The sequence below is a fragment of the Zhihengliuella salsuginis genome, from assembly GCF_014651715.1.
GTDB lineage: Bacteria > Actinomycetota > Actinomycetes > Actinomycetales > Micrococcaceae > Zhihengliuella > Zhihengliuella salsuginis.
On sequence record NZ_BMXK01000004.1, the window covers coordinates 168,577 to 226,247 of the forward strand.

Genomic DNA, 57,671 nt, shown 5'->3' on the forward strand with positions numbered 1-57,671 from the left:
CCTCCGGGCCCGGGGATCAGCTCGCCCGCGGAGCGCCCGTGCTCCCCCGGACCACCAGCGACGGCGTGAGCACGTGCGGCGCGCCCGGCGCATCGGCCCCGTCCAGCAGTGCTGCGAGCGCCGTCCGGCCGACCTCCGCGAAGGGCTGGCGCACGGTCGTCAGGGCCGGGATGAAGAACGCGGAGCTCTGGAGGTCGTCGAACCCCACCACCGACACATCGTCGGGAACGCTGAGGCCCGCCTCCCAGAAGGCCCGCAGCAGCCCGATCGCCAGATAGTCGTTCGCCGCGAACACGGCGGTGGCCTCCCCCGCGGACACCTGCCGGGCGAGGCGCGTGCCGACCTCGAACCCGCTGGCCGCGAACCAGTCCCCCGCGGCGGCCTCGACGGCGTCGCAGCCGGCCGCGGCCATCGACTCCCTCCAGCCCCGCAGGCGCTCGGCAGCGTCGAACCAGCCGACCGGCCCGGAGACGTGGACGATCCGCCGGTGTCCCAGCCCCAGCAGGTGGTCGGTCGCCTGGCGGGCGCCGGACCGCTGGTCGACGAAGACGTACTGCACGGGATCCGCGGCGGGGACGTCCGGGCGCGCCGCCACCACCACCATGGGCAGGCTCAGGGCCGCGTCGTCGATGGCCTCCGTCACGAGCTCGAGCGGGGCGACCACCACCACGCCGTCGACCCCCTGGTCGACCAGGTGGTTCAGGGCCACCAGCGCCGAGTCGGCGTCGTACCTCTCGAGCGATGTCACGGAGACGAAGTAGCCGCGGGCGCGGGCGGCGGCCTCCACCGCGAGGACCGTGGACTGCGGGCCGAAGAACTCGCTGCCGACGGTGAGGATGCCGATGGTGCTCGTCCGCGCCGTGACGAGGGCGCGGGCGGCGCGGTTCCGCCGGTAGCCGAGCTGGTCGATCGCCTCGAGCACGCGTTCGCGGGTCCCCTCGCGCACGTTGGGAAGGCCGTTGAGCACCCGGGAGACCGTCTGGTGGGACACCCCGGCGACGCCGGCGACGTCGGCCATCGACGGCGGTCGCGGTGGCGTGCTGGCTGGCTCTTGCTGCTCTGGCTTCACGGTGGTCATTATTCCAAACGGCTCACGGGACTCGATGATCCCCCAGCAAAGCAGAGAACGACGCCGGCGCGCCGCCTTTCACAGGCGACGCGCCGACGTCGTTCACGGGCCCTCCGCCGGCCGCGGCCGGAGGCGGGGGCGGGGACTACTCCCCGTCTTCGTCCTCGACCTTGTCGGCCACGAGGGTCTCGGTCGTGAGCACGAGCGCCGCGATGGATGCGGCGTTCTGCAGGGCCGAGCGGGTGACCTTGACCGGGTCGATGACGCCGGCGGCCAGGAGGTCCTCGTAGTCGCCGGTCTTGGCGTTGAAGCCCTGGTTCGGCTCCAGATCGGCCACGCGGGCGGCGACGACGTAGCCGTCGTAGCCGGCGTTCTCGGCGATCCAGCGAACCGGCTGCACCAGTGCGCGGCGGACGATCCCGACGCCTGCGGCCGCATCGCCGGCGAGGGCGGTGACGGTCGCGTCGGTGTCGAGCGCGGACAGCGCGTTGACCAGCGCGGTACCGCCGCCGGCCACGATGCCGTCCTCGAGTGCGGCACGCGTCGAGGACACGGCGTCCTCGATGCGGTGCTTGCGCTCCTTGAGCTCCACCTCGGTGGCGGCGCCCACGCGGATCACGCCGATGCCGCCGGAGAGCTTCGCGAGGCGCTCCTGGAGCTTCTCGCGGTCCCAGTCGGAATCGGTGCGGTCGATCTCGGCCTTGATCTGGGCCACGCGGTCGTTGACGTCGGTCTCTTCACCGGCGCCGTCGACGATCGTGGTCGAGTCCTTGGTGACCGTGACACGGCGGGCCGTGCCGAGGACCTCGAGGCCGACCTGGTCCAGCTTCAGACCGAGGTCCGGGGAGACGACCTGGGCGCCGGTGAGGATCGCGATGTCCTGCATCATGGCCTTGCGGCGGTCGCCGAAGCCCGGGGCCTTGATGGCCACGGCGTTCAGGGTGCCGCGCAGCTTGTTGACGACCAGGGTGGACAGGGCCTCGCCCTCGACGTCCTCCGCGATGATCAGCAGCGGCTTCTTGGCCTCGAGCACCTTCTCCAGCAGCGGCAGGAAGTCCTGCACCGTGGAGATCTTGCCGGAGTTGACCAGGACGAGCGCGTCTTCGAGGACGGCTTCCTGGCGCTCCGGGTCGGTCACCATGTGCGGGGACAGGTAGCCCTTGTCGAACTGCATGCCCTCGGTGATGTCCAACTCGGTCTGCGTCGTGTTGGACTCTTCGATGGTGATGACACCGTCGGTGCCGACCTGCTCGAACGCGCGGGCCAGCAGTTCGCCGACCTCGTCGTTCTGGGCCGAGATCGCGGCCACGTTGGCCACGTCCTGGCCCTCGACGGCGCGGGAGTTCTCGGCCAGGCGCGCCACCACGGCGGCCACGGCGGCCTCGATGCCGCGCTTGACCTCGCCCGGTGCAGCACCGGCGGCCACGTTGCGCAGGCCTTCCTTCACGAGGGCCTGCGCCAGCACGGTGGCGGTCGTGGTGCCGTCGCCGGCGATGTCGTTGGTCTTGGTGGCGACTTCCTTGGCCAGCTGGGCGCCGAGGTTCTCGTACGAGTCCTCGAGCTCAATCTCGCGGGCGATCGTCACACCATCGTTGGTGATGGTCGGGGCGCCCCACTGCTTGGCCAGGACGACGTTGCGGCCGCGCGGGCCCAGCGTCACCTTGACCGTGTCGGCGAGCTTGTCGATGCCCGCCTCGAGCGCCTTGCGCGCTTCGTCGTTGAACGAGAGCTGTTTTGCCATGTTGTAACTCCTTCGGAACGGCGCGAAGCCCCGGCACTTGGCTGGCCGGGGCTACACGCGTAAAAGACCTACTTTTCGACGACAGCCAGGACGTCGCGGGCCGACAGCACGAGGTACTCGGCGCCGCCGACCTTCACCTCGGTTCCGCCGTACTTGGAGTAGATGACGACGTCGCCTTCGTTGACGTCGACCGGGACGCGGTGGCCCTTGTCGTCGAAGCGGCCCGGGCCCACGGCCACGACCTTGCCCTCCTGGGGCTTCTCCTTGGCGGTGTCCGGGATGACCAGTCCGGAAGCGGTGGTCTGCTCAGCTTCGAGCTGCTGAACAACGATACGATCCTCGAGAGGCTTGATGGAGACCGGCATGCGGATCTCTCCTTTGCGTGAGTTACCAATGGTTACTGGGGCCAGAAGGGGTGTAACCAACCGTCGTCGCGGTGCCAGTTGGCAGTTCCTCAGGCTTTAGCACCCGACGGCGTCGAGTGCTAACCACACTTTATGGAACCGCTGGCACTCATGCAAGCAGACTGCTAATTTCGGTCGGCGGGTCGCGCGATCGTGGCGGCCCCGAGCTCCTGCATCAGCACGTCCCAGACCTGAACCGACGGGACGGGCGACATCTCCGTGCCGCCGTCGTCGAGTGCGCCGACGGCATACTGCCCGGCAGCTCCTGCGTTCAGCCAGCTGCGCTCGAATCCCGTCCCCTCGATCGACATGTTCCAGGCGAACCAGGGCTGTTCGATCAGCCGGCGGGAGGCGGCATCCGCGTCCCCTGGCGGCTGCAGCGTCCCGTCGCAGCCGAGCAGGAAGTCTCCGGCGGCGAGCCGCGTGACGTTCCCGGCGACGCTCCACGCCGGTCCGACGCCGGCCCACGCGGCGATCAGGGCGGGAAGTGCTTCGATGCCGACGACGTCGAACCGCGCGCTGCCCTCGGGAACCCGCTCCCCCGGCCCCGTCCCGTGGACGAGTTCCGACGCCGCAGCTCCAGCGAGGACCAGTGCGCGGCCCGCCCCGGCGTAGACGCGCAGCGACGTCCCGACGCCTTCGTGCCTGCCGTCGACCGCGACCGTGAAGTCGGGTTCGCGCAGGGCGCCGAACATGAACTCGAGGCTCTTTCCGAAACGGCCGTCCTGCTCCATCAGCTCGGCCTCGACGAGGCGGTCCACCATCGGCTGGTGGCTCAGCAGATCGAACCGGCCGAGCCGGTGGCGCTTGTGCTGCTGGAGCAGGAACTCGACCGTGGCCGCATCCAGCAGGGGCCCCTCCGATGAGAAGGCCTGCACCGCGGGCAGTTTCGACAGGTCCTCGACCGGGTGGCCGGCCAGTTCCGTCAGCCAGGGGTCGTGCCGCGGTTCCCGGATCCCGGAGGCGGGGTCGGCATCTGCGGGGCCGGGGGCGTGCGCCGGCCCCGTCCGATCCCAGGACAGCGACCCGGCGACGAACGCGTTGCCCTCGAGGACCTCGTACGCCATCCAGATGGGAGCCGTCGTCGTCAGCTCGAGCGCGTGCCCGCCACGGACGAGGAGGAAGCGCTCGACCACGAGGCTGAACCCGCCGCCGTCGTAGGTGTAGCGTTGCCGGCGCCCTTCGGTGCCGTCGATCTCGACCTCGTCGTGCGAGACGAAGTAGCAGTTGTTGAACACGGCCCGCGTGGTCGCCAGCGAGTAGGCGGCCAGCGCGGCCGCAGAGCTCGAGTACACGCTCTCGCGGATCACCACGTTGGGACGGAAGCCGAGCCCGTCCAGGGCCGGGTGCGCGAAGGCCGCCGTCGCCTGCGGGGCCGCGACGGCCTCCCAGGCCTCGGGGAGGTTCAGGTGCACGGTCCCCACGTCCCGCCGGATCCACCCTGGCGGCAGGTCACTGCTGGTCATCATCGTCCTTTCGCCGGGTGTGCACCCGGGCCGATCCCGGGACACCGAGGCGTCCGTGCAGGCGTCCTCCGGGCCGCAGGTCCCGGCTCAGGGGGTCGTCGCCGCGGCGGATCTCCTCGACCATGTCCTCGACCCACCGCGGGAGCAGGAAGCGCGGCAGCCAGAACATCCCGACGATGCCCGTCACGAGGCACAGCACGAAGACCGCGAAGAGCACCAGGACGGCCAGACCGAGCAGGAGGTTCCCGGCGGTCGCGGCGTCGAGTATCGAGTTCAGCACGAGGATCGTCGCGATGGCGATGCCGAGGTACAGGCCGGCCAGCCCGGGCCAACCGGGGAAGAAGGATTTCAGCGCCAGCCACGCCACATACTTCTGGCGGTACGCCATCACGCCGGAGACGATGAGCACCGCGCTCATCGTTCCAAGGATCGCCATCGGCAACCAGTCACTCAATCGTCGGCCCCTTTCGAAGGCTGCTGCCATTCTCCATCAGAAGATGGAGTTCCAGGCGTCCGAGACGGCGCCACCGACATCCTCGGCGATGTCCCCCACGCCGTCCGCGATGTCCGTCACCGTATCCGCCGCCCAATCCTTCGCCCCCGTGGCATCGAGGACGTAGGAGATGCCGATGCCGACAGCGAAGCCGACGACGGTTCCCACCGGGCCGCCGATCGCCGTGCCGATCGCGGCTCCGGTCATACCGGCGGCGATATCGAGCCCGACCTTCGTCGTGCCCTTGAGAGTGGCCTCGTAGAGGGCCCGGTTGTGGATCTGCTCCTCAGTCCAGTCCGGGTGGTCCTTGAGCAGCTCCTCCTTGGCGTCCGAGTACTCGTCGGCGTAGGTCATCCCCGCGGTCACCAGGGTCATGACCGGGCCGGCCCCCTTGGCGAACTTCGTCCACCCCTTGGCGTCCATGAAGTCGTCGACCGTGTTCATCAGCTTCTGGTCGGGGCGCCACCAGGCGGGGCGGCTGCCGGGCGTCATCGGCGCCCAGCGGTCCGGGTAGCGGTCGATCAGATCGCGGTAGGTCTGCGACTGCTTGTACAGGAATTCGTTGACCTCGGGACGCAGGTTGAGCAGCTGCCGCTGGGTCCACGTCATGGCCGTGATGGTCTCCGTGGTCAGCGTCCTGACCTGCGCCTGGACGAGGGTCACGGTTGAAATGTAGCGCCCGTTCGGCGTGACGATCGTGCGTGTGGGGATCTGGATGGCGGTGAGTTTCCACTGCTGGAACGTCGTCCTGACGACGGTCACGCGGGTGAATTCGACGTCCTTGAACTGCGTCAGGGTCAGCCCTGCTCCCAGCAGGCCGGCCGTGATGCCGACTTCCTTCGAGGTGATCGCCTCAACGAATCCGGGCGACGTGACGTCCACCGAGTTGATGTCCTTGGCGCACTTGTCCGCTGCGGCGATCAAGTCCTGGCCGAGGGCGTCGATCTTCCCCTGGATCTCGCTCTGGGAGCCGTAGCCGGTACTCGGATTGCTCTTGTCCTCGTCTGTCGAGCTCTCGTTCGAGTTGAAATCGCCGATGCGGGAGTTCAGGCTCGTCCGCCGTTCCTCGAGGTCGACGATGGTGTCGCAGAACGTCGCCAGGTGCCCGTTGATCCGCTCGCTGGCCACGCTGACCGCCGCCCCGTGGGCCAGGGGAAGCGTCATCGCCTGGACGATCTGATCCCGCCCCTCTCCGGAGCGGTACTGGTCGGCGACGGGCGCCCACTCCGTCGCGCAGTCTCCGACGGCCTCATGAACCTTGTTGCCTTTGGTCTTCAGAGTTCCGGCATCGGCGCGCAGAGTGTCTGGATTCGGCCAGTTCTTCAGGCATTCCGTATTCAGGCCCATGGTTCATACAGACTTTCCGTCATCGATTTCCAAGTCGGGTACAGCGTTCGCGGCCGAGGTGGCGTCGTCCATCATGGACTGGTCGCTGTTTCGGAAGGCCCGGGCCACGTCCCCCAGCGCGGTCGCTGCGTTGGAGACGCGTGTCTCCGCGGCCTCGGTCTGCAGCGCGAGCAGCCCGTTCCAGGCCTCCGTGAGCGCCGAAGCCACCTGCGGCATCTGGCAGGACTCGATGCAGTCGTCGACGGCCGTCGAGAGGGCGTCACGTTTCGTCGAAATGTGCTCGTGCTCCGTCTCGACCTTCGCCTTGATCGTCTCGAGAGCACCCGGCGAGATGTCATAGTCGCTCAACGCCACAGTTTCAGTCCTCTTCCGCTCCGTTGGCCGCTTCCGAAAGACTACAAACTCCGGGCGTCCCCCGCCATGGGGAGATCTCCCCATGTCACCCGATACGCTGGAACGCATGGCTTCCTCCCCCCAGCGCGCCGACGCGAACCAGACCGTCGAGAACCTCGCCCCCGTCCTCACCCCCGAGGGCTTCGGCTTGCTCGAGTCGCTGCCCGCCGACGCGGCCACCAGCGACGAGGCCGCCCTCGCGACCAACCTCGCCCTGCGCAAGGCGGGGCACGACGCCGAGGTGGTCACCGCCGTCGTGCACCAGGCGCGGCTGCGCGCCCTGGCGAGCGTGAAGTTCGGGCCGTTCGCCGAGCACATGCTGTTGACCCGCGCGGGCCTGGAGCAGGCGACGCGCGTGAACGTCGCGGCCCTGCACGCCCAGCGCTACGTGAAGGCGGGGCTGACCCGCGTCGCGGACCTCGGCTGCGGCCTGGGCGCCGACGCGATGGCGATGGCCGCGCTGGAGCTGGACGTCACCGCCGTCGAACTGGACGAGACCACCGCGGCGGCCGCCATGGTGAACCTCATGCCGTGGCCGAACGCGCGCCTCGTCCAGGGCGACGCCACCGAATTCGATCTGACCGGGTTCGACGCCGTGTGGCTCGACCCGGCCCGCCGCACCACAACCAGCTCGGGTACGTCGCGCGTGTTCGACCCGGAGTCGTTCAGCCCGCCGCTGTCCTTCGTGGAGCGCCTCGCCGACTCCGGCCTGCCCGTCGGCGTGAAGCTCGGCCCGGGCATCCCGCACGAGTCGATTCCCGCCGGCTGCGAGGCCCAGTGGGTCTCCGTGGAGGGCTCGGTCACCGAGGTGGCGCTGTGGTTCGGGCCGCTGGCCCGCGACGGCGTGAAGCGGGCGGCGCTGGTCCTGGCGGCCGGCGGCGCCGCCGAGCTCACCGGCGAGACGCACGACGACGCCGCGGACGACGTCGAGGTCTCCGAGATGCGCGGCTACCTGTACGAACCGGACGGCGCGGTGATCCGTGCCGGCCTGGTGCGCGAGGCGATGTCGCGGGTCGGCGGCCACCTGCTGGACCCGCACATCGCCTACTTCACGTCCGATGCGGCGGAGCCGACCCCGTTCGCGCGCGCCTACAAGGTCCTGGACGTGATGCCGTACAACGTCAAGGGACTCAAGCGCTGGGTGAAGGAGAACGGGATCGGCGTCCTCGACATCAAGAAGCGCGGGCTCGACGTCACCCCGGAGGAGCTGCGGCGGACGCTGCTCGCCGGCGCCGGGAAGAAGGCCAAGGGCAAGGCGACACTGATCCTGACCCGGATCGGCGATTCGCGGATCGCGGTGAACGTCGAGCCGGTCTAGGTCAGTACATCTAGGCGCCTGCACCCTCGAGTCGTCGCTCAGCGCGGATCCAGCCCCGCCGGTCGATCAAGCGCGCCGCACCCTGCCGATGATGACGCCGCGCTTGTCGTAGGCGGCGCGGAGCCGATCGAAGAACGCCTGCTCGCCACGGGGCGTGAAGAACGCTTTGTCGGTGCGGACCGAGATCCAGCCGATCCGCTCCAAGTCGGCGTCGCGGAGAATGTCGCGGCCGAGCTGGGCCTCCTCGTTGTGCTGCTTGCCCTCGTACTGGACGGCGATGCGGTGGACCCGGTCGGCCAGGTCTGGTCGGATCCTGCGGCCCTCGACGAAGCCGAGGACCGGGTTGGCCTCCGACTCGGGGAATCCCTGCCGGATCAATCGCTGGCGGACGATGCTTTCCGGCCGCGAATCCGCCCGTGCCCGGAGCAGTGGAAGCGCCTCCATCGCCAATCTCCTGCCACGGAACCCCGCGCGGCGTTGGAGTAGCCGTTCGAGCTCTTCCGTCGTGGCCAGCGGATTCGTGCCGACCACGTTCTCGGCCCGCGGAGGGCCGTCTGGGTCTTGGAGGAGCGCATCCCCTGCGACGACGAGGTCTTCAAGCCCCAATGCGGACCCGGCCAGCTGCGTCCAGGCCAACGCGGGCGAGGCGATCCGGAAGCCGTCGATCTCGCGGACGTCCGCCGGGGCGGCCGATGACCAGTGCCCGATCACGTTCTTCTGCCGGGGCACGGTCCGGTCGGGTCCGGTTCTGCTCAGATGAATCGGGAAGCCGGGCTGTATCCGCGGGGGCAACCAGATTCCCCATGCCAACGCCGCCGACGTATGGCTCAGGTAGGTATCCGGCGACGACCTGCTGAAAGCCGCATAGACGTCGACAGGCCGAATGACCGTGTCGCGACGGCGGTAGACCGACCGGCCGATGCGCTCGTACATCCGACCGCGCAGTTGGTCCGGTGTCATACCCGCGCGCACGGCATCGTCGAGGCGGAACACGCTGCGAAGCATCAGCGGTTCCGGGGTCTTTCTGGGACTCATAGACTAAGCCTGCCCGATGCGCGCGACCGACTCCCGAGTTATCCACAGGGGTCAGGGAGGCCCTGCCACGCCGATACAGCCACCGTCTCGCGTCGCGTGCTGCAGGCCGACGTCGGTTTGGTCCCTGGAGGCTTTCGAGGCAGTCGGGAACCGGTGCACTCTGCATCGATTCAGTGAATTCCGGGCTCAGTTTCATCGGCTCGGCGTTCTTCGGGGCGAAACCGCAATGTCGGCCCGCGCGTTGCCGAATCGACGGAGTCCGTCCCTGAGAGCGCCGAACCGACGATGCTCATCCCCGAAAATCACCGAATGGACGGTCCGCAGGCCCCAGCCGGCGAGCTGCACCATGGACCGGCCCCGCTCACGCCTGCGAGCGCATGAACTCCTCCGCCGCCGCCACCTGCTCGGCGCTCGGCAGGATCCCCGTGTAGAGCACGAACTGCTCCAGCGCCTGCAGCGTCATGACCTCGGCGCCCGTGATGACGCGCTTGCCGGCCTCCCGCGCGGCGGCGATCAGCGGCGTCTCGGCCGGCACGGCGATCACGTCGAACACCACCTCGGCCGCGGCGATCTGCCCCTGGGTGAAGGAAAGCTGCCCCGCCCCGTCGCCGCCGTCCATGCCCACCGGCGTGACGTTCACCAGCATCGCAGCGCCCGCCGGCACGTCGGCCGCGTACGCGAACCCGTACTGCTCGGCGAGCGCCGTCCCCCGCGCCTCGTTGCGTGCGACGACGGTGACGTCGCCGAACCCGGCGCTCTTCAGCGCCGCGACCGTCGCCTTGGCCATGCCGCCGGATCCGCGCACCGCCACGGCCAGGTCCGTGTCCAGGTCCTGGACCAGCTGGGCCACGGCCAGGAAATCGGTGTTGTAGGCGGTCAGCACGCCGTCGTCGTTCACGATCGTGTTGACGGACGCGATCGCCTCAGCCGACTCGGTCAGGTGGTCCACCAGCTCGATCACCGCCTCCTTGTGCGGCATCGAGACGGCGCACCCGCGGATCCCGAGCCCGCGCACGCCGGCGATCGCGTCGCGGATGTCGGTGGGCCGGAACGACTTGTAGATCCAGTTCAGCCCCAACTGCTCGTAGAGGTGGTTGTGGAAGCGCGTCCCGTTGTTGCTGGGGCGCTCCGCCAGCGAGATGCAGAGGGTCATGTCCTTGTTGAGGATGGGCATGACCTCAGCCTAGCAACCGCTGCCGGACGCGTATTCGCCCACGTCGACGGGCAGTTTCCCGGGCGCCTCTCGCTCGCCCGTGAGCACCTCCACCAGCGCGGTGAAGGACTCGGCGTTGCGCCCGTAGAGCGCGATCAGCGCCTCGTTCGCCGCCGACCCGGCCAGCGGCCACGGCGCGTCCAGCGTCACCACCACGTCCCCGCTCGCCGGCGGGACGTCGGTGCCGAGCAGCGTCACCACGGGACCGGAGCCCACCGCGAGCCCGGCCTCCTGCGCGGCCGCGGTCAGGCGTGCGCGGTCGGTCGCGTTGCCGCCGATGATCCGGATGGACTCCCCCACCAGGTCCGCCCCGCACGTCCCGCTCACCTGGGTGACCGCGGCCCGCGCGGCCTCGAGTGCGACGTCGGTGCTCGGCTCGCTCTCCTGGCCCGCCGCGGCCTCCTCGGCCAGGCGCTGCTGCCACATCATCATGGCCACGACCCGGGTGGCGGCCTCGTCGAGCCGCTCGGCCGGGATGCTCCCCTGGTCCACGGCGGCGACGATCGCGGCGTGGGCGGCGCGCACGTCGGAGGGCATCAGGAGCAGGTCCGCCCCGGCGGCGAGCGCGTTGACGGCCGGGTTGCCGGCGGTCTGGTGGAGCGCGCCCATGTTGAGCGCGTCGGTCACGGCCACGCCGTCGAATCCGACGTCCTCGCGCAGCGCCTCGTAGGACGCCGCGGAGAGCGACGACGGCACGCCGGCCTCCAGCTCGGTCACGGCGATGTGCCCCACCATGACCATCGGCGCCCCCGGCTCCTCCGCGCTCCCGGCACCGGCGGCGAACGGGATCCAGTCCCGCCCGGCCAGTTCCTCCCGCGTCGCCGGCTGCACGGGCAGCCCCACGTGGGAGTCGGTGGTCACCGAGCCGTGCCCCGGGAAGTGCTTGAGCGAGGGCAGGACGCCGGCGGCCAGCGACCCGTCGACCGCCGCCAGGGCGTGCTCGGCCACGGCGCCCGGATCCGAGCTGTAGGAGCGTGCCCCGATGACCGGGTCCTGCGGGCCGAGCGTGACGTCCGCGTCGGGCGAGAAGTTCATGGTGAATCCGAGCTCGGCCAGATCCCCGGCCAGCGCCTGCTGCGCGCGCCCGGTCAGCTCCGGGTCGCCGGCCGCGCCGAACGCCATCGGGGTGGACCACTCGGTCAGCGGCGCCTGCAGCCGCGCAACGCGTCCGCCCTCCTGGTCGACGCTCACGATCGCCGGCCATCCGCGCTCCGCCTCCATGGTGGTGCGGAACCCGTCCACGATCGACGCGAGCGCCTCGGTGTCGTCGGTCCCGTCGGCGGCCTGCGGGACGTTGTCCCCCATGATGATCACGCCACCAAGATCGAGCTCCGCGGCCGTCGCCTGCGCGGCCGCCGGGTCGGCGCCGGTGTAGTACTGCACGAGGATCTGCCCGGCCTTCTGCGCGGTGGTCATCTCGGCGACCGCGGCCGCGGCGTCGTCGACCTCCGCCTCCAGCGGGCCCCAGCTGGTGGCCGGCGGCGGGGGCGGGGTGGTGGATTCGGCGGCCGGCGTCGTCGTGCTGGAACCCTCCCCGGAGGGGGACGACGGCGGGGCGGCCAGCCCGCAGCCGGCCAGGGCGGCGCTGCACACCAGGGCGACGGCGGCCGCCCAGCGGGACGATGACGGATTCGGGCGCGTAGCGGTCGGGACGGTTTTCACGCTGAAAGGCTACCGCGCCCATACAATGAAGGGTCGGCTCGTCAGCTACCCAAGGAGCACGCCGCATGGAGATCGAGTTCGCCCCGTCGAAGCAGTCGACGCTCGGCGTCGAGTGGGAGGTGGCGCTCGTCGACCGCGAGACCGGCGACATGCGCTCCGTGGCGAACGAGGTCCTGGCCGGTGTGCACGCCCTGCACGGCGGGCTGACGGAGCACCAGGAACACCCGCACGTGAAGCAGGAGCTGCTGCTGAACACCGTGGAGCTGGTCACCGGGGTGTGCGGCACGGTGGCGGAGGCCGAGGCGGAGCTCGCCCACAACCTCAACGAGATCCGGCGCGTGACCGACCCCATGGGCGTGGACCTCTACTCGGCGGGCAGCCACCCGTTCTCCCCGCCGAAGCTGCAGCCGGTCACGGACAAGGAGCGGTACGCCAAGATGATCGACCGCACCCAGTGGTGGGGTCAGCAGATGGCGATCTACGGGGTGCACGTGCACGTCGGGCTGGACCGGCGGGAGAAGGCGCTGCCGATCGTCGACGGTCTGGTGAACTACCAGCCGCACTTCCAGGCGCTGTCCGCGTCCAGCCCGTTCTGGGGCGGCGAGGACACCGGGTACGCCTCGCAGCGCGCGCTGATGTTCCAGCAGCTGCCGACGGCCGGGCTGCCGTACCACTTCGGCGCGTGGGAGTCCTACGAGCACTACGTGGGCGACATGCTGCACACCGGCGTCATCGACGACATCTCCGAGATCCGCTGGGACGTGCGGCCCGTGCCGAAGTTCGGGACCGTGGAGATGCGGATCTGCGACGGCATGAGCTCGCTGCAGGACATCTCCGCGATCGCCGCGCTGACGCAGTGCCTGGTGCACGAGATGTCGACCGGCCTGGACAACGGGTGGGCCATCCCGGTCATGCCGCCGTGGCACCGGGTGGAGAACAAGTGGCGCGCGGCCCGCTACGGCCTGGATTCGATCATCATCCTCGACAAGGAGGGCAACGAGGCCCTGGTGACGGACGAGATGTACAAGATCCTGAACCGGCTGGAGCCGGTCGCGCGCGAGCTCGGCTGTTCGGACGAGCTGGCCGACATCGAGCGCATCCTGCACGGAGGGGCCGGCTACCAGTGGCAGCGGCAGGTCGCGGCGGCGCACGACGGAGATCTGCGCGCTGTCGTGAACGACAACGTGGCGCGCATGCGCGTGGCCTGAGTCCGGCGCGGACCCGGCGCGCGGGATCGGGCGCGTGTGCGGGGCTCGCGGGATGGAGCACGGGTCGCCGTCGTTTTGCGCGATGAAAAGCCGCGCGCATCCCCCAAAACGTTCCTGACCCTGGTGGCGCAGGGCGGTCCTGGCCGGTCTGGGGCGTCGAGGCCTCAGGCGGTCAGCGAGATCTGCGTGACCGGCTGGCCCGGGTCCGTGGCGAAGCCGAGCCCCGTGGGCGCCACGCCCGCGGAGACGACCTGCGAGGCCAGCGCCGCGATCATCGCCCCGTTGTCCGTGCACAGGCTCGGCTTCGGCACGCGCAGGGTGATCCCGGCGGATGCGCAGCGGGCCGCGAGAAGTTCGCGCAGCCGCGAGTTCGCCGCGACACCCCCGCCCAGCAGCAGGCTCGTCAGGCCGTGCTCCGTGCACGCCATGACCGCCTTCTTGGTCACCACGTCCACCACGGCCTCCTGGAACGACGCCGCGATGTCCGCGACCGGCACCTCGAGCCCCTTGGCCTGGTACTGCTCCACGCTGCGCGCCACCGCGGTCTTCAGCCCGGAGAACGAGAAGTCATAGCGGTGCTTACCCGGGGCATCCGCCGTGCCGACGAACTTGGGCATCGTCAGCCCGCGCGGGAAGCGGATCGCCTTGGGGTTGCCCTCCTTCGCGATCCGGTCGACGGCGGGCCCGCCCGGGTAGCCGAGTCCGAGCAGGCGGGCGACCTTGTCGTAGGCCTCCCCCGCCGCGTCGTCGATCGTCTGCCCCAGCAGCTCGACGTCGCTGGTCAGCTCGTTCACCTTGAGGATCTCCGTGTGCCCGCCCGAGACCAGCAGCGCCCCGAGGTTCTCCGGCAGCTCGCCGCCGTCGAGCACGCCCACGCCGACGTGGGCGACCAAGTGGTTGATCGCGTAGAGCGGCTTGCCGGTGGCGGCGGCCAGCGCCTTCGCGGCGGCGACGCCCACCATGAGCGCGCCGGAGAGTCCGGGCCCGCTGGTCACGGCGAGCGCGTCGACGTCGTCGAGGCTGACGCCGGCGGTGTCGAGGGCCTGCTGCAGCGTGGGGATCATGGTCTCCAGGTGCGCGCGCGCGGCGATCTCCGGGATGACGCCGCCGAAGCGGACGTGCTGCTCCATCGACGTGCTGACGGTGTTGGCGAGCAGCTCGGTCCCGCGGACGATGCCGACGCCGGTCTCGTCGCAGGAGGATTCGATGCCGAGGATCAGGGGCGCAGCAGACATGGGCTCCAGTCTAGTCTCCGTGCGCAGGCCTCAGCGCGGGATCGCGGACGCCGATCCGCACGAGACCAGCAGAGCCGTCGTCACGTTGTACGTGTGCTGCACGCCCGTCTCCCAACCGCCGGGGCCGACGGCGAAGAGGCGGAAATGCCCCGTTCCGGCCGAGAGCAGGCTCACCGGGACCTGCACCCCGGTGGCCGTGGCAGCCAGTGTTCCGGTCCTGGTCGGCGGGGATCCGATGCCGAGCAGCCCCGGGTCGTAGAACTCCCACCGGTACTGCTGCCGGGTCAGCCCGCCGGCGGGGTTCGCCCAGCTGAAGTCGAGCCGGGAGGCCAGCACCGGCTTGTTGCAGCTCAGGTTCTGCACGGGCAGCACCTCCCCGGCGGCCAGGGATCCGCGCCCCACCTCGGGGTCGGCCCACGCCGCCCGGGTGCTCTGCGCCTGCTCCTGAACGGCCAGGGCCCCGGCGGCGAGGCCGGCGGCCGCGAGGCCCACCAGCAGCCGCATCGTCCACGTCCTACGCGTCATCGCGGCCTCCCCGCGTGCCGCGCTTCCGCCGGCGGGCGGCGAGCAGCAGCGTTCCCAGCACGACGGCGGCGCCTCCCGCCCAGGCCAGGGTCACCGTGGCGCCGGTGTCGGGCAGGTCGCCCGGGCCGGGCGGTGCCGTCGGCGAGGGCCGCGCCGGCTCGCTGGGCGCCGGTTCGGGCACCGGTGCCGGCGCGGGGCCCCCGGTCGGGGTGGGTTTCGGGGTCGGGGTCGGCGTGGGTTCCACCCCGACGTCCTCGCCGAAGCCCGAGGCGACGACGCGCAGCACGGCGCTGGCACCCTGGGCCTGCTGCACCTGCGCCCCGTCGCCGCCGGCGATCGCCACGTCGAAGAGCATCCAGCGCGCCTCGTCCGCTGGCATCCCGGCGAAGAGCTCCGCGGTGTCGCCGGACGCGACCACCCCGAGGTCCAGCGATCCCAGGTCGCGGCCCGTGCACCGCGGAGCGCCGGGCCGGCCGCCGCCGTCGTCGTACCCGACCCATTCGGCGCTGCAGAGGCGCGCCGTGACGTCCAACGCCAGGCGCGGGTCGCCCAGGACCGCGAGCCGCGCGGAGACGAGGCCCGTCTCGGCGGTGTCGGCCCAGACCCCGACCTGCCAGGGGACCGAGACGCCCGGGCGCAGGTTCCCCATGGCCCCGGCGTCGCCGCGCGCGGCCACCCGGAGCACGTCGCCGGCGGTGGTCGACTCGGCCGGCGCGGCCTCGGCCGGCGCGGGCGCGGCGACCTGGGCGCCCAGGCCCGCGACGACGGCCAGCGCCACCGTGCTGCGGTGCCGCCCGCTCGCCCGCGGGGCGTCGGGCTCCACGTCGTCCCCCGCCGCGCGCCCGCGCGGCCAGAACGCCCACGTGACCAGTGCGGAGGCGCCCAGGGTCAGCCCGCCGAGCACGTAGGGGCTGCCGAACCACACCACGATGTTGGCCGCGTGCGGGACGTGGAAGAAGACGCGCCGGACCTCATCGACGGTGTAGGGATAGGGGTCATCGTCCCGGTTGGCGTCGCCGCGCATCGTGAGGACCCGTGTGGCCGAGCCCGGTTCGGGGTCCGCGATGGACGTGACCCGGTGCGTGACCGGCATCTGGCCGGGCCGGTCCACGGTGACGATCTCCCCGACCCGCACGTCGGCGGCCGGGACGGCGCGCGCGACGGCGACCGACCCCGTCGGGATCGTCGGCTCCATGGACCCGGTCTTGAACATCAGCAGGCTGACGTCGAAGACGAAGGCGCTGACGGCGAGCACGATGCACAGGGCGCCGCCGGCCGCGGCGATGTTCAGGAGCGCTCCGCCGAGGAGGCTCGCGGCCGTTCGCCTCCGCGGCCGCTCGGCGGCTCGTCGCGCTGCAGCGTCTCGCGTCATCGCCCCCTCCCCTCCTCGTCGGTCCTCCCGGTCCGCGGTCAGTTGGACGTTCCCGTCACCTGCCACGTGATGGTCCCGCTCTGCCCCTGGGCGTTGTTCGGTGTGCTCGTGGCGAGCCGGACCTCGAAGCAGAAGCGGCGCACGTTGCCGGCGGCCGCGGCCACCGTGCCCGCGGCCGGGGAGAAGACGCTCGACGCCGCAACCGGGGTGCCGCTGTAGGCGGCGGAGGCGCACGTGGTGGCCGTGTCGACCACGGCCACGCGGTACGTCAGGTTGTTCGTGATGGCGCTCGCCCCGCCCGGTGTCGACGAGCTCAGCGCGACGTTTCCGCCGACCGTGCTGGCCGCCGTCGTGCGCACGTCCAGCCGGCCGTGCACGATGGACCCCGGGGACATCGCGCCCGCACCCGTGCTGAAGGTCAGCTGCGCCGCCGTGGCCGTCGTCGGGTGCTCGGCGAACCCGCTGCCGGAGTCGCCCACGAGCCCGAACACGCTGGCGGTGAAGCCCGAGGTCGCGTACTCGGAGTCCGTCCAGGCGGCGAGCGTGATCGTCGCCCCGACCCCGAGGACGAGCGCACCGGCCAGCACCGCCCGGACCCTGAGCAGTGCCGGGCGGGAGCGCCGGGCCGTGTGGCGCCCCACGGGCCTACTCGCTCTCTGCTGTGAACTGCCAGACGGCGGAGGTCTCGCCGCCCTGTTCGAACTCGCCCTCCGCGCCGGCGGTGACCTCGAAGCAGAGCGGGACGGCAGTGCCGGCCGTGCCGGCCCCGTTGGAGACCAGGTCGAGGGCGGTGGCGCCGGTCTGGTCGTTCAGGGTCGCGCCGGTCGCGACGACGGGGCCGGTGGCCGTGCCGGCCTCGCAGTCGCCGCCGGTGACTTCGGTGATCGTGTAGCTCACCGCGTCGGCGTTGGTGCCGGTCACGTCCGTCGCCACGGCCCCGGCCGGGGTGACGGTTCCGTCGGTGGTCGACGCCGCATCGAGCCGCAGCCAGTGGGCCGCGTAGGCGGTGTCGCCCGGCGTCAGGTTGTCGACGAGGCCCGAGAACGACAGCTGCAGGGCGCCGCCCGCGGTGTCGTGCTCGGCGTAGGCGACGCCGTCGTCGCTGCCCTCGAGATTGAAGGAGCCGGCTGTGAAGAGCCCCTCCGCGAATTCGGAATCCGTCCACGCGGCGAGCGTCACCGCCGCGCCGACGCCGAGAACCAGCCCTCCGGCCAGCAGCGCCCGTCCCTTTGTGTTCTTCTTCTGGCTCACGCCACACCCCCTGGGTTCGATGTGCCGGGGCCGCTGGTCGGCCCCGGTTCCCTGCGGGCGCCGGGGACTGCGGTCCCTGCTCCGGAGTGTATTGACGCATCGGGCTTTAAACACCCCTTTTCGCGTAATTAACACGCGTGGTCACATACGGGAACGTCGCGCGCCACAGGAGCGGTCCCTCCGCGCCACGCGGGCGGGGCCTCTCGGCCCGGGGTGGCGGACGACGGCGTGCGCCGCCGGGCGCGCGGCCGGGTCAGGCCAGGCGGAGCTCCATGATGAGCGCGGAGACGCCGCCCGGGTAGTAGTTGCGGCGCACGTGGATCTGCTCGAATCCGTGGCGGGTGTAGAGCTGCTGGGCGCGCGGGTTGTCCTCGCGCACCTCGAGCAGGAGGTTGTCCGCCCCGCGGGCGCGCGACTCCCCGATCATGGCCTCGAGCAGGGCGGTGCCGATGCCGCGGCCCTCGAATTCGGGCACGACGGCGATCGTCTGCACGTCCGCGATCGGCAGCACGCACATCATCCCCGCGTACCCGACCACCCGGCCGTCCGCCTCCGCGACCCAGTACCGGCGGGTGTCCGTCTGGGCGACCTCCGCCTCGAACATGTCGCGCGGCCAGGCGTCCTCGGGGAAGAGCCGCGTCTCGAGCGGGTAGACCTGCTCGACGTCGTCCGCGGTCATCTCCCGCAGCTCGAACGCGCTCACGCGGGCCGGCCCGTCTGCTTGAGCATGGCGGCGGGCACCTTCGCGTCGGACTCGCGCAGGTAGAGCGGGGTGGTCCCGAGCAGTTCGCCGCCTCCGGCCAGGGTCCGGGCTGCCGAGGCGGCCAGGGCGGCGGCGTCGGGCTGGCGGTCGGTCCAGCCGGCCACCACCTGCGCGCCGGCGGCGGCCAGCTGCTCCGGGTAGAGTCCGGCGCCGGCGCCGAAGACCTCGTGGCCGGCGACCGCGGAGGCCGGGCCCACGTGGGGGCCGTCGACCAGGCGCGCCGCGTCGTCGTACACCCCCCAGTAGAGCTCGCGGCGGCGCGCGTCGATCGCGGCGACGAATCGACCGGTCGCGGCGCCCGCGGCCGCGGCCTCCCACGCGACCGCGTCCAGGCTGCAGGCGCCGCCGACGGGCACGCCCCACGCGAAGCCGAGCGCCTGAGCGGTGGCGATGCCGACGCGCAGCCCGGTGAACGGGCCCGGGCCGACCCCGACGACGATCTGGTCGATCTCTCGACCGGAAACGTCCGCCTGCTCGAGCATGCCGGCGATGGCGGGCGCCAGCACCTCGGCGTGCGCGTTGACCCGGTCCGTGGAGAAGGATTCGAGGACTTCGGTGCGGTCCCCGTGCGTGCGCACCAGGGCGGCGGTGGCGCGGGCGGAGGTGTCGATCGCGAGCAGCAGCATGGTCTCCATTCTAGGATGCTTCGCGGCGGGGCCGCGGCGGCACCCGGCGAGAAGGCTCATCCGAGACCGACCGGTCCATCGAGCACGCATCGCTCCCCTAGCCGACGGCACGCTCGACGGCCTACCCTCGTTCTCAGAGGCACCTCGGTGCTCTTCAGGCTGTCATTCGAGAGGCGGGCCCGCCCATGGATCATGTGATGCTCGGCGACGGGCGCCGCCTCGACGTCCGGGTGACCGGACCCGCGAACGGGCAGGTTCTGGTGGCCCACGTGGGCACTCCGATGGCCGCCACCCGGCTCCGGTTCCTCGAGGGGCCGGCCCACGAGAGGGGCCTGCGCGTCGTCACGATGTCGCGTCCGGGGTACGGCGATTCGACGCGGCGTGCCGGCCGCACCGTGGTGGACGCAGTCGCCGACACTCGCGAAGTGCTCGAGGAGCTCGGGGTCACGAGCTGCCTGGTCTTGGGCTACTCCGGCGGCGGACCGCATGCCTTGGCCTGTGCTGCCCGTCTCGGCGGGGTCCGGGCCGTGCTGGTGATCGCCGGTACGGCACCCTACATGGGCGATCCCGTCTGGATGGACGGCATGGGCGAGGAGAACGTCAAGGGCTTCACCGCCGCGGTCGAGGGCGAGGAGGCCCTCCGGCCGCTGCTGGAGGAAGACCCGGATCGGATGCAGAGCGTGACCGTCGAGCAGATGGTCGAGAATCTGGCGTCGCTGCTCCCAGACGTCGACCGGGCGTTGATGACGGACGAGTTCGGGGACGACATCCTGGCCAGCATGCAGGAGGGGTACCGGGTCGGCGTCGACGGGTCGCTCGACGACAGCCTCGCTCTCGTGCAGCCGTGGGGTTTCGAGCTCGATGAGATCGATGTGCCTACGATCCTCTGGCAGGGGTCGCTGGACAAGATGGTGCCGTTCTCCCACGGTCGGCAACTGGCGGATCGCCTAACCGGGGCTGCCAGCCACCTGGAGTCCGGCGAGGGGCATGTGTCGATCGTGGTCGGCGCCATGGGGACGATGCTGGACGAGCTGATCGCCGCGGGCGGAGAACCGCCCGCCGAGTAGGGCCGCAGAGCCCGGCCCGGCGCGCCGCGGTCGGACCGGTCAGTTCACCATCCGCAGGTGGTGCGCACGACGCCGCTGCTCGCCGCCCGCGTCCTCCGGCACCCCGGCGTCGGGTCCGCCGTCGTCCGGTGCGCCCGCGGACGGGCCCGCCGTGTCCTCGGCCGCCTCGACCGGCTGCAGCCAGTGGTAGCCGACGCTGCGGACAGTGCGGATCCAGCGCGGGTCGCGGACGCTCTCGCCGAGTTTGCGGCGCAGGTTCCCGACGTGGACCTCGAGCGAGCGCAGCGCCGAGCGGTCGGCGCCGGATCCGCCGATGACGCCGACGAGTTCGGCCTTGGTCAGCAGGCGTCCGGTGCCGTCCGGGCGGCCGCGCATCAGCGCGACGAGGATCCGGAACTCGGTGCGGGTCAGGTTCACCTGCTCGCCGTCCAACCAGCTCAAGTGCTGGGCCGTGTCCACGGCGAGGCCGTCGGACGCGAGGACCCGCGCCGAGGGCGCCCCGGCCGCGCGGTCCGCCGGAGCCGTGGCGGGCTCGTCGGCACCGGCGCGCGGCTCCGGCGCGGAGAGCCCGGCGGTCCGCCAGCCGCCCGGGTGGGCCGTCTCCGCGGAGCCGCGCTCCGTCTCGCCGCAGGTGGCGGGGACGCCCGCCTGGCCGCCGCCGCGCAGCGGCCGCACGCGGCGCAGCAGCGCCCGCAGCCGCATCCGGTGCTCGCGCGGGCTCAGGCGGCCGTCGAGGATCTGGTCGGCGCCGGCCTCGAGCAGTTCGATGCGCTGGTCCTCCTCGGCGCCGCGCTCGACGACGAGGATGTACGCGCCCGTCACCCCGCGCAGCCGCCGCACGACCTCGGCGCCCGGCAGATCCCGGTACGTGTTGGAGACGACGATCATCGAGGGCCGCCCGCGCGAGGCGATCTCCACGACGTGCCGGCCGCCGCCGGCGGCCAGGACGCGGAAACCGTCGGTCTCGGCGACGGCTTCGAACATCTCCTGCAGGTTCTTGTCCGGCAGGGCCACCAGGACGGTGGCCGACGCCCGCTGCGACGGCACCCCGTGGGCGGGGGCCGTCCTGACGCTCTGATTCGATTCGTGCTGCCTCATACCCTTGTAGAGCGCGGCGCACTCACATCGTGACGCGGAAAACCGCAGACGATTTTGAGGGGTTCTTTGGGTTCGCCCCGCGTCTTGAGGTTGCCCGGCCCGGGAACCGGCTGCGCGCGCACCCTCGGCGGTCGGCCGGAACCTAGGCCAGGCCCCACCCGTCGGCGGCGGCCAGGGCGTCCCGCCGGGAGGACACCCCCAGCTTCGCGTAGAGCGAGGAGGTCTGGGTCTTGACGGTGTTGTCGGAGACGAAGAGCTCCTCCGCCATCTCCTTGCGGGTGAGCCCGCGCCCCAGGCAGCGGAGGATGTCGACTTCGCGCCGGGTGAGCCGCGGGCGCTCGTCCGCCCCGGGGAACGGGAAGAGCCGCAGCCGGTCCAGGCGGGCGAGCTCCTCCGGGGCGAACGCCTCGAGGGCGCGCACGCGCTCGCGCCGCTCCGGGACCTGCCACAGGGGCATCAGGCCGATCAGGGAGTGCGGCCGGTCGGGGTAGCCGGCGACGAAGGCGTCGACGTCGTCGAGGCCCCGGCCGGTAGCGGCCAGCAGGCCCTCGGCGATCTTGCGTGCGCGCGGCGGCGGGTCGAGCGCGAGGGCCCGCCGGGCCAGGCCCCGCCCGTCCGCGGTGCCGCCCAGCCCGATCGACGCCCACGCGCGGTAGACCAGCCCGTCGACCGCGTCCCCGAGCAGGGTCTCGGCGATGCGCAGGGCCTCGTGCGGCCGCTGCCGGGCCATCGCGGCCTCGGCGCGCAGGACCGCCGTCAGGCGGACGGCGATCGGGCTGCGGGCGGCGACGGCCCGGTCGACGACGGAGCGCTCGAGCATCCGGTCGATGTCGCCGACGCGCCCCTCGATCAGGGCGAGCCGCCCGAGCGCGAGCAGGTGGAACGGCCACTTGTCGGAGTTGTCGGGGAACGCGGGCAGCGCGGCGAGCTCGCGGCGTGCGCCGTCGACGTCGAACTGGTCGACCGCCGTCAGGGCGGCGGCCACGGCGAGCGCCCCCTCGGCGCGGGTGTGCCGGCCGTGCCCGGCCACGAGCTCCCGGCCGCGCTCGAGCCACTCGGTGGCCGCCCGCAGGTCGCCGCGGACCGCGTGCAGCATCGCCAGTTCGCCGCTGGAGACCTTGAGCGCGGTCCAGTGCGGGACGCGCCGGGCCCGGTTGTGGGAGAGCTCGTACCCGGCGAAGGCCTGCGGGAGGTCGTCCGCCAGCAGGGACGTCAGCCCGATCTCGAACCCGGCGATCGCGTGCGCGGACGGACCGACGTCGTTCGAGGCGGCGGAGCTGATCTTGAGGGTGTCGGACGCCGTGGCGTGCGCGGACTCGTACATCCCCAGCCGCCGTTCGTAGATCATCAGGCCGGTGGCGGTCGTGAGTGCCAGCGGCCGCTGCCGGGCCCGGGTGGAGCGGTGCTCGGCCCGCAGCTCGGCGAGGATCTCCGATTCGTCGGGCTCGTTGGTCACGGGCAGCGCCGTGTTGAGCTCGTCGGGGTCCAGCAGCACCTGCCCGGCGCGGATGACCGGGTACCGGCTGGCGAGGTGGCGGGGCACGGCCCGGAACCCGCGGATCAGCAGGGCCTGGTCGTCGTTGAGCAGCCGCGCCCATCCGGCGAGCAGCAGGGGCACCAGGGTCTCCCACTCCCCCGCCTCCAGCGCGGTGCGGATTCCCTCGGCGTACTCGCCGGCGCCGAACAGGGCGCGGGCCACCTCGCGGACGCCGTCGCGGGCGGCGGCCGGGTCGCGTTCGTAGAGGGCGGAGGTGCAGGCGCGGCGGACCACCAGGGGGACGCGGTCGCCCTGGACGATGCCGGCACGCCGGGCGGCGCCGAGCCCGAGTGCGAGCGTGCCGGACTCGGCCTGGGCGAGGGCCTCGGCGGTGACGAACGGGAACTGGCCGATGCGCATCAGCTCCTCGGCCGCCGGCTGCGCGGCGATCCACGGCAGCCACGCGTCGTCGGCGGCCGGCTGCAGGGCCGCGGCGGCGTCGGCGGGGTCGCCGCCTCGGGCGAGGAGGGAGTCGAGCCCGCGGAGCCACCCGCCGACGGCCACCCACGCGGCGTCGAACCAGGTCTCGAACGGCACGACGGCGCCGCCCGGGTACCGCAGCGCGGCCGCCTGCCGGGCCTCGTCGCGGGTGAGGAGCAGGTCCCGGGGGTCGGCGATCAGGCCGCCGAGATCGCGGACAACGTCGGCGAGCGCGGGGTTCGGGGGCAGGACGACGGCGACGCTCGTGGCGGGGTCGTCCGCGCGGGCGTTCGCGATCGCCCGGCGCAGCGCGTCGGCGCCCGTCGCGGGGTCGCCGAAGAACGCGTCGGGTCCGATCGTGGCGGCGGGCGCCCCGGTCTGCTGGCGGCGGTGGGCCGCCCAGGCGGCGGCGACGTCGTACCGTCCCGTGCCGGCGGGGCCGTGCAGGCCGATCAGGCGGGCCGGCCCGAGCCGTGCTTCCAGGCGGGGCCAGGCGGGGGTGGCGGACGGTGCCGTCAGGTCGTCCACAGCTGCTCCCCCACTCCCCATGGTTTCGTGTACGGGCGCGCGCGAGGGGTCGATCCCCCTCCGTGGCCACCACCGCACCACGATACCCCGTCAGGTGCTGCCGGGCCCGGCCTTGGCGCATCTTGAGGTTCGCCGGCGCGGCGCACGTCGCACCCCGAGATGCCGCCCGCCGGGCGACCGCGCCCTTCTGGTTCCGCGCCTTCCTTGGTATCCTGCAGATTGCGAAGATATACTCGGGAGTAGGTTCTGGTGAGCCGGCCGCCCCCGTGGGCTGGGGGCGTTGCGCAAACTTTCAGGTTCCCACGTCATGATGGGCGACCGGCCGGCGCAGCCCACCCTGCGGCGGCCCGAACGCCCCCGGAGAGGTACAGCATGCAGGCTGCGCAGGAGACCCGCTCGGATGCCGAGCTGATCGCCGCCGTGCGCGGGGGCGACGACGCGGCCTTCGCCGAGCTCTACGCGCGCCACCGCGAGGCCGCCGTGAAGACCGCCAAGTGGCGCCTGGACGCCGCCAGCTCGGTCGAGGCGGACGACGTCGTCTCCGATTCCTTCTCCTCGATGCTGCAGACCCTGCGGCGCGGCGGCGGCCCCGACGAGGCGTTCCGCCCGTACCTGATGACGATCGTCTCCCGCGCGGCGATCGCCGCGATGAAGAAGTCCTCCCGCGAGCTGAACACGGACTCGATCGAGCTGTTCGAGGCCGGCGGCGAGTACGCGGACCCGGTCATGGACGAGTTCGAGTCCGAGGTCCTCGGCCGCGCGTTCCGCTCCCTGCCGGAGGCGTGGCAGGCCGTGCTCTGGCACCTGGAGCTCGAGGGCGCCAAGCCCTCCGATGTCGCCCCGCTCCTGGGCTCCTCCCCCAACGCCGTCTCCGCGCTGGCCGTCCGCGCCCGCGAGGGTCTGCGCGCCGCCTACCTGCAGGCGCACCTGAGCGAGACGACGCGCGGCTCCTGCTCGATGGCCGACCAGTTCCCGAAGTACGTCCGCGGCAGCCTGTCCAAGCGCCGGCAGCAGAAGTTCGAGCAGCACCTGGAGGAGTGCCCGGCGTGCTTCAGCGCCCTGGGCCACCTGGAGGACGTCGGCGCGGCCATGCACGGCGTGATCGCGCCGCTGTTCCTCGGCGCGGGCGCCGCGGCCCTGTTCGGCTGGGTCGCCCCGGTAGGCGCTGCCGCCGGCGCGGCCGGTGCGGTCGGCGCGGCCGCTGCCGTGCCCAAGCCCTGGTGGCAGTCGGCTGCGGCGACGACGGCGGGCGTCGTGGCGGCTGCCGGGATCGTCCTTGGCGCCAGCGCGCTCGCGGGTGCGCTCATGAACGACGACGACGGGCCGGCAGAGGTCTCCGCCCCGGCGGCGCCGGCCGCACCGGCGCAGGACGAGCCCGCGGACGAGCCGCGGGACGCGGAGCCCGCTGCCTCGCAGACCCCGCCGGAACCCGAAGCCGAGCAGGAACCCGCCGCCCCCGAGGAACCGGCCGCACCGGCCGAGGTCGCCCCGCCCGCACCGGCACCGGCGCCGACGACGCCCGAGCCGGTCTCGGTTCCGGCGCCCGAGCCCACCGCTGCCCCGGTGCCCGCGCCCCGGGCCGTGGAGCCCGCGCCGGCGCCCCGCCCGGAGCCGAGCGAGGAACCGCAGCCCGAACCGACGCCGAGCCCCGAACCGACCCCGGAGCCGACGCCGACGCCCGAACCCACGGCCGAGCCCACGCCCGAACCGACTCCCAGGCCGGAACCCACCCTCGAGCCGAGCCCGGAGCCGACCGGAGAACCGTTGCCGGAGCCCACGCCCGAGCCCACGGCGGAGCCGACCCCGACCGTCGAGCCGGTTCCGGAGCCGACGCGCACGCCCCCGGGGCTCGACCCGTGCCACCCGATCCCGGGCCCGGGGTGCGACGCCCCCGAGACCGCCGATCCGGCCGATGACGGACTGGTCGACGTGGAGTCGACCGAGGACGGCACGACCATCGACGTCGGGGAAACATCGATCACGTTTCACTACAGTTCGCGTGTTGCTACACGGCAGTAGGTAACGATGTCAAGTACTCCCATTGACTTCTGATGGAATCTTGAGAAAAATCCAAGGTGCGCGCTGCAGCGGCTGAAGGCTCTTCCACCTCGGACTCAGGAGACCAGCAATGCCAGTAGAACACCCACTCCCTATCGGCGCGCGGGCCGCGGCCCTGGCCGGCGACCTCGACTCGGCCCTGGCCGACTCTCCCCTCTCCCTCCGACTCGCGATCCCGCAGTTCACCTTCACGGCGGTCGATGACGACGCCGACGAACCGACCGACGATTCCGGCTCGTTCTTCCCGGCCACCCGCACGCTGACCGGGACCCTCCCCGTGGAGCTCGACGCCGCAACCGGCGGGCCGTTCCGGACGCAGGTTCCGGCCGAGGCCGTGCTCGGCGATTCCTGGGAGGCCGCAGCCCGCTGGCTGACCTCGGTCGCCTGGGACGACCTGACATTCCAGATCCCCTACCAGGTGGCCGATGAGAACCGGATCGTCGTCGCCAGCGGCGAACTGGACGCGCTCTTCTACTTCGACAACATGGCGCGGATGGGGTCCTCCAACATGCGCCTGGACCGGTTGGAGACAGGGGACCCCCAGCTCGATGCCGCCGGGCGGGAGGCCGTGCTGCACTTCGGCGGCAACCGCGCCAACTTCCCCCTGACGCTGGGCCTGTTCCTCGTCAACGAGCCCGCCTACCGCGAGCTCCTCGCCGCGCACCCGGCGGCCCCCGGCACCTCCGACGGATACCTGCTGCCGCTCATCCGCGACCTCGGCGTCTTCAGCTCCACCACCAACCGGCCGGAGAACCTCACCGGCGAGCAACTCGACTCGTACGCCGAGGCCCGCAAGCTGGATCCGGAGGTCGTCCACGAGGTCGTGGACGCCTGGGACCTGCTCACCCGGTTCCCGATCAAGGTCCCCGCCTCGGAGACCATCACCGGGGCGGGCAGCATGACGCTGCGCCACTCCGACGGGCGGGCGGTCAGCCGCGCCGAGTTCGGTCTCCACCGCATCACCGCCGACGTCCCGGTCACCGGCCTCGACGGCGGCGAGCGGTCGGCCTCCTTCGACGTCGAGTTCGACGCACTCGAGGACCCCGTGCCGATGCCCGCCGCGTTCACCCTGGACCGCGACGAACCCGTGCTGAGGTCCAGCGCGCAGGGCCCGGTCTCCGTGCGCGTGACCGGCTTCGACGGGCGGGTGCTGTGGAGCGAGAAGTACGAGGTCGACGACGCCGAGCTGCAGGAGCTGTCGATCTCCCTGGAATCCCGTCTCCCGGACGGGCCAGGCGGCGGCCCCTCGACCACGCCGCCGGCCGTGGACCGCAAGCTGCGCGGCAAGGTCGTCGCCATGCCGTCCGGGCAGCAGGTCGCGGGCCTCACCGTCCTCGTCCAGGCCCGCGACGAGGGGGCGGCGGAAACCGCTCCCTGGCGCATCGTGGGCTCGGCCGAGACCACCGGCGAGGGCTTCTTCTCGCTCCCCTATCCGCTCGGACGGTTCTCCGCCGCGCAGGCGCTGGTCTCCGCGGACCCCGACTCCCCCGTCGACCTCCGGATCGTCGACGGCACGCGGGACTCGACGCTGGCCGAGGACTTCATCTACCTCCTCCTGCGGGCCACCGACAAGCCCGACGGGCCGGGCGGCTGCGCCGGATGCTCCGGCCCGTGCGGCGGCGCCGGCAGCTGCGGGGACTGCCCGGGTTCGTCCCCCGGACGGCTGCCCGACCAGGCCGACCTGATCGCCTCCGGAGAGTACTCGCAGGACCTCGGCGGCGGCTGCGTCAACGTCACGACCCCCAACCGCGCCCTGCGCGAGTTCTCCTACAACGCGCTCGTGCGCACCTCCGACCCGGAGATCGAGCGCTACGCCCTCCGGAAGAGCCCCGGGTGGGGCTACCGCGCCGACGACCACTACGAGCTCGTCACGGACGCCGACGACGACGCCCCGGACCGCCTCCGCAAGTATCCTCGCCGGTCCAAGTACTGGTCCCGCGAGTCCGCGGAACGCAACACCTCCATCCGGTCGCGGCACCCCGTGGGCCGGACCAATCCGATCCGCTGGCAGGACGCCCCGGATGCCGGCACCGAGCTGAACTTCTACCAGTCCCTGACCGTCGCCACCGGCCACGTGCTCTTCTACCGCTCGGTCTTCAAGGCGGACGGCTACTCGCTGGGCGACCTGGTCTACTCGCTGCCGCTCGCGCCGGGCCAGAAGAAGCAGATCGTCTCCTACGACATGGCCAACACTCTGGAGGCCAGCGAGAGCCAGGAGATGGAGCAGGGCGAGCGGCTGGCCGCGGACCTCATGGACGACCGGTTCATCACGGACCAGCTCGGCGGCTCGATCAACGAGGACATCAGCGGGCGCAGCTCCGCGAGCACCGCCGGCATCAGCGCCGGGCTGGGCATCGGAGGATCGATGGGCCCGATCGGCGGCTCGCTCGGCGTCGCGGGCGGCTACTCGAACTCCAAGTCCTCCGCCAGCCAGTCCGGTGCCCGCAACATCGCCCAGCACTTCGGCGAGAAGCTCCGGCAGTCGCTGACGCAGAACGCGGAGAGCTACCGCCGGCTCAACGCCTCGGTGGTCACCACGGTCAAGGACGGTCAGGAGTACGCCGTCACGTCGGAGGTCGTCGCGAACCACAACCACTGCCACTCGCTGACGATGATGTACTTCGAGGTCCTGCGGCACTACGCGATCTCCCAGGAGCTCACCGGCGTGCAGGAGTGCCTGTTCATCCCGCTGCAGCTGACCGAGTTCACGCCGAACAACATCTCCAAGTGGAAGGACGTCCTGGCCCCGAACCTCCTCGACAAGCCGTCCAACACCTACCGCCCGGTCTTCCGGCTGCTCGGGCGCCGCCGCCACCCGCTGGTCGGCGCCTTCGACGCCGTCGAACGACGGCGCACCGACTACGAGCGCGTCGACTTCCCCGACCGGCGCTACGCCGACGACGCCATCGTCTCGGTCACCGGCACGGCGCGCCTCCGCGTGGAATTTCCGCGGCCGCGCACCCGGGCCGACCGGATCAAGTCGCTGCCGCTGATCACCGAGACCGTGCGCGAGGGCGGGATCAACGCGTTCAAGGCCTTCCTGGGCGGCATGTTCCTCGGGCCGGCCGGCCACCTGCTCGGGCTGGAGAGCCGGGAGCGGGAGCAGGAGGCGTTCCAGAACATCTCCGACGAGTACTTCACCCTGGACGCGAACTACGAGCGGGTGCCGCCGGCACGATCGATCCGGGTCACGAACTTCAGGCCGATGGAGTCGGTGGACACCCCGGCCGACGTCGAGCAGCCGGACTTCTTCGGCAACCAGACGGACCGCGAGCGCTGGGAGGCCTACGCGGACGTCCTCGGGCGCGCCTCGGCCGAGGACCTGCTCGAGGAGTACTTCAAGGACAAGCTGATCGCCGAGTGGGACGAGATCTTCGAGCGCGACATCGCCCCGCAGTTGTACACCAAGCTGGCCGAGTCCCTGCGGTTCTTCGGCGACGGCTCCGGCAGCGGCCTGCCGGCCCTCGACGTGACCAAGACCGCCGAGTACCACGGCGGGCGCCGCAACATGACGGTCAAGCTCCGTACCGGCGCCACCGGCGGCAGCCGCGCGGGCCTCGCCGACGAGCTGCGCTTCGTCTGCACGGACGCGGACCTGCGGGACCTGCACGACTTCGTGACGGTCACCGCCCAGTACCTCGATCTGCAGTACCGGACCGACCACTTCTCCGGGCCGATCATCCGCGCCTCGCTCGGGGACGACCTGCTCGACGGCGTGAGGATCCCGATCCCGCTGAATTCCAACGACAAGCGCAACCCGCGCAAGGAGGACTACTACCTGGCCCAGGAGCTGATCGAGCACCTGAACTCCAACGTCGAGTACTACAACCGGGTCCTCTGGCGCGAGCTCGACGAGGGGCGCCGGCACATGCTCCTCGACGGGTTCAACATCGAGACGTTCACGCCGGAGGGCGCCTCGGACGGCGAGCGCAGCCTCGCGTCGGTCGTGAAGAACGAGCTCCTCACGGTCGTCGGCAACTCGATGGTCTTCCCGGTCGCCGACGGCTTCCACGTGGACCGGGCGCTGGTCGTCGCCGAGGGCGCCGGTGAGGGTGAAGGTGGGAATGAGGACGACGGCGTCGACTACGCCGAGGTGCTGATGCGGCGGTACCAGCCGCTCACCCCGTCTCCCCCGTACCGGCTGAGCGTCCCGACGCGGGGCGTGTACGCGGAGGCGGTCATGGGCGCGTGCGACTCGTGCGAGGACGTCAAGGAGAACTCCTCCCAGGACTGGGACGAGTTCCGCACCGACGAGCCGACGTCGATCAACGCGGTCACCACGCCGACGCCGGCGCGCACCGACTGGAAGGCGGTCTGGGCGCAATTCGCGCAGCCGATCATCGAGCTGCAGACGCCGCGGGACGCTCCGGCGCCCGGGGCGGGCCTGGCCGGGCTCAGCGAGGCCCTCACGAACGCCGGGGCGTTCCGCGACGTGACGGGGCTGGCCGGCAATCAGGAGAACGCGATCCGCACCTACCTCTCCAACCAGGAGAACGCCCGCGCCTTCGCCGAGATGGCCAAGGGCATGGCGATGCAGGAGACCAACGCCGAGAACAGCCGCGGCATCATGCAGTCGCTGGAGCAGGCGCGCGATGCGGGTGCGCTCCCGGAGGACGACTACCAGCAGCTCGTGCGCGACCACCTGGGCCAGATGATCGACGGCGGCAGCCGCGCCTCGGCCGAGCAGCGCCGCTCCGTGCAGCGGGACCCGTCCCTGACGAACGCGGCCATCGACGCCGCCGAGGCCGGGCATTCGGTCTCCGCGACCCGGTCCGACCGCTCGGGGACCAGCGAGACGCTGGAGGTGCGCCCGTCCGGGGCGGAGCAGTCGTTCTCCCCGGTGTACTACGACGTACCGCTCGTCGCCCAGCCGAACAAGACGGCCTGCTGGGCGGCGGCCATGGCGATGCTGGAGAGCTACCGGCGGTCGCAGGCGGAGCAGGCCAGCGTGGTGCTCTCGGCCGCGGACCTCGCGGACGAGGTCGGCTACAGCCTCGAGCAGTCCTACGGCTGGGACCGGCTGGAGGACGTCAACGACTACCTGGGCCTGCGGAGCGTCCCGCTCAGCGGACAGCAGTATCCGGACCCGGCCCAGTGGCATGAGTGGCTCGTCGCGCACGGCCCGCTGTTCGTGACGATCGACGGCGCTCCGACGCACGCGATCATCGTCCGCGGAATCAGCGGCGACGGGACCGCGGACGGCACGCAGCTGGACATCCTCAACCCGTGGGACACCGGCGCGGTGTTCGACGCCGATCCCACCGTGTTCAACCCGGAGAACACCGGGCTGGCGACCCAGCTGTCGGTCACCGACCTGAACAACGAGTTCAACGGCGGCCAGCTCGCCCAGCTGGCGCACTACACGCACTGGCGGGTGCTCTACCACCCGCAGAACGCCCCGGGGTCGACGATCGCGCCGACCGGCAGCAGCACCACCCCGCTGCGCCTGCGGCTGCGCAACCGGTTCAAGCCGGACGACACGGACATCTCGGCCGAGGCCAGCGTGGTCAACGCGATCTTCTCCCGCGACGTCGCGCTGACCGGGACGGGCGCCGAGTCGCTCGGGCTGCTGGAGTCGGACGGCTCGGGCCGCTGGGCGCTGGTCATCACGCCGGACCCGACGGAGCCCGTGCCCACGGACTGGGCGAACTTCCCCGACGCGGCGAACGCGGGTGCGAGCCGCATCTTCCTCGAGGAGCGCGCCACGCTCGTCCGCGACGACGACGGCTCCTTCCGCATCACCGGCAACGACAACCTCACGATCACCGGCAGCACGATCACCGCCACGCTCCGGCCCCTGTGGATCGAGTCCCCGAACGTGAACACCCGGCCCGCGGGCACGACGCCGGACGTCATCGTCGTGCACCACACCGCCGGCACCTCGGACCTGCCCCCGCACTTCGTGAACGCGAACGGGCTGTCGATCCACTACGTGGTCACCCGCGGGGACCGCCCTACGGCGACGGACCCCGGGCTCGTGATCAAGCTGGCCGACGAGGAGACGCGCGCCTGGCACGCGGGGGCCTCCAGCTGGCGCGGCACTGCGGGAGCCAACGACTACGCGATCGGCATCGAAGTCGTCCACAACACGGACCCGTTCCGGGAGGAGCAGTACGTCGCCCTGATCGACCTGCTGACCTCGATCCGTGCCCGGTACCCGGCGATCCCGCTGCGCAACGTCGTCGGGCACAACGAGGTCGGAACGCACCCGAACGGCCAGCTCGGGCGCAAGCTGCTCGATCCCGGGCGGACCTTCGACTGGCCGCGGCTGGAGGCCGCCGGCGTCGCGATGGCGCCGTCCGCCGAGGCCGACGCGCTGCCGGCGGACCCGACGACGATCTACGGCGGGGTGTTCGCCGACGCGGCGTTCGTCCTCTCCGGGACGGGCCCGCAGCCGGCCGGCTACCAGACGGCCGTGGACGAGGTCCGCTCCGACCTGACCGAGATCGGCTACGCGATCCCGGGTGACACGACCGGCGACCCGTACGGTCTGGCCCTCGGCCGTGCCGTGCTGGTCTTCAAGTACCGGTACTTCACCGGCGCCCGGGAGGTCGCCGATGCGGCCTTCTACAACGACGGCGGCGACGGGATGCGCGTGGACGCCCGGACCGCGCGGATGATCAAGCGGGTGCACCACGCGGCGACTATCTGATCCGGCGGTTCCCGGGGCCGCCTGCCCCCGGAACCGGGACCTGCTCCGCAATGCAAAGGCGCGGCCGGCCATCGGCGTGTAGGATCTCGACTCAAGTGTCAGACGCCGCGCCGCGGCGTGCTGCCCGCACAGATTCGAGGAGGAACGCCATGGCGGACGCCGATGCCCCGCGCTCCGACGTCGAGCTCGTCGAGCGGGTGCGCTCCGGGGACGACGCGGCCGTGGCCGCCCTCTGGGAACGGCACCGCGAGTCCGCCGTCCGCGCGGCCCAGTGGCGGTCCCGGGCGTTTCCGGGCGCGGACGCCGACGACGCGGCCGCCCGTGCCTTCGAATCCCTGGTCGCGTCGCTGCAGGCGGGCTCCGGACCGGTCGAGGCGGTCCGCCCCTACCTGCTGACAGCGGTCTCCCGGACGGTCATGTCCGTGAGCCGCGGGGCGGAGCCGGACGCTGATCCGTTCGCGCTCTTCGAAGCCGGGGACCCCGATGCCTCTCCGGTCATGGCGGGGCTCGACGCCCGCCTGCTCTGCCAGGCCTTCCTCGGCCTGCCGGAACGCTGGCAGAGCGTCCTCTGGCTTCTCGAGGTCGAGGGCGAGGACCCCGCCGACGCGGGAACCCAGCTGGCCTCTTCGCCGGAGACCGTCGATCTGCTCGCTCTCTTGGCCATGAAGGAGCTTCGCTCAGACTTCCTCGATCTCCACACCGGCGACGAGGCACGAGCCGCGTGCCGCCGCGCCGGCGAATTGCCGGACTACGTCCGCGGGGAACTGGGCCGGCGCGCGCATCAGCGCTTCCAGAACCACTCGGACGGTTGCGCGTCCTGCTCGGAGGCCCTGGCGCACCTGGAGGACCCCGGCACCGCGATCCGCCAGGTCATCGCACCCTTGTTCGTCGGGCGCGGCTCCGCGGCGCCCCTCGGCCTGGCCGCGCCCGCCGCCGCGGCACCGGCACTCACAAGGAGCCGGCCCGTCCTCGTCGGAACCGGCATCGCCGCTGCTGCCGCGCTGGTGCTGAGCGGCGGCGCTCTGGCCTCGACCTGGTGGGGCGATCCCTCCGTCGGACGGGCCGCGATCGCCGCCGAGTCGGTTGCGACTCCAGGGCCGTCCCCGTGGGTGACCGTCGATGGGGCCGACGAAGACTCCGGCTCTCCTGCAACTGAATCGGAGGGCCCGGAATCGACCGCCGAATCGGAGCCCGGAATCGCGGGCAACAGCGCCGCGCCGTCGTCCGGATCCGCCGACGCGGCGGCCGCTGGAGCGCACGGTTCGGTTGAGCCAGCGGAGTCGGCCGGCGATTCCGGAACCGCAGGTGACGAGAGCCGGAGCCGTCCGGCAGCCGCCGGCGGTCCCACATCGGAGGAGACGGGCACTGCGCCGCGCCCACTGCCCTCCAGCGGCCCCGCTGAAGTTCAGGCACCGGCCCCGAGCCAGGCTCCGGAGCCCAGCCCGACACGCACGGCGGCGCCGGCGCCCACTACGGCTCCGGCGCCGTCACCGACCCGCACGCAAAGCCCGGCACCCGCTCCTGCCGAGCCGGCCCCGGCCAAGCCGACGCCCCGCCCGACGCCTTCCCCCACGCCGACGCTGGTGGCCGAGCCTGAGCCGGCGGACGACTGCCTGATCGATCTGCTCGGCGTCAGGGTGTGCATCTAGATTCACTGGGAGGATCGGGGGCAGTCCCGCCGGGCTCAGCGACGCTCTCGCCAACGGCAAGGTCTTCCGCGGCGACGGGACGTCGGACGGCACGCGGTTGGACATCCTCAACTCTTGGGATACCGGTACCGTATTCGACGCCACTCCGACTACGGCCAGGTCTTCGCCGATGCGGCGTCCGTCCCCTCCGGGACGAGCCAGCTATCAGACAGGAGTGAACGAGGGCCATTGGGACCTGACCGAGATCGGCGACGCATCCCGGACAACCCGTTCAGCCTGGCCCTCGCCCATACCCTGCTGATCTTCACGTACCGGCACTCCACCGGCGCCCGGAAGTTCGCCTATGCGGCCTTCTACAACGACGGCGGCGACGGAATGCGCGTGGACGCGCAGACGGCGCGGTTGATCAAGCGAGTGCACCACGCGGCGACCATCTGAGCTGGCGGCTGTACTCGGACTCAACTCGTCTTTCAACTAACCTGAGTGACCTCGGGGTTGGGTGCCGTAGCCTGAGGTTCGGAGGTAGATCATGCGGTTTGGATCAGATGATGATGTAGCCAGGCAGGTTGACTCGCGCCGGAAGGTCCGGATCCCGCACTGGGTACGCAACGTGCCTCTGCCACAACCTCACCTCGTCGCCCTCGGCGTGGCTGCCGTCGTCGAAACGCTGGCTCGCAAGCACATCGTGGTGCCACCGTTGAGGTTCGCGGGCTACAGCACGGTCGGTGCCGGCGTCGCGTTGGCGGCCTGGGCGACCCAGGCGACAGCACCCACCGACTTGGCTGAGCCAGATCGGCTCGTCAGCGCGGGGCCGTACGCCATCAGCCGCAATCCGATGTATGTGGCCTGGACGCTCATCTATGTCGGACTTGGGCTGGCCCGGAAGAGCGTGTGGATCTTTGCGCTGCTCCCAGCGGTCCTGGTCATGACGCACCTGACCATCAAGCGTGAGGAGCGACGCCTGCAGGAGAAGTTCGGGCCGCGATACGTAGCCTACGCCGAGAAGGTACGCCGCTACATCTAACTCGGACGGCACGGCGAGCTGGGGCTGGTCATCACGCCAGAGCCGACGGAGCCGGTGCCGACCGACTGGGCGTACTTCCGGTCGGCGGCCCACGCGGGAGTCAGCCGGGTCTTCCTCGAGGAGCGCGCGACGCGCGTGAGGGACGACGACGGGACATTCCGGATCACGGGCAACGACAACCGCACGCTGTCGGGCAGCACGAACACGGCCACGCTGCTGCCGCTGTGGATCGATTCGCCGAACGTGAACCTGACTCGTGCCACGTGATTAGTGACCCCTTTTCAGGGCCTGCAGGGTGGACTGAAGGTCGTCGGGAAAGTCGGCATCGAAGGTGATCTCCCCGCCATTGATGCGGATCGTGGACGAGCGGAGCCGGTCGAGCTGCCTGACGAGCTTCTTCAAGCTCATGCCCGGGGCTTCCTGCAGGTGCCGGCCGATCGCCAGCGCGGCGAAGACCACGGTCAGGTGCGCGTCGATCACATCGCGCTGATGATGGAACACCGGGCGCGCACCGAGGTCGTTCTTGGTCATCCGGAACGACGCCTCGACCTGCCACAGATCGTGATACGCGCTCATCACAGCCTGTCCGCCGAGGGTCTCGGCGGACAGATTCGCCACGTACCCCTTCAGTCCGGCGAGCTGCTGGGCCCGCTCGACGGTCGCCTGATCCAGGGCCTTCCCAGCTCCGTCGACCTTCAGGAATCGGGCCTTCTTCATGCGTTTGCGGCCGGCGGCGATGTCTTCGGCCCGGCGCACCATGAGCTGGATGTTCCGGTTGTCCCGGACGAGCCGTTTGGCCGACCGCTTATACACGATCCGCCGTTCGCGCGCGTTCTTCCCGGTGCCCATGACCCGGGTGGACTCGAGAATCTGCCCGTTGGTGAAGTAGTCGCCGTGGCGGTCGAAGTGATCGGCCAGATCGTAGGGCGCCTTCGTCAGGCGGGAGCCGACGATGAACCGGTAGCCGGCGTCTTCGAGCGCGTTCAGGTTCGCGGCCGAGAGTATGCCGGCGTCGGCGACGACGACCATGTCGGTGATGCCGTGGCGGTGCGCGAACGTATCGAGCACCGGGATCAGCGTCATGGTCTCGGCTTTGTTGCCCTCGAACATGTGCAGTTCGAGCAGGAAGCCGGCCGGGTCCACGAGCAGGCCGACCTGAATCTGCGGATCGACCCGGTGTTCCTTGCTCATCCCGACCTTGCGCAGACCGTCCTCGTCCTTCGACTCGAAGTGAAGCGTAGTGACGTCGTACATGATCATCCCGGCCAGTCCGGCGGTCCGGGACCGGTAGGCGAGCATGGCCCGGGCCAGCCGGTCGCGGTAGTCGCGCTCGTGACAGCGGGAGAGGCTGCGGAACAGGGAACGCAGAGATGGATGTTCGGCCCCGATCGCCTCCAGGACACGGATCTCGTGTCTGCTTTCGAGGTCGGCTCGATCAACCGGGCCAGCACCATCGCCCGGAAGCCCTCGTCCTCGAGGACGTCAGCCCCCAACCGCGAATACGCCTCCGTCAACACCTCCCACAGCACGACGGCAGGCGAGGCGATGGCCCGCCCATCCGCCGCTACCCGGGACGGGCGGCCACGGCTCGCGACAGAGGCCGCATTCGCTTCCGCCGCGTCATCACCGGCCGCGGTCCAGTCCGCGACTTCCCGCGTGGAGACCGCCGTCCGCTCCAACCCTTCGAGATCGAAAGCGCCCTGACCAGAGCGCAGCCGCTCTTCGGCCGACACGAGCAGCACGGCCAGTTCCGCGTCGGTATGCGCCGAACCCACGTGTTCGATGTCTGTGACCTGCCGACCCGCTCGATCCAAGATCTGCACGGCGACCGCTCCGAACCAGGTCCGGACGTTGCGCACGAAACGGGCTCACGTCCCCACAGGATACGCCCTCCCGATTTATTAGTAACCCAAACACGCCTCGCACAAAACGGAACGACTACGTCAGCGTCCTATAGACCGACGCCCATCACTAGCCGTGGCACGAGTCAGGTTCGGCTCCGGGGAGGTCTTCGGTTGGGTAGGATCAGTGGATGGTCACATACTCGCCTTACATGGTTGCTCTCGACGAGATTCTTCTCGACCCAAATAACTTTCGGTTCCGAGGTCCAGGAACAGCCATCGAGGTCGCTGAATCTCGTTTCGCCGAGAAGTCTGTCCAGGATGCCGCACTTGAACGGATCGTAAGTGATGGCGTCACTGAAGTGAAGCGTTCTATTGCTGAGAACGGCTTCGTTCCAGTGGAGCGCATCGTCGTTCGTCCTCTGAAAATCGAATCGAGTTCCCAAACGGACGAATCAGGTGACAGTGCCACCGGGTCGAGCCACTACGTAGTAGTCGAGGGAAACCGTCGCACGGCGGCCTTGAAATTGCTCAGGAAAGAGCACGCAAGCGGTGCTGCATTGAAGTCGTCGGTGTCTGACGTGTTCGATGCGGTGCCTGTTCTTCTTGCCTCGGACGCATCCGACGACGACCTTCTCGCAATTATGGGAATCAGGCACGTTGGTGGCCCGAAAGAGTGGGGCGGATATCAGAGCGCTCTCCTGGTGTACGAACTCATGGAAGATAGCGGTATTGACGCTCGACAGGTCGCCTCCCGGCTTGGGCTGACTGTCCAAGAAGTAAATCGCAGGCATCGCGCCTTCTCGGCCCTGACTCAGATGGCCAAGGATTCGGAGTATGGCGAACTTGTCACTCCTGACTTTTACGCAATCTTCCACGAAGTGGTGGGGCAACCCAAGCTACGCGATTGGCTGGGATGGGATAACTCAGAATACGAGCTGACAGACTCCAACAACCGAGAGCAATTGTACTTCTGGCTAACCGGGGATGCGGACGCGCCGAAGAAGATAACTAGTTATGGTGACATCCGAGACCTGAAACTCATCATCGAGAATCCCGATGCTCTGTCCGCAATGCAGGATGACGACCAAAGCCTGGCCGATGCGCTAGCCATCGTTAAGTCAGAAGCAAAAGCGACGAAGTGGTTGCCGAACGCGAAAGCCGCCCTCGTCTCTCTCCGTGACATGAGCCTGGAGACGATGGAGAATCTTGATGATGACGGTGTGCAGGTCTTGACATCTCTCAAGGAAAAGTCCAGCGCCGTGCTTCGGGCAGTGAACGCTGCACGAAGCACGGATGAGGATGCGGTCTCCGACTGATGGTGATCGGGGCGGAAGAGCTCACCCGACTACTCGTCGAACATTTGACCCCCGGTGCGCGTCCGCAAGATCTGCACCGTTGCTTGGCAGAGCTCGCACGGGCGAACGGTTACGCCGACAGCATCAACCATGCGCTAGAGCTTGTTGAAGCGCTCCTGCCCGAGGTTCAGGACAGACTGGACACGATGAGGAATGCTGCAATTCAGAACGGAACCACTTGGGACATCGAGCTCTTCGGTTCTGGCAACGAGTGGGTCCGGGGGGCGTCCTTCGACGATCCGGGACTTCCGGCTGAGGACAGAACGGCGCGATCCAGGAGGGCGTTCGTCGTTGAAGCGAAGGCAGCTTTGCGAGGGCTCACGCATCGCGACTTCGAGTTCGCGTGTGCCACAGTTCTGAGGTTGCTTGGTTGCCAGGACCCTCGAACCACCAGACAGAACAACGATGGAGGGATCGACTTCCACGGGAGGCTAGAGCTAAGAGGAAGACTCGATTCTCCGTTCCCATACGGAGGACTTGATGACCGTGCGAAAGTCTGGCTAATCGGACAGGCGAAGCACTACCCCACTTCGAACTTGGCACCGGCAGTGGTCCGGGAGATGGTTGGAACCGCTGAACTCGCGCGTACTGGCGGCGCGCTTCAAGAATGGCCAGGCCTCCGCCTGCGCCCCTTCGATGCGTCCCTCATCCTGATCTTCACAACTGGCGGTTATAGCGTCGGAGCGAAGGCACTGCTCGAACGGTCTGGCATGCTCTCGATGGACGGGGATCAATTGACGACTTTCCTCTGTGACGCTGGAATCGGGATACAGGATGAGGACAGGGTCTTCGACGCCTCCCTGTTTCGTGAGCAGCTTGTCGACGCGGCAAAACTGCACGCCTGAGCTACCCAAGAGAGCAATCTAACGGCATCCTTCGCTGAGGTTCTTCGTCTGCGCTCAAGCGGCCTTAAGGCGAGCCCTGAACCCGAGCTGCGCGATGTCGACGAGGTTCGCCAGCAGACCTCCGAAAAGGTGGCTGCGGCCGCGCCGGGGAGCTTGCCGCGCAGGAGCCGTCCCTAGTCCACCGACTTCAGCAGCAGGTCGGTGGAGTGGAGGGTATCGGCCTTCTCGGACTGCTGGGACTGCCGCCCGAGGTGGTCGGTCGTGGCCTTGTAGCGCTCGTTCTGCCCGTACCACCACGCTGCTCGTTCGACCATATCCGTCTCGGGCGCGCCGACGAGGCAGAGGATGACTGGGGACACCTCGCGCAGCCCATCCATGCCCTCCTTGCCGTGGCGCTTGGCGAGCTGCGAAGGGGACTATTGCACGGTTCGGTGACAGTAGTTAGTCAGGCCGCGAGGGCCAGTGGCCTGTTCATCATGGTTTCGAATTCGACGGGCGTCAATCGGCCGAGAGCTGCCTGACGTCTCCGGCGATGATAGGTCCTTTCGATCCAGGTCACGATCGCGATGCGCAGCTGTTCTCGGGTGGCGCAACGGTGCCGATGGATGTTCTTCTGCAGGAGGGCGAAAAAGCTCTCCATCGCCGCGTTATCACCGCAGGAAGCCACCCGTCCCATGGGGCCGACCAGCCCGTGGCGGATCAAGGCCCTCCGGAAATTTCTGGATCTGAACTGCGATCCCCGGTCGCTGTGAACGATGCATCCTGCGGAGTTCTCGCGCATCGCGACAGCATTCTTGAACGCACGCACGGCGAGACTGGGCTTCATCCGGGAGTCGAACAAGTAGCCGACGATCCGGTTCGAGAACGCGTCCTTGATCGCGCAGAGATAGAGCTTGCCCTCATTCGTGTGGTGCTCGGTGCAATTCGTTCAGCCATGACCTCGCCGGCGTCACGAGCCTCGTCAGCCAGCAGGCGGTGCCCGAATTCAGGGTCATCGGGTGGATCCCGAAGTCCTGCGCGATCTGCTCGAGCGCGACACCGGACTCGCGGTTCCGCGCGATGCGGACCACGTCAGTACGAAACTCTTTCGGGTAAGGCTTAGGCACAGCAACATCCTTCCAGACCAACCCCACCGGGGTAAGTCAGATCAGATGTCACCCAACCGTGCAGCAATCCCGGTTCCGCCAGGCAGTACCGACAATGTAGTGTCCTGTAGAGGATCGAGGCTGCAGCACTCCACTACGGACGAATAGTTTTGTTGTGGAGACTTACGCGCCAAAAATGTAAATGGGGGGACCGTGGAAATTGAGTCAATCGTCGTTCAGGCAAACTACTGCTTCGGCGAGCAGCCGCTACAGCTCAGCGACCTCAAAAAGGTCAACTTCATTTTCGCACCGAACGGTGCAGGAAAGTCCACAATCTCAAACATCCTAGCCCAACAGCCTAGAGATGCATCCGAAAGACGCGATTGGGATGTCGCAGGTACGAATCTTCCGATTCGAGTGTTCAATGAAGCGTATAGATCACGAGTCCTAACAGAACGTGTGAATGGCATATTCACAATGGGCGACAACTCCAAAGATATTAATGACCAAATCGACGATCTTCAGAGCCAACTCAGAGGCCACATAGATGACCGCGAAGCGTGGCGCAAATCAATCGGATCGAACTCCAGCGCGGAAGATGCAAATGGTCTAATTGGCGAGATAGAGGACACACGCGCTTCAGTTCGAGACTCGATCTTCAGCGCGCACAAGAAAGTCAACCAAACGGTAATTTCCGTCGTATTCAAGGGTTACCGACACAGCAAAGAGGCATTCTTCAATGAGGCGCAAAAGCGTTTCAATGAGATGGAATCACTGAAATCAGATACTACATGGGAGTCGATCGAGACACGTGCCCGAAGTCTGAGCGGCGACAAAGAATCACGCACAAAATTGCCCAACATTACAACAGACAGTCTAATATCGACCGACGACGTCACCGAGGTCGCAAACAAGAGTGCGCACGGTGGTGGGGGAACGTTCTCGCAACTCATCCAACACCTAAAGAACGAGGATTGGGTGAGCAAAGGTCGGGACTTCATAGATGAGGCGCAGGGAATGTGCCCGTTTTGTCAAAACCAGGCTCCCGCCGATCTCGAGCAAGAGTTGTCAGAATACTTCGCAGGCGGATTCGATGCAGCGCTGGAACGTTCCATCAATATCGAAAGCACCGCAAAAGAGCGCGAAGCAGTACTCGAAGAAAAAATTTCTGCCCTAGAATTAGCACTGAGCAGGGACACGGAAATTGACGACGACGATTTCCGTTCGTCCATCTCGAGCCTTCGATCTGCCGTCACTCTTCTGATGTCTCGACTCCGTGAGAGAAGAGCGCACCCGACCCAGCCAATCGAGGTTGCCGACGTGAATGTGAGCGTAGCTAAGCTGTCGAAGCTCATCTGGGATGAAAATGAAAACATCGAGCAACACAACCGGATCGTCGACAACGCCAGTGGGGAACGCCGTAAACTAGTAGATGACGGGTGGGCCACGTTTCTTTCCGGCACCACCGTTAGCGTCGAGCTGAAGAAGTTCAAGGGGTTTGAGTCAAGAAAGAAGCGTGTCATTGCCGACCTGCAAGCCAAAATTGTGTCAAGCGAGCTAGATACCGAGAAGGCAAATCAAAAGATAATCAGCCTTCGAGATTCTGTTTCCAACACCATCGAGGTCGCCGAGAGAATTAATGATCTGCTCAGAGCGATGGGCTTCCATCGGTTCAGCCTAAGCATCGCTGGCGAATCCAACGGCGGCTACCGAATAGTTCGCGAAGACGGAACTCAGGCATTTGATTCGCTCTCTGAAGGCGAGAAGACCTTTATTTGCTTTGCCTACTTCTGGGAATCTCTCTTCGGAAGCGAGGTGGCCAGCGGGGTACCTGAGGATGTTGTAGCTGTAATAGACGACCCGATCTCCAGTCTGGACAGTGATGCCCTTTTTATGATCGCCGCATACATCCGAGACGCCGCGAATAAATCTATTTTGGGAAACACCAACCTCCGCCAGCTCATTGTCCTGACGCACAATACACAATTTCATCATGAGGCAGCTTACACCGCCAATCGAGACGCAAAAGAACGACGATTTTTCAGACTGGTCAAGGATCTGACTGGGGTTACAACAGTCAGGGACGACGGAAGTAAATCAAGAATCCGCGGCAGCTACGCGCTTCTCTGGCATTCTGTTGTCGAGGCTGCGCGCAGTGACGATGAATCGGACCTGGTTCGTGTTGGCGTATTCAATATTGTTCGGCGCATTCTCGAGGGGTACTTTAAGACGATCGGGAATATAAGGGATTTTGAACGACCCAACAATCTGTCGGCGACTGAGGCAAGGGTGGTATCCCAATTCCATGTCTGGGCCAACTCGGGGTCACACACCATCTCCGACGACATTGATCAGACGATTGACGTCGGACGCACTAAAGACTTCCTCAAACTATTCAAGTATTACTTCGACGTACAGAATCATGGGCCTCACTTCGATATGATGGTGGCGGCAAGTGAGGGTGCGGATCTGTTGAAGCCTGATCAGTTGTTCGCCCGGTCATGACGATCTGGAAGCTCACCGCTATCAGACCCCGGCTTCACCCTTGTTCGTGATGAGTCGGCTACGCGTTCATTCGCAGCTTCAGAGTCCCAGCAGCGCCGGATCCGCCCACCGCGGCCCGTAGCCGCTGATCCGCAGCACCCGGGGGTCGTCCTCGTCGGTCTCCTCGAAGTCGATGATGATCTCCTCGCCCGCCTCGTCGTCGCCGGTGGCCCGCAGCAGGTGGATCTCCAGGTACGAGTCGGCGAGGTGCTCGGCCTTACCCCGCCCCCACTCGATCACGGTCACACTGGTCGGCATCGTGGCCTCCAGGTCGATGTCGTCGATCTCGCCGGAGGAGCCCAGCCGGTACGCGTCGACGTGCACCAGGTCCGGCCCGTCGGCCAGCGCCGGATGCACGCGCGCCAGGACGAACGTCGGCGAGATGATCCCGCCACGCACACCGAGCCCCTCGCCGAGCCCCTGCGTGAACGTCGTCTTGCCGGCACCGAGCTCGCCGGAGAGCAGGATCAGGTCCCCGGGCCCCAGCGCGCCCGCGATGCGGGCCGCCAGCGCCTGCGTGGTCTCCGCGTCGATCGATTCGATCTCGCGCGTCCAGAGCGGCGAATCAGTCACCGGCTTCACCCCAGCTGCCCTCCACGTACGTGCGCGCGACCCGGTTCCCGATGCGCGTGACGATCTCGTAGTTGATGGTGCCGGCGGCCTCGGCCCACTCGTCGGCGGACGGGCCGCCGTCGCCGAACAGCACGGCCGGCTCCCCCACGACGCCGTCGGCCGGCACGTCGCCCAGGTCGACGACGAACTGGTCCATGGCCACCCGCCCGCAGGAGACGTACCGCGTCCCGGCGACCTCCACGGGCCCCTCGACGGAGACGCGGGGCACCCCGTCGGCGTACCCGAGCGGGACCAGGGCCAGCGTCGTCGTACCCTCGGTGCGGTAGGTGAGCCCGTAGGAGACGCCGTGGTCGGCGGGCACGCGCTTGGCGTTGGCGATGCGCGCCATCAGGCGCATCGCGGGGCGCAGGCTCAGATCCTCCGACGTCTGGTCGCGGAACGGGCTCAGCCCGTACATGCCGAGGCCCAGCCGCACCAGGTCGAAGTGGGCGTCCGGGCGGGACAGGGCGGCGGGCGTGTTGGCGGCGTGCCGCAGCTCGAGGTCGAACCCGGCCGCCTCGGCCGCCTCGATCGCGGTCCGGAACGCGTCGAGCTGCTCGTCCGTCTCGGGCCGGTCGGGTTCGTCGGCGACGGCGAGGTGGGTCCACACGCCGACGACGCGCAGCAGCCCGTCGTCCTGGAAGTGGGCGGCGGTGTCCAGGACGGACTGCCAGTTCTCCGCGGACGCGCCGTTGCGGCCCAGCCCCGTGTCGATCTTCAGGTGCACGCGGGCCGGGTGCTCTGCGGCGCGGGCCGCCTCAGCGACCTGCTCGAGCTCCCAGCCGGAGGCGCCGAGGTCGATGTTCGCGTCGATCGCGGCCGCGAAGTCGGTCTCGGGCGTGTGCAGCCACGCCAGGACGGGTGCGGTGATGCCGGCGGCGCGCAGTTCGAGCGCCTCCCCCACGTGCGCGACGCCGAGCCACGAGGCTCCGGACTCGAGCGCCACCCGCGCGACGGGCAGCATGCCGTGCCCGTAGGCGTTGGCCTTCACCACGGCCATCACCTGAGCGGGCGCGGCCAGCTCGGCCACCCGCCGGACGTTGTGCCGGATGGCCGACAGGTCGATCTCGGCGCGGCGTTCCCACCGCGCAGAGATGTCGTCGTCGGGCACGCCAAGTACGACGTCGTCGCTCGGTTCGTTCACAAAAGTCACCTGGCCATTGTGTCAGGAAAGAACCTCGCCCCGCCGCGACGGCGGAATCCTCCGGCGCCGTCGCCCCGGCACAGGCCCGCCCTTAGCTCGACGAGACGGAGCGCTCCGCGCCGATCGCCTCCGCCAAGGCAGACGCCCCGAACCCGTGTGCCGGCAGCCGCAGAGCCGCCGAGGCGTGGAGATTCACGGCCTGCACGGTCAGCTCAGCGGCTTCCGGCAGCCCGATACCCCGGCCCCCGCCCGACAGCAGCGCACCCGTCACGCCGGCCAGGACGTCTCCGGTGCCCGCCGTCGCCAGCGCCGAGGGGCCCCGCGTGACCAGGCGTACCTGCCCGTCCGGCGTGGCCACGGCCGTCGCCGGCCCCTTGAGCGCCACGACGGATCCGAGCGTCTCGGCCGCCCGCCGCGCCCAGTGGATCGGATCCGCGAGCACGTCGGACGCCCCAACGGCGGACTCCGACGCCGAGAGGAGCGACGCCAGTTCGCCCGCGTGCGGCGTCAGGACGGTCGCCGGCGAACGCCCCGCCGAACCCAGGTACGGCAGCGCGCTGGCGTCGACGACGGCCGGCTGACCCGAGGCGAGCGCGCGCTCGACGCCCAGCCGCTGCTCGTCGTCGTCCCCGATGCCCGGACCCAGCACCCAGGCGCTGACACGATCGATGGCGGCGCCGCCTGGCGCGGTGACCACGGCCTCCGGGCAGGCTGAGAGGATCATCCGGCGCACGGTCGGTGCCGACTCCGGGACGACCGCGACCAGCATGCCGATCCCGGCGTTGACTGCCGCCCGGGCGGCGAGGACGGCCGCTCCCGGGTACTGCTCCGACCCGGCGACGAGGCCCACCACGCCCCGCGAGTACTTGTGCGCGTTCCACGCCGGCGGGCCGGGCGGGGCGGGATCGTTGCACAGCCACGCGCTCGGCTCCGGCAGGTGCGGGCCGAGCCCGATGTCGACGACGGTCGTCTCCCCGCCCAGGCGGCTCCCCTCCCCCACGGCCAAGCCGCGCTTGAGCGCGCCGAAGCAGACGGTCGTATCCGCCGCCAGTGTCCCGGGTTCAGCCCGGCCCGTATCCGCGTCGACCCCCGACGGGAGATCGCAGGCCACCACGTGCACGCCCGGCGGAGGCGCCGGCAGCCCGATCGGCCGCGGTTCGTCCCCCACCCGGGTGCCCGTGCCCGTCACGCCGTCGATCAGGACGTCGAGCGAGGACAGGAGCTCCGCGGCGGCGGACCGATCGCGAGCGTCGACCACGCGGCCGCCGGCGGCACGGAAGGCCAGCATGGCGTCGTCGTGCCAGCGCGCGTGCGTGGTGAAGGCGAGGCAGTCCACGCCGCGGCGGCGCAGCTCCGCCAGCGCGAACAGGGCGTCTCCCCCGTTGTTCCCGGGCCCGACGTACGCGGCCACGCGGGCGCCGTAGACCTTCGACGCGCGCCGACGGCCCCCGGAAACGGCGAAGCCGCCCTGCGGGGCGACCGTGGTCGGTCCCTGCAAGACGGCTGCAACGTGCTGTGCGAGGCCGTGGGCCGCGCGCCGCATGAGCTCGGGGCCGAGGCCCGCGTCCAGGAGCGGCTGCTCGGCCGCCCGCACCTCCGCTCCGGAGTAGACGGGCCTCATGAGAGCCGTTCGGCCACGACCATCGCGGTCGCCAGGTCGCCGTCGTGGCTCATCGACAGGTGCCAGTACTGCACGCCCTTGTTCGCGGCGGCCTCGGCCACCGACCCGTCGATGAGGATGTGGGGGTCGCCGGCGTCGTCCTTGACGACCTGGCAGTGCTGCCAGTTCATGCCGGCGGGCGCCCCGAGGGCCTTGGCCACCGCCTCCTTCGCCGCGAACCGGGCCGCGAGCGAACGCAGGGGCAGGTCCCGCTCCGCGGGGACGAAGAGCCGCTCGAGCAGCGCCGGAGTGCGCTCGAGCTGTGCCTTGAAGCGCGAGACCTCCACGACGTCGACCCCGACCCCGACGATCATCTGGTGCCCTACTCGACCGTGACGGACTTGGCGAGGTTGCGCGGCTGGTCGACGTCGAAGCCCTTCGCCGTGGCCAGCTCGCAGGCGAAGATCTGCAGCGGCACCGTCGCGAGCAGCGGCATCAGCAGCGTGGGCGTCTCCGGGACGTAGAAGACGAACTCGGCGTACTGCTTCACTGCCTCGTCCCCCTCCTCGGCGATGACCAGGGTCTTGGCGCCGCGGGCGCGCACCTCCTGGATGTTGGAGACGACCTTCGCGTGCAGCGAGTCGCGGCCGCGCGGGGACGGCACGACGACGAAGACCGGCTGGCCGTCGTCGATCAGCGCGATCGGGCCGTGCTTGAGCTCGCCGGCGGCGAAGCCCTCCGCGTGGATGTAGGCGATCTCCTTGAGCTTGAGCGCGCCCTCCATGGCCACCGGGTAGCCGACGTGGCGGCCCAGGAAGAGCACCGACTGCTCCTCCGACATGGCGCGGGCCAGATCCTTGATCTCGTCCTCGCGGTCCAGGATGTCCTGGATCTTCGCCGGGATCTTGCCCAGGTCGGCGAGGATGTCCTTGATCTGCCCCGTGAAGAGGTTGCCGCGCAGGTGGCCGAGGTAGAGGCCCAGCACGTAGGTCGCCGTGATCTGCGCGAGGAACGCCTTGGTCGAGGCGACGGCGATCTCCGGGCCGGCGTGCGTGTACAGGACGGCATCCGACTCGCGCGGGATGGTCGACCCGTTGGTGTTGCAGATGGACAGGGTCTTGGCGCCCTGCTCCTTGGCGTAGCGGACCGCCATGAGCGTGTCCATGGTCTCGCCGGACTGCGAGATCGAGACGATCAGCGTGTTCTCGTCGACGATCGGCTCGCGGTAGCGGAACTCGTGGGAGAGCTCGACCTCGACCGGGATGCGGCACCAGGACTCGATGGCGTACTTGGCGACGGACCCGGCGTAGGCCGAGGTGCCGCAGGCCAGCACGATGATCTTGGAGATCTTCTTCAGCATCTCCGGGTCGATGCGGAGCTCGTCGAGCGTCAGGCGCCCGTCGGCGTCCGCGCGGCCCAGAAGGGTGTCCGCGACGGCGGCCGGCTGGTCGTGGATCTCCTTGGCCATGAAGGACTCGAAGCCGCCCTTCTCGGCGGCCGCGGCGTCCCAGTCGACGCTGAACTCGCGCCCCTCGGCCGGGTTGCCGAAGAAGTCGGTGATGGTGTGCGTGTCCGGGGTGATCGTGACGATCTGGTCCTGGCCGAGCTCGACGGCGCGGCGGGTGAAGTCGATGAAGCCGGAGACGTCGGAGCCGAGGAAGTTCTCGTCGTCGCCGAGGCCGACGACGAGCGGCGAGTTGCGGCGCGAGGCGACGACGATGCCCGGGTGGTCCTCGTGGACGGCGAGCAGCGTGAATGCGCCCTCGAGCTTCTGGCTCGCGAGCTGCAGGGACAGGGTCAGGTCGCCCTTGCCCTCGCCGCGGTAGATGTCCGCCAGCAGGACGGCGGCGACCTCGGTGTCGGTCTCCGAGAGGAACTCGAGGCCTTTGGCCTCCAGCGACTGCTTGATCTCGGCGAAGTTCTCGATGATGCCGTTGTGGATGAGGGCGAGGCGGCCGTTGTCGGCCAGGTGGGGGTGCGCGTTCTGATCGGTCGGACCGCCGTGGGTCGCCCACCGGGTGTGACCGATGCCCGTCAGGGAGTCCGCGATCGGGCTCTCCTCGATGACGTTCACGAGGTTCACGAGCTTCCCGGACTTCTTGCGGGCTTCGATGCCCGAATCCGTCAGGACAGCCACGCCGGCGGAGTCGTATCCGCGGTATTCGAGGCGGCGGAGCCCTTCGAGAACGACGTCCAACGCGCCGTGATCGCCCGTCGTCTTGGTATTACGGCCAACATAGCCAACGATTCCACACATACGCACTAGGGTACCGCCCGGTGGCGCAATTTCTGGGACCGCGTGACCGGACACACGTTTAGTGCACTCTCAAAGCTTTGGCACAATGGCGTGGGTGACTGATACCCGGGTAACCGACAACGGCGTCTCCCCTTTCATCGAGCTGGAGCGGCCCACGTGGGCGCGGCTGGCCCACTCCATCGAGCAGCCGTTGGACATGGACGACCTGGACCGCCTGAGCGGTCTGGGCGAACAGCTGAACCTCGCCGAGATACGTGAGGTTTATCTCCCCCTCTCGCGGCTCCTGTACCTCTACGTCCAGGGCGCGGGGCACCTGCACCAGGTCACCAACACGTTCCTCGGCGAGGAGACGCGGCGGACGCCGTTCGTCATCGGCGTCGGCGGCTCCGTGGCCGTCGGCAAGTCGACGACGGCCCGCGTCCTCCAGGAGCTCCTGCGCCGCTGGCCCGACACCCCCGACGTGCAGCTGGTGACGACCGACGGCTTCCTGCGTCCCAACGAGGAGCTCAAGCGCCGCGGCATCATGCACCGGAAAGGCTTCCCCGAGTCCTACGACCGCCGGAGCCTGCTGCGCTTCGTCTCCGAGGTGAAGTCCGGCGCCGACGAGGTCCGGGCGCCCATGTACTCCCACCTGACGTACAACATCCTCCCCGACGAGGAGGTCGTCGTCCGGCGCCCGGACGTCCTGATCGTCGAGGGCCTGAACGTGCTCGCGCCGGCGCGGATCCGGTCCAACGGCACGGCCGGGCTCGCGCTCAGCGACTTCTTCGACTTCTCGGTCTACGTGGACGCCCGCACGCAGGACATCGAGGACTGGTACGTCCGCCGGTTCATGAAGCTCCGCAGCGGCGCCTTCGCGGATCCGGCCTCCTACTTCCACCGGTACTCGACGCTCACCGACGACGAGGCCCGCGAGACCGCGCTGGACATCTGGCAGCGCATCAACGAGCCGAACCTGCGCGAGAACGTCCTGCCGACGCGCGGCCGGGCCCAGCTGGTGCTGACCAAGGACGCGGACCACTCGATCCGCCGCATGCTGTTACGCAAGATTTAATGCAGAAGCGCCGCTGGCCGGCGCCTGACGACTGTATTCTCTGATTCATGCTCACTGGATTCAAAGATTTCATCATGAAGGGCAACGTCGTCGATCTCGCCGTTGCCGTCGTCCTCGGCGGGGCCTTCGGCGCCGTCGTCACCGCGCTCGTCGAGCGGGTCATCATGCCGCTGATCTCCGCCCTCGTCGGTTCGCCCAACTTCGACGAGTTCCTGCTCGTCACCCTCAACGGCAACGACATCGCGATCGGCGCCGTGCTGACCGCCATCGTCAACTTCCTGCTGGTCGCGGCCGCCATCTACTTCGTCGTCGTCGTGCCGATGAACAAGATGATCGAGGCCCGCAACAAGCGCCTCGGCATCGGCCAGGACGAAGTCGAAGAAGCCGTCGACCCCCAGGTCGCGCTCCTGACCGAGATCCGCGACTCGCTCAAAACCTCCAACTGACCACCGGACAAGACCGGTGGGGCCGCCGACGCGGTCCCACCGGTCTTGTTGTTTAAGCACGACGCCCCGGGTGGGTAAGCTGAACCTGCACATCGGACACGAATGGGGGGATTCAGTGGATCTGCGTCTGCGCGAGGCGATCCAGCTGTCGGCTGCCCTCGTCTTCGATCTGGCCGAACGCCGCGGCCTGCGCGCGGTCATCCTCAAGGGGCCGCCTGCCACCGAGCTGGGCGTGCGTTCGGAACGGCCCTCCTCCGACATCGACCTGCTGGTCGACCGGGACGACATCGCACCGCTGATCGACGGACTCGAGGATCTGGGGTGGCTCGAGCGCCCCACGACGCACGACGGCGAGCACCCCCTGCACTCCGTGACGCTCTACCACCCGAACTGGCCCGCCGACATCGACATCCACCACAGCTATCCCGGATGCGAGGTCGGCCAGCTCGCCGCGTTCGACGCCCTCTGGGCGCGGCGCCGCCCCACCGTGATGGGCGAACGCACCGTGCTGGGGCTCGACGTGACCGCGACGGTTCTCGTCCAGGCCCTCCACGCCCTGCGCGAGGCCCACAAGACGAGCAACATCGCCGAGCTCGACTACCTGCTCACGCACGCGCCTGTGCCGGCGTGGGCGGACTTCGAGTCGCTCGCGCGCCAGACGGGTTCGCTCGGGCCGCTGCGCTCCTTCATCAAGGAGGCCTACCCCGAGGTCGACCACCACCTGCTCCCGGCCCCCGGCGACTCGTGGCGGCAGCGCTCGGAGGTGTCCGAGCCCGGCGTCTTCCGCCTGCTGCACCTGCAGTCCCTGCCCTGGAAGGACCGGCCGAAGTACGCCCTCCGCGGACTCTTCCCGCAGCGGGAGCAGCTGGCGGCGTCGGACATCACCCTGTTGAACGCGCCGGCGGGCCGGGTCTGGGCGGCGCGGCTGAGCCGCCTGCTGCACTTCCTCAAGCGCCTCCCCCGGGCCGTGCGGCAGTGGCGGAACGCCCGCTGACACGGCGGAGGGCGCGGGACTCGTCGAGTCCCGCGCCCTCTGTACGTCGTCCGACGCCGGTGCCTCAGACCGAGGTCAGCGCCAGTTCGGTCTGCACGATCGTCGCGAGGCGGCGGGCCATGGCCTCGGCGACCTCCTGCTCGGTGGCCTCCACCATCACGCGGACCACGGGTTCCGTGCCGGAGGGGCGCAGCAGCACGCGGCCGTTGGCGCCGAGCTCGGACTCGACGTCGGAGACCGCCTCCGAGACCGCGGCGTTCGAGGCGAAGGCCGTCTTGTCGACGTCCTTGACGTTGATCAGGACCTGCGGCAGGACCTGCATGGTCGCCGCGAGCTCCTTGAGGCTCTTGCCCGTCGCCGCCACGCGGGCCGCGATGTGCAGGCCGGTGAGCACGCCGTCGCCGGTGGTCGCGTGGTCGGAGAAGATCACGTGCCCGGACTGCTCGCCGCCCAGGTTGTAGCCCTTGGCGCGCATGGCCTCGAGGACGTAGCGGTCGCCGACGCCGGTCTCCTCGATCCGGATGCCGGCCTCCTCCATGGCGAGCTTCAGGCCGAGGTTGCTCATGACCGTGGCGACCAGCGTGTCGTCCTTCAGCCTGCCCTGCTCCTTGAGCGTGGTGGCCATGATCGCCATGATCTCGTCGCCGTCGACGACGGAGCCCTCGTGGTCCACGGCCAGGCAGCGGTCGGCGTCGCCGTCGTGCGCGATCCCGAGGTCCGCGCCGTGCTCGACGACGGCGGCCTGCAGCTTCTCCAGGTGGGTCGACCCGTAGCCGTCGTTGATGTTGACGCCGTCCGGCTCCGCGCCGATGACCACGATCTCCGCGCCCGCGTCGTTGAAGACCTGGGGCGAGCAGCCGCTGGCCGCGCCGTGCGCGCAGTCCAGGACGACCTTGAGGCCGTTCAGGCGGTTCGGCATGGTGCCCAGCAGGTGCACCACGTAGCGGTCCTCCGCGTCGGCGAACCGGCGGATGCGGCCCACCTCCCCGCCGTAGGGGCGCAGCGGTTCGAGGTCCAGCTGGGCCTCGATCGCGTCCTCCAGCGCGTCGTCGAGCTTCTGCCCGCCGCGCGCGAGGAACTTGATGCCGTTGTCCGGGGCCGGGTTGTGGGAGGCGGAGATCATGACGCCGAAGTCGGCCTCGAGGTCCGCGACCAGGTAGGCCGCGGCCGGCGTCGGGAGCGTGCCGGCGTCGAACACGTCGACGCCCGCCGCCGCCAGGCCGGCCTCGATCGCCGCGGAGATGAAGTCGCCGCTGACCCGCGGGTCCTTCGCGACCACCGCCACCGGGCGCTTGCCGGCCTCGGCCTGATTGAAACCGAGCACGACGGCGGCCGCCTGCGCCAGCGACATCGCCAGCTCAGGCGTGATCAACCCGTTCGCTTTCCCTCGGACACCGTCCGTACCAAATAGTCTGCTCATCGTTGCCTATCTTAGGACCCCAAGCTGCGAGATTCGCCGTATTAACGACGTCTCCGGACAAACTTTCTGTGCCGCCTACCACGTCGGCGGCAACGGAAAGGCCCTGCAGCCAGGCGGCTGCAGAGCCTTTCCCGGGGACTGTTCATCCCCCTCGCAAGGAGTCTAACGCGTCGCGCAGTCCCGGGCCTCACCGCGCTCGCCCGCCGTGCCCGACGCGCACCAGGCCGTCGAATTGCCGGCCGGCAGCCGGGTCTCCGGCAGTTGGGCCGCCGTCGTCGTCGTCAGAGAGCCGTTCCGGGCCGCCACCTCGACGCTGCCGGTGGCGACGGTCCGGGACCGGGCCTCCGCGGCGGTGACCACGTGGACCACGGTGTCCGCGGCCTCGGCCCCGATCCCGAGGTCGCCGGCGAGCGCGGAGCCGCCGGACGTCAGCCCGGTCAGCCGCACGTTGCCGTCGTTGGCGATCGTGAGCGGGTAGGAGACCTCGTCGCCCGCGGAGACCCGCCCGTCGCCGTCTGTATCGGCGTACCGGCCGGCCTCCGCGCTGGCGGAGATCCCGGGGGCGCGCTCGCGCAGGTCGACCTCGCCGCCGCTGATCTCGTACGTCTCCGCGACGGCCGTGTACTCCGGGACCTTGCCGGTGGTCCACACGGTGCCGGGGGTGAAGAAGCCGTCGTCGTGCTCCTCGCCGGTCACGGTGTGCCGGGGTGTGGTGCAGTTGTACGCGTCGCCGGGGCTGAGGTTGGACCAGCGGCAGTTGCCGGCCGGGGCCGACTCGCCGACCGGGGCGGCGGCGAACGGCTCGAAGTTGCCCTCGGTCGGGACCACCCACTGGTTGACGTTGCCGGTGTGGGTGACCCGGAACGTGTAGGGCACCTGGTCGCCGGCGGCGTAGGGATCCGCGGCGAGGTCGCGGTCGCCGTCGGCGCGCTGGCCGGCGATGTCCAGGCCGATCACCTCGCGCCCGGCGACCTGCGCGGACACGGTGCCCTGGGACTCCCGGCCGTCCGCGGCGGTGAACACGGCCTGCAGGCCGGTCTCGCCGTTGGCGGTCGCGGGCGCGGTGACGGGGACGTCGACGGTCGCGGTGCCGCCGGCGGGGACGTCGACCTCGGCCGTGCCGGCCGCCCACCCCTCCGGGCCGGCGACGGTCAGCGTTCCGCTCAGCGTCGCCGACTCCTGGTTCTCGATGGTGACCTGCGCGGTCGCGGTGGCCCCGGCGTCGAGGGCGAGCCCGTCGGAGCCCAGGGGCGCGCAGACGTGGTTCAGCCAGTCGCCGCCGAACTCGCCGAAGACCATGTCGTCCGTGTAGGAGCCCTCGTAGAAGACGCCGAAGCGCCCGTCGTCCAGGGCCGTCGCCACGGAGTAGGCGGAGAAGCCGTGCCGGATGGTGCGCGCGCCGGGCCACGTCTCGCCGTCGTCGCAGGAGACGCGGGCGGTGACGTTCTCCCGGCTCGTCGGGTGGTTGGACCCCGTGTAGAGGAGCATCGCGGCCTCGTCGCTGCCCTCCGGCGCGTCCGGGTGCATGCGGGTGATGTGGGCGTTGTTGGTGGGGTCGACCAGCTGGCGCTCGAGGCGGACCGGGCCGTAGCTGTGGCCGCCGTCGGTGGAGACGGCGACCTTCCGGAAGCCGCTGCGGCCCGAGTCGCGGGAGTTCATCATGACCCGGCCGTCGGAGAGCTCCACGACCTTGTTCTCGTCCATGCCCGTGCCGACGAACTCGCCGCGCTCCCAGGTGGCGCCGTGGTCGTCCGAGTACACGGAGTACGCCTGGATGGGGGTGCTGCCGTCGGCCTGCTTGACGACGCCGGCGTACTGCTGGACGAGCCGGCCGGCGTGCTCGCCGTACTTGAGCTGGATGCCGGCGCCGGAGGTCGCGAACGTGGAGCGCACGTCGCCCGGGTCGGCCGTCTTGTCGGCGCCCGGCTTGGCGACGTCGGTGATCAGCCGCGGCTCGCTCCAGGTGCGGCCGCCGTCGCCCGATTCGACGACGGCGGCGCTGATCACGTCGCGGTCGGCGTCGTCGTTGCCCCACTCGCTGCCGTGGAACCCCTGGTCCTTGGAGTAGACGAAGAAGGAGAACACCGTCCCGGTCTCCTCGTCGACGACGTAGCTCGGGTCGCTGTAGCCGTGCTTCGGGGTGTCGGCGTCGCCGGCGTGGCCGGCCGCGACGGTGGTCATCGGGCCCCAGGTCCGCCCGTTGTCGGTGCTGCGGCGCTGGACGATGCTGTTCGCGTTCGGGGCGTCCGCCGCCGAGCCGGGGCGGGCGTCCCAGGAGGCGAGGACGACGCCGTCGCCCAGGTGGGCCAGCGCGGGGATGCGGTAGAAGAAGTCGGCCTCCGTGCGGTCGGCTCCGAGGTTCTGTTCGGCGTAGTCGCCGGGGGCGGCGAACGGGTCGGCGCCGGGCACGCTCGTCGCCGCGGCGGCGGGTCCGGCGAGCGCGATCGGGAGGGCGAGGCCCAGGGTGGCGGCGGCTGCGAGGACGCGGCCGCCCCTCCGGCGGGCAGGGCGGCGTACGGTGGTCGGGGTGTTCATCTTCTCTGGCCTTTCCTGGCGTGCCGAGGCATGGGCGCGCCGTGCTGGATGGTCGTGGAAGAGGTAGGACATCCGCTGTCATTCAAGCGTGATGCAGATCACCTTGTCAAGCAGGGGCCGACTCGCCGACGACCGCCTGGATCAGGCGCCGGATCCCGTCGAAGTGGCTCGTGAGCAGCTCGCGGGCCCGGGCGGCGTCCTGGGCGACGACCGCTTCGTAGATGCGGCGGTGCTCGAGCGCCGTCTCCCCCAGGTCCACGGTGGCGGGGCCGATCTGCGCATGCAGACGGCTGTACGCGGACCAGAAGACACCCAGCAGATTGCTCAAGAGGCCGTTGTCCAGCGACGCGTAGAGGCTGCCATGGAAGCGCTCATCGGCCTCCACCAGCGGGAGCCCTGCCGAGGCCAGCCGCTCCATCTCCTCGACGGCGGAGAGGACCTCCGCGAGGTCCTCTGCGGTGATGGCGTCGATCGCCGGGCCGATGAGCCCCGCCTCGAGCGCCTGCCGCACGTCGACGAGCTCCATCGCCTCCTGCCCCGACCGGGTCAGCGACAGGCGGGCGTGGAACTCCAGGGGCGTGCGCATGCCGTCGAGCTTCTTCCGCGCGACGAACATCCCGTAGCCGTGGCGGACGTCGACCACGCCGACTGCCTGGAGGACCTTCAGCGCCTCGCGGACGGTGTTGCGCCCGACACCGAGCTCCTCCACCAGCTCCTGCTCGGTCGGCAGCGGCTCGCCGGGGCCGATCCCGCGCTCGATGATGAGCTCCATGATCTCGTGCTGCAGCGCTTGCGACCGCGCGGCGGCGTTGGCCCGCGCCCTGCGGTCCCCACGGGGCTGTTCAGTCATTTGCTTCGTCCCTTCCGTCCGGTTTCGTCTGCCTGCCCGCCACTGTGACCCACTTGACGTTCACATGTGACCACTCTTACAGTGTAGACGAGGCATAGGACATCCTACATCCGACAAGTTCTTCCACTCCACCACAACGAGGTGTCAATCATGAAGACGCAGTTCCCCTCCGCGGCCGGCACATCCCGGCGCTCGTTCCTCAAAGTCGCCGGCGCCCTCGGCGCAGCCGGCGCCGTCGCCGCCACCCTGTCCGCCTGCGGGGCCTCCGGCGGCTCCGCCGGGTCCACCGCGGCCGCAGGCCGCAAGACCATCGAGGCCGGCATGTCCTACGCGCTCTCGACCGGGTTCGACCCCATGACGTCGACCGGCGCGACCCCCATGGCGGCCAACCTGCACGTGTTCGAGTCCCTCGTCGACCTGCACCCGGCCACCCGCGAGCCGTACAACGCGCTGGCGGCCGCCGACCCCGTCGAGGTCGACGCCACCACCTACGAGATCACCCTCCGCGACGGCGCCGCCTTCCACAACGGCGACCCGGTGACGGCGGACGACGTCGTCTTCTCGTTCGCCCGCGTCATGGACACCGAGAACGCCTCGCTGTTCGCGCAGTTCGTCCCCTTCCTCGACACCGTCGAGGCCAAGGACGAGAAGACGGTGACGTTCAAGCTGAAGTACCCGTTCGCCCTCTTCGCGGAGCGCCTGAGCATCGTCAAGATCGTCCCGCGGAAGCTGGCCGAGGCCGACCAGGCGTCCTTCGACGCCAACCCCGTCGGCTCCGGCCCGTACAAGCTGGTCTCCGCGGTGAAGGACGACAAGATCGTCTTCGAGGAGTTCGCCGATTACAACGGCCCGATGCCGGCCAACGCGCCCGGGATGACCTGGTTCCTCCTCTCCGACGCCGCAGCACGCGTGACCGCAGTCGAGTCCGGGCGTGTCCAGGCCATCGAGGACGTCCCCTACCTGGACATCGAACGCCTCGAGGGCGAGGTGACCGTGGAGTCCGTCCAGTCGTTCGGCCTTCTATTCCTGATGTTCAACTGCGCGGAGAAGCCGTTCGACGACAAGCGGGTCCGGCAGGCCCTGCACTTCGGGCTGGACACGCAGGCGATCATCGACCGCGCCCTGCTCGGCAACGCGACGGCGGCCACCAGCTTCGTGCACCAGGAGCACCCGAACTACCACCAGGCCGCGACCGTGTTCGAATTCGACGCCGACAAGGCGGCCGCGCTCCTGAAAGAGGCCGGGGTCGACACCCTCGAGTTCGAGCTGCTGACGACCGACACGTCCTGGGTCCAGGACGTCGCGCCGGTCATGACGGAGGCGTGGAACGCCATCCCGGGCGTCACGGTCACCATGCGCAACCTCCAGTCGGGTGCCCTCTACGGCGACCATGTCGACAACGGCAACTTCACCGTGGTCGCCGCCCCCGGCGACCCGTCCGTCTTCGGCAACGACCTCGACCTCTTGCTCTCCTGGTGGTACCGCGGGGACGTGTGGCCGGCCAACCGCTTCCGCTGGAACGAGACCGAGGCCTACGGGATCGTCCAGGCGAAGCTCGACGAGGCCGCCCGGGCCGGCGACGCGAAGACGGCGCAGGACGCGTGGAACGAGATCCTGGACCTGATCGCGGACGAAGCCGCGCTGTACCCGATCTTCCACCGCAAGCTGCCCACCGCCTGGAACGACGAGGCCCTCACCGGCTTCAAGCCGCTCCCGACGACCGGCATCTCGTTCCTGGGCGTCGAGCACAGCTGACCGCTCGGCTCGACCGGGCCGGTCCCGCCGCGGACCGGCCCCCGGCGGCGGCGCGCGTGCGCCGCCGCCGCCTCGAACCACCCACCACGACGTTGCAAAGGGAGTACCCGACGTGGGTAACATTCTCCGGCTCCTGGGCCGCCGCCTGGCCGCCCTGCCATTCATGATCCTCGGCGT

The 57,671-nt window shown here is 69.8% G+C and carries 46 protein-coding genes and 2 pseudogenes (1 of these 48 running past the window's edge); 17 read left to right on the forward strand and 31 right to left on the reverse strand.

Features of this window, described 5'->3' with window-relative positions; translation table 11 throughout:
- Positions 1-16 precede the first annotated feature (16 nt).
- From IE069_RS05710 to IE069_RS05740, 7 genes are all read right to left on the reverse strand, one after another.
- Complete coding sequence (locus IE069_RS05710; RefSeq protein WP_373287797.1) at positions 17-1,078, reverse strand: LacI family DNA-binding transcriptional regulator; 1,062 nt, start codon at positions 1,076-1,078, stop codon at positions 17-19.
- Between the two features lie 136 nt (positions 1,079-1,214).
- Complete coding sequence (gene groL / locus IE069_RS05715) at positions 1,215-2,810, reverse strand: chaperonin GroEL (protein ID WP_189349159.1); 1,596 nt, start codon at positions 2,808-2,810, stop codon at positions 1,215-1,217.
- 68 nt (positions 2,811-2,878) lie between these two features.
- Positions 2,879-3,175 carry a co-chaperone GroES gene (groES, locus tag IE069_RS05720; RefSeq protein WP_189349160.1) on the reverse strand — a complete coding sequence of 99 codons (297 nt, stop codon included), beginning with the start codon at positions 3,173-3,175 and terminating at the stop codon, positions 2,879-2,881.
- Between the two features lie 164 nt (positions 3,176-3,339).
- Positions 3,340-4,683: a hypothetical protein gene (locus IE069_RS05725; RefSeq protein WP_189349161.1), complete on the reverse strand. Its 1,344-nt coding sequence runs from the start codon at positions 4,681-4,683 to the stop codon at positions 3,340-3,342.
- A complete protein-coding gene (locus IE069_RS05730) occupies positions 4,667-5,098 on the reverse strand; it encodes a hypothetical protein (RefSeq protein WP_189349162.1) in 432 nt (143 codons plus the stop codon). Before IE069_RS05730 ends, IE069_RS05725 begins: the two co-directional genes overlap by 17 nt.
- Positions 5,099-5,170: 72 nt before the next feature.
- Positions 5,171-6,520, reverse strand: coding sequence for a hypothetical protein (locus tag IE069_RS05735; protein WP_189349163.1), 1,350 nt, complete (start codon positions 6,518-6,520; stop codon positions 5,171-5,173).
- Between the two features lie 3 nt (positions 6,521-6,523).
- Positions 6,524-6,868, reverse strand: coding sequence for a DUF6507 family protein (locus IE069_RS05740; protein ID WP_189349164.1), 345 nt, complete (start codon positions 6,866-6,868; stop codon positions 6,524-6,526).
- A gap of 112 nt (positions 6,869-6,980) precedes the next feature.
- Between IE069_RS05740 and IE069_RS05745 the strand changes: the two genes are divergently transcribed.
- Positions 6,981-8,231 (forward strand): class I SAM-dependent methyltransferase, encoded by a 1,251-nt coding sequence (locus tag IE069_RS05745; RefSeq protein ID WP_189349165.1) that lies wholly within the window; start codon positions 6,981-6,983, stop codon positions 8,229-8,231.
- Between the two features lie 66 nt (positions 8,232-8,297).
- Here the strand turns inward: IE069_RS05745 and IE069_RS05750 are convergent, their stop codons facing one another.
- The 3 genes from IE069_RS05750 to IE069_RS05760 form a co-directional block, all read right to left on the reverse strand.
- On the reverse strand, positions 8,298-9,224 hold the full coding sequence (locus IE069_RS05750; RefSeq protein ID WP_189349166.1) for a hypothetical protein: 927 nt from the start codon (positions 9,222-9,224) through the stop codon (positions 8,298-8,300).
- Between the two features lie 403 nt (positions 9,225-9,627).
- On the reverse strand, positions 9,628-10,440 hold the full coding sequence (locus IE069_RS05755; protein ID WP_189349167.1) for a shikimate 5-dehydrogenase: 813 nt from the start codon (positions 10,438-10,440) through the stop codon (positions 9,628-9,630).
- 9 nt (positions 10,441-10,449) lie between these two features.
- A complete protein-coding gene (locus tag IE069_RS05760; RefSeq protein WP_308425377.1) occupies positions 10,450-12,141 on the reverse strand; it encodes a glycoside hydrolase family 3 N-terminal domain-containing protein in 1,692 nt (563 codons plus the stop codon).
- A gap of 65 nt (positions 12,142-12,206) precedes the next feature.
- Here IE069_RS05760 and IE069_RS05765 point away from each other — a divergent pair, with 65 nt between their 5' ends.
- A complete protein-coding gene (locus IE069_RS05765; RefSeq protein ID WP_189349168.1) occupies positions 12,207-13,349 on the forward strand; it encodes a glutamate--cysteine ligase in 1,143 nt (380 codons plus the stop codon).
- Between the two features lie 164 nt (positions 13,350-13,513).
- Here IE069_RS05765 and tsaD read toward each other — a convergent pair whose 3' ends face one another.
- The 7 genes from tsaD to tsaB form a co-directional block, all read right to left on the reverse strand.
- On the reverse strand, positions 13,514-14,584 hold the full coding sequence (tsaD, locus tag IE069_RS05770) for a tRNA (adenosine(37)-N6)-threonylcarbamoyltransferase complex transferase subunit TsaD (protein ID WP_189349169.1): 1,071 nt from the start codon (positions 14,582-14,584) through the stop codon (positions 13,514-13,516).
- A gap of 30 nt (positions 14,585-14,614) precedes the next feature.
- Positions 14,615-15,109, reverse strand: a complete 495-nt coding sequence (locus IE069_RS05775; protein WP_189349170.1) for a hypothetical protein — start codon at positions 15,107-15,109, stop codon at positions 14,615-14,617.
- On the reverse strand, positions 15,099-16,481 hold the full coding sequence (locus IE069_RS15585) for a signal peptidase I (protein ID WP_229790973.1): 1,383 nt from the start codon (positions 16,479-16,481) through the stop codon (positions 15,099-15,101). The genes IE069_RS05775 and IE069_RS15585 overlap by 11 nt, the downstream gene beginning before the upstream one ends.
- 38 nt (positions 16,482-16,519) lie before the next feature.
- Positions 16,520-17,122: a SipW-dependent-type signal peptide-containing protein gene (locus tag IE069_RS05785; RefSeq protein ID WP_189349171.1), complete on the reverse strand. Its 603-nt coding sequence runs from the start codon at positions 17,120-17,122 to the stop codon at positions 16,520-16,522.
- A gap of 4 nt (positions 17,123-17,126) precedes the next feature.
- Entirely contained in the window at positions 17,127-17,732 is a 606-nt protein-coding gene (locus IE069_RS05790; protein WP_189349172.1) for a SipW-dependent-type signal peptide-containing protein, read from the reverse strand.
- A gap of 253 nt (positions 17,733-17,985) precedes the next feature.
- On the reverse strand, positions 17,986-18,411 hold the full coding sequence (rimI, locus tag IE069_RS05795) for a ribosomal protein S18-alanine N-acetyltransferase (protein ID WP_189349267.1): 426 nt from the start codon (positions 18,409-18,411) through the stop codon (positions 17,986-17,988).
- A gap of 20 nt (positions 18,412-18,431) precedes the next feature.
- Positions 18,432-19,121 (reverse strand): tRNA (adenosine(37)-N6)-threonylcarbamoyltransferase complex dimerization subunit type 1 TsaB, encoded by a 690-nt coding sequence (gene tsaB / locus IE069_RS05800; RefSeq protein ID WP_189349268.1) that lies wholly within the window; start codon positions 19,119-19,121, stop codon positions 18,432-18,434.
- Positions 19,122-19,306: 185 nt separating this feature from the next.
- On the opposite strand from tsaB, the gene IE069_RS05805 reads away from it, so the two are divergent.
- Positions 19,307-20,188: an alpha/beta fold hydrolase gene (locus IE069_RS05805; protein ID WP_189349173.1), complete on the forward strand. Its 882-nt coding sequence runs from the start codon at positions 19,307-19,309 to the stop codon at positions 20,186-20,188.
- A gap of 39 nt (positions 20,189-20,227) precedes the next feature.
- Here IE069_RS05805 and IE069_RS05810 read toward each other — a convergent pair whose 3' ends face one another.
- Both IE069_RS05810 and IE069_RS05815 read right to left on the reverse strand, forming a co-directional pair.
- A complete protein-coding gene (locus IE069_RS05810; RefSeq protein WP_189349174.1) occupies positions 20,228-21,286 on the reverse strand; it encodes a winged helix-turn-helix transcriptional regulator in 1,059 nt (352 codons plus the stop codon).
- Between the two features lie 142 nt (positions 21,287-21,428).
- Positions 21,429-23,771, reverse strand: a complete 2,343-nt coding sequence (locus tag IE069_RS05815) for a response regulator transcription factor (RefSeq protein WP_189349175.1) — start codon at positions 23,769-23,771, stop codon at positions 21,429-21,431.
- Between the two features lie 372 nt (positions 23,772-24,143).
- Here IE069_RS05815 and IE069_RS05820 point away from each other — a divergent pair, with 372 nt between their 5' ends.
- The 6 genes from IE069_RS05820 to IE069_RS05845 all read left to right on the forward strand — a co-directional run bounded on the left by IE069_RS05820 (position 24,144) and on the right by IE069_RS05845 (position 35,421).
- Positions 24,144-25,790 (forward strand): sigma-70 family RNA polymerase sigma factor, encoded by a 1,647-nt coding sequence (locus tag IE069_RS05820; protein WP_189349176.1) that lies wholly within the window; start codon positions 24,144-24,146, stop codon positions 25,788-25,790.
- A gap of 109 nt (positions 25,791-25,899) precedes the next feature.
- Positions 25,900-32,481: an N-acetylmuramoyl-L-alanine amidase gene (locus IE069_RS05825; protein WP_189349177.1), complete on the forward strand. Its 6,582-nt coding sequence runs from the start codon at positions 25,900-25,902 to the stop codon at positions 32,479-32,481.
- 149 nt (positions 32,482-32,630) lie between these two features.
- Positions 32,631-34,130, forward strand: a complete 1,500-nt coding sequence (locus tag IE069_RS05830) for a hypothetical protein (protein WP_189349178.1) — start codon at positions 32,631-32,633, stop codon at positions 34,128-34,130.
- A gap of 228 nt (positions 34,131-34,358) precedes the next feature.
- On the forward strand, positions 34,359-34,568 hold the full coding sequence (locus IE069_RS05835) for a hypothetical protein (protein ID WP_189349179.1): 210 nt from the start codon (positions 34,359-34,361) through the stop codon (positions 34,566-34,568).
- 172 nt (positions 34,569-34,740) lie between these two features.
- Complete coding sequence (locus IE069_RS05840; RefSeq protein WP_189349180.1) at positions 34,741-35,154, forward strand: methyltransferase family protein; 414 nt, start codon at positions 34,741-34,743, stop codon at positions 35,152-35,154.
- 54 nt (positions 35,155-35,208) lie between these two features.
- Entirely contained in the window at positions 35,209-35,421 is a 213-nt protein-coding gene (locus tag IE069_RS05845; RefSeq protein ID WP_189349181.1) for a hypothetical protein, read from the forward strand.
- Here the strand turns inward: IE069_RS05845 and IE069_RS15810 are convergent.
- Positions 35,422-37,013 (reverse strand): annotated as a pseudogene (locus IE069_RS15810) (IS1634 family transposase). It lies immediately after the preceding gene.
- 194 nt (positions 37,014-37,207) lie between these two features.
- Here IE069_RS15810 and IE069_RS05860 point away from each other — a divergent pair.
- Positions 37,208-38,314 carry a ParB/RepB/Spo0J family partition protein gene (locus IE069_RS05860; protein ID WP_189349184.1) on the forward strand — a complete coding sequence of 369 codons (1,107 nt, stop codon included), beginning with the start codon at positions 37,208-37,210 and terminating at the stop codon, positions 38,312-38,314.
- A gap of 83 nt (positions 38,315-38,397) precedes the next feature.
- Positions 38,398-39,198, forward strand: coding sequence for a restriction endonuclease (locus tag IE069_RS05865; protein WP_189349185.1), 801 nt, complete (start codon positions 38,398-38,400; stop codon positions 39,196-39,198).
- Between the two features lie 173 nt (positions 39,199-39,371).
- Here the strand turns inward: IE069_RS05865 and IE069_RS05870 are convergent, their stop codons facing one another.
- The 3 genes and pseudogenes from IE069_RS05870 to IE069_RS15775 all read right to left on the reverse strand — a co-directional run bounded on the left by IE069_RS05870 (position 39,372) and on the right by IE069_RS15775 (position 40,304).
- On the reverse strand, positions 39,372-39,575 hold the full coding sequence (locus tag IE069_RS05870) for a hypothetical protein (protein ID WP_189349186.1): 204 nt from the start codon (positions 39,573-39,575) through the stop codon (positions 39,372-39,374).
- Between the two features lie 68 nt (positions 39,576-39,643).
- Positions 39,644-40,126, reverse strand: a pseudogene (locus IE069_RS05875) (DDE-type integrase/transposase/recombinase); the annotation flags it as partial.
- Positions 40,098-40,304 carry a hypothetical protein gene (locus IE069_RS15775; RefSeq protein WP_189349273.1) on the reverse strand — a complete coding sequence of 69 codons (207 nt, stop codon included), beginning with the start codon at positions 40,302-40,304 and terminating at the stop codon, positions 40,098-40,100. The pseudogene IE069_RS05875 and the gene IE069_RS15775, both read right to left, overlap by 29 nt.
- A gap of 192 nt (positions 40,305-40,496) precedes the next feature.
- Between IE069_RS15775 and IE069_RS05885 the strand changes: the two genes are divergently transcribed.
- Entirely contained in the window at positions 40,497-42,788 is a 2,292-nt protein-coding gene (locus tag IE069_RS05885; RefSeq protein ID WP_189349187.1) for an AAA family ATPase, read from the forward strand.
- 78 nt (positions 42,789-42,866) lie between these two features.
- On the opposite strand, the gene tsaE is transcribed toward IE069_RS05885, so the two are convergent.
- The 5 genes from tsaE to glmS all read right to left on the reverse strand — a co-directional run bounded on the left by tsaE (position 42,867) and on the right by glmS (position 48,440).
- Complete coding sequence (gene tsaE, locus IE069_RS05890; protein ID WP_189349188.1) at positions 42,867-43,400, reverse strand: tRNA (adenosine(37)-N6)-threonylcarbamoyltransferase complex ATPase subunit type 1 TsaE; 534 nt, start codon at positions 43,398-43,400, stop codon at positions 42,867-42,869.
- Positions 43,393-44,583 (reverse strand): alanine racemase, encoded by a 1,191-nt coding sequence (gene alr / locus IE069_RS05895; protein WP_373287800.1) that lies wholly within the window; start codon positions 44,581-44,583, stop codon positions 43,393-43,395. The genes tsaE and alr overlap by 8 nt, the downstream gene beginning before the upstream one ends.
- Positions 44,584-44,674: 91 nt before the next feature.
- Positions 44,675-46,204, reverse strand: a complete 1,530-nt coding sequence (locus IE069_RS05900; protein ID WP_189349189.1) for an NAD(P)H-hydrate dehydratase — start codon at positions 46,202-46,204, stop codon at positions 44,675-44,677.
- Entirely contained in the window at positions 46,201-46,557 is a 357-nt protein-coding gene (locus tag IE069_RS05905) for a holo-ACP synthase (RefSeq protein WP_189349190.1), read from the reverse strand. The genes IE069_RS05900 and IE069_RS05905 overlap by 4 nt, the downstream gene beginning before the upstream one ends.
- 8 nt (positions 46,558-46,565) lie before the next feature.
- The gene (gene glmS, locus IE069_RS05910) at positions 46,566-48,440 is read right to left on the reverse strand and encodes a glutamine--fructose-6-phosphate transaminase (isomerizing) (protein ID WP_189349191.1); all 1,875 of its coding nucleotides are present in this window, start codon (positions 48,438-48,440) and stop codon (positions 46,566-46,568) included.
- A gap of 94 nt (positions 48,441-48,534) precedes the next feature.
- Here glmS and coaA point away from each other — a divergent pair, with 94 nt between their 5' ends.
- The 3 genes from coaA to IE069_RS05925 all read left to right on the forward strand — a co-directional run bounded on the left by coaA (position 48,535) and on the right by IE069_RS05925 (position 50,934).
- Positions 48,535-49,494: a type I pantothenate kinase gene (coaA, locus tag IE069_RS05915; protein WP_229790974.1), complete on the forward strand. Its 960-nt coding sequence runs from the start codon at positions 48,535-48,537 to the stop codon at positions 49,492-49,494.
- A 47-nt stretch (positions 49,495-49,541) separates the two neighbouring features.
- Positions 49,542-49,940 (forward strand): large conductance mechanosensitive channel protein MscL, encoded by a 399-nt coding sequence (gene mscL, locus IE069_RS05920; protein WP_189349193.1) that lies wholly within the window; start codon positions 49,542-49,544, stop codon positions 49,938-49,940.
- A 70-nt stretch (positions 49,941-50,010) separates the two neighbouring features.
- Complete coding sequence (locus IE069_RS05925; protein ID WP_189349194.1) at positions 50,011-50,934, forward strand: nucleotidyltransferase family protein; 924 nt, start codon at positions 50,011-50,013, stop codon at positions 50,932-50,934.
- Positions 50,935-50,998: 64 nt separating this feature from the next.
- Here the strand turns inward: IE069_RS05925 and glmM are convergent, their stop codons facing one another.
- The 3 genes from glmM to IE069_RS05940 all read right to left on the reverse strand — a co-directional run bounded on the left by glmM (position 50,999) and on the right by IE069_RS05940 (position 55,739).
- Complete coding sequence (glmM, locus tag IE069_RS05930; protein WP_189349195.1) at positions 50,999-52,354, reverse strand: phosphoglucosamine mutase; 1,356 nt, start codon at positions 52,352-52,354, stop codon at positions 50,999-51,001.
- Positions 52,355-52,516: 162 nt separating this feature from the next.
- The gene (locus IE069_RS05935) at positions 52,517-54,889 is read right to left on the reverse strand and encodes an exo-alpha-sialidase (RefSeq protein WP_189349196.1); all 2,373 of its coding nucleotides are present in this window, start codon (positions 54,887-54,889) and stop codon (positions 52,517-52,519) included.
- 106 nt (positions 54,890-54,995) lie between these two features.
- A complete protein-coding gene (locus IE069_RS05940) occupies positions 54,996-55,739 on the reverse strand; it encodes a FadR/GntR family transcriptional regulator (protein WP_189349197.1) in 744 nt (247 codons plus the stop codon).
- 150 nt (positions 55,740-55,889) lie between these two features.
- Here IE069_RS05940 and IE069_RS05945 point away from each other — a divergent pair, with 150 nt between their 5' ends.
- Both IE069_RS05945 and IE069_RS05950 read left to right on the forward strand, forming a co-directional pair.
- Positions 55,890-57,494, forward strand: coding sequence for an ABC transporter substrate-binding protein (locus tag IE069_RS05945; protein WP_189349198.1), 1,605 nt, complete (start codon positions 55,890-55,892; stop codon positions 57,492-57,494).
- 112 nt (positions 57,495-57,606) lie between these two features.
- On the forward strand, positions 57,607-57,671 hold the 5' end (the start) of the coding sequence (locus tag IE069_RS05950; RefSeq protein ID WP_189349199.1) for an ABC transporter permease. It continues 889 nt past the right edge of the window; 65 of the gene's 954 nt are visible here — the first part of the coding sequence; it begins with the start codon at positions 57,607-57,609; the stop codon falls past the right edge of the window.

Bases quoted from the DNA above. Each gene is read 5' to 3' on its own strand.
- IE069_RS05775 (WP_189349170.1), bottom strand. From the start codon at position 15,109: ATGACGCGTAGGACGTGGACGATGCGGCTGCTGGTGGGCCTCGCGGCC.
- IE069_RS05765 (WP_189349168.1), top strand. From the start codon at position 12,207: ATGGAGATCGAGTTCGCCCCGTCGAAGCAGTCGACGCTCGGCGTCGAG.
- IE069_RS05935 (WP_189349196.1), bottom strand. From the start codon at position 54,889: ATGAACACCCCGACCACCGTACGCCGCCCTGCCCGCCGGAGGGGCGGC.
- IE069_RS05860 (WP_189349184.1), top strand. From the start codon at position 37,208: ATGGTTGCTCTCGACGAGATTCTTCTCGACCCAAATAACTTTCGGTTC.
- rimI (WP_189349267.1), bottom strand. From the start codon at position 18,411: ATGACCGCGGACGACGTCGAGCAGGTCTACCCGCTCGAGACGCGGCTC.
- IE069_RS05805 (WP_189349173.1), top strand. From the start codon at position 19,307: ATGGATCATGTGATGCTCGGCGACGGGCGCCGCCTCGACGTCCGGGTG.
- glmS (WP_189349191.1), bottom strand. From the start codon at position 48,440: ATGTGTGGAATCGTTGGCTATGTTGGCCGTAATACCAAGACGACGGGC.
- IE069_RS05730 (WP_189349162.1), bottom strand. From the start codon at position 5,098: ATGAGCGCGGTGCTCATCGTCTCCGGCGTGATGGCGTACCGCCAGAAG.
- IE069_RS05905 (WP_189349190.1), bottom strand. From the start codon at position 46,557: ATGATCGTCGGGGTCGGGGTCGACGTCGTGGAGGTCTCGCGCTTCAAG.
- IE069_RS05725 (WP_189349161.1), bottom strand. From the start codon at position 4,683: ATGATGACCAGCAGTGACCTGCCGCCAGGGTGGATCCGGCGGGACGTG.
- mscL (WP_189349193.1), top strand. From the start codon at position 49,542: ATGCTCACTGGATTCAAAGATTTCATCATGAAGGGCAACGTCGTCGAT.
- IE069_RS15585 (WP_229790973.1), bottom strand. From the start codon at position 16,481: ATGACGCGAGACGCTGCAGCGCGACGAGCCGCCGAGCGGCCGCGGAGG.
- tsaB (WP_189349268.1), bottom strand. From the start codon at position 19,121: ATGCTGCTGCTCGCGATCGACACCTCCGCCCGCGCCACCGCCGCCCTG.
- IE069_RS05830 (WP_189349178.1), top strand. From the start codon at position 32,631: ATGGCGGACGCCGATGCCCCGCGCTCCGACGTCGAGCTCGTCGAGCGG.
- tsaD (WP_189349169.1), bottom strand. From the start codon at position 14,584: ATGTCTGCTGCGCCCCTGATCCTCGGCATCGAATCCTCCTGCGACGAG.
- IE069_RS05945 (WP_189349198.1), top strand. From the start codon at position 55,890: ATGAAGACGCAGTTCCCCTCCGCGGCCGGCACATCCCGGCGCTCGTTC.
- IE069_RS05755 (WP_189349167.1), bottom strand. From the start codon at position 10,440: ATGCCCATCCTCAACAAGGACATGACCCTCTGCATCTCGCTGGCGGAG.
- IE069_RS05900 (WP_189349189.1), bottom strand. From the start codon at position 46,204: ATGAGGCCCGTCTACTCCGGAGCGGAGGTGCGGGCGGCCGAGCAGCCG.
- groL (WP_189349159.1), bottom strand. From the start codon at position 2,810: ATGGCAAAACAGCTCTCGTTCAACGACGAAGCGCGCAAGGCGCTCGAG.
- IE069_RS05745 (WP_189349165.1), top strand. From the start codon at position 6,981: ATGGCTTCCTCCCCCCAGCGCGCCGACGCGAACCAGACCGTCGAGAAC.
- IE069_RS05810 (WP_189349174.1), bottom strand. From the start codon at position 21,286: ATGAGGCAGCACGAATCGAATCAGAGCGTCAGGACGGCCCCCGCCCAC.
- glmM (WP_189349195.1), bottom strand. From the start codon at position 52,354: ATGAGCAGACTATTTGGTACGGACGGTGTCCGAGGGAAAGCGAACGGG.
- IE069_RS05870 (WP_189349186.1), bottom strand. From the start codon at position 39,575: ATGGATGGGCTGCGCGAGGTGTCCCCAGTCATCCTCTGCCTCGTCGGC.
- IE069_RS05825 (WP_189349177.1), top strand. From the start codon at position 25,900: ATGCCAGTAGAACACCCACTCCCTATCGGCGCGCGGGCCGCGGCCCTG.
- IE069_RS05735 (WP_189349163.1), bottom strand. From the start codon at position 6,520: ATGGGCCTGAATACGGAATGCCTGAAGAACTGGCCGAATCCAGACACT.
- groES (WP_189349160.1), bottom strand. From the start codon at position 3,175: ATGCCGGTCTCCATCAAGCCTCTCGAGGATCGTATCGTTGTTCAGCAG.
- IE069_RS05710 (WP_373287797.1), bottom strand. From the start codon at position 1,078: ATGACCACCGTGAAGCCAGAGCAGCAAGAGCCAGCCAGCACGCCACCG.
- IE069_RS05940 (WP_189349197.1), bottom strand. From the start codon at position 55,739: ATGACTGAACAGCCCCGTGGGGACCGCAGGGCGCGGGCCAACGCCGCC.
- IE069_RS05820 (WP_189349176.1), top strand. From the start codon at position 24,144: ATGCAGGCTGCGCAGGAGACCCGCTCGGATGCCGAGCTGATCGCCGCC.